Genomic DNA, 56,873 nt, shown 5'->3' on the forward strand with positions numbered 1-56,873 from the left:
CGATTTCGATTGCGATGACAAAGAGCTGCCGCACCTGCTCGAACATCTGCTGTTCAGCGGCATCGACGCGACCGGCGAAGGTGGTCTGGAAGAACGCATGCAAGCGTTGGGCGGCGACTGGAATGCCTTTACCAGTAACGCCGATACCACCTTCGTTATCGAAGCCCCGGCGAAAAACCAGCGCAAGGTCCTCGACCTGCTGCTCGATCTGCTTACGCAAACCCGCATCGACGACAACGCAATCAACGCCGCCAAACGTGTAGTCGAGCGTGAGGACGGCGGCCATTACACGCGTCTGCAGCGCTTTCTTGACCGCCAGGATCTCGGCCACACCGCGAGCAATCAGCTCGCCGTCGAACTTGGCCTGAAATGCCCGCAACGCGCCGAGGTCGGCCACCTGACCCAGGAGCAACTGGAGAAGGTGCGCAAGGCCTGGTACGCGCCGAACAACATGACCCTGATCGTCGTCGGTGAGCTCGACAAACTGCTGCCGGCCTATCTGGAACGCACCTGGGGCGCCCTCGAAGCGGTCGACCCGAGCGAACATCGGCCACTGCCGGACATCCGCACCAGCGCCGCCCATGAACGCACCCTCACCCGTGGTTTCATCGGCGACAGCGCCAAGCTGCACTGGCTGGTGCCGGAACCGGTGATCGATGATCAATACGACCAGACCTTCGACATCCTCAAGGATTACCTCGACTGGGCGCTGTATCGACAGATTCGCCTCAATCACGGTTTGTCCTACGGGCCGTGGGCCGAGCGCGAAGTGTTTGGCGGCGTCGGCTTCATGAGTCTGAACGCCGATCTGGATCGCGATGACGTCGACGAGGCGATCCAGGTGCTGGAAGACCTCAAGGCCGATCTGCTGAAAAACGGCCTCGATCCGGACACCTTTGCGCGGATCAAACAGGCTTCCATCGCCCATCAGGCCTGGGCGGTCCAGGGCAACAGCGCGCTGGCGGATTATTACTGGAGCGCCCTCGGTGATTACCAGGACGGCCGTTTTGCCAACCCGGCGCGTGAGCTGCAAGGAGTGACCCTGGAAGCAGCGAACAAGGCCATGCGCGAGTTGCTGTTGCAGCCGGGGTATCTGCGGATCGAGAAGCCGTTGATCAGTGATGATCAGGTGTTGTGGTTGAGTGCGGGTGGCGTTGGTTTGTTGCTGCTGATCCTGATCGGCTGGCGTTTGCACCACCGCCGCCGGCGGGCCGAACACTAACCCTGTAGGAGTGAGCCTGCTCGCGATAGCGGTCCTTCAGTCACCATTTCTTCGGCTGATACACCGCTATCGCGAGCAGGCTCACTCCTACAAGGGAATGCGTTGGTTTTAAGTGACCGGCAGCCTCGCCACAGCGCCCGGCGGGCGCTACTCTGTCGAGGTTTTTTCCTATCCAGTTGTGAACCGCCCAAATGCCGAAAATACAGCTCCTGATCCAGCGCATTCTCGAACTGATGAAGCGCTATCCCGGGGTCATTGCGCTCGGCGGTTTCATCTCCGGGGTCGGCAGTTTCATCATGGTCGACCGTCAGCAAGGGCTGGCGAGCTGGATCACCGTGATCATGCTGCTCAGCTGGATCTGGCTGATGCTGGAAAACACCCTCACCGGTCTCTTCACCCGCGTGTTCAAACGCGAGATTCCCCAGCCGCTGCTGCGTTACGCGACGCAGATGATCCATCAGGAAAGCCTGTTTTTCGTTCTGCCGTTCTTCTTCATCACCACGACGTGGAACAGCGGTCAGTTGTTCTTCACCGGCCTGCTCAGCGTCGCGGCACTGATTTCCATCGTCGATCCGCTCTATTACAAATGGCTGGCGCCCCGGCGCTGGGCGTTTCTCGCGTTGCACACGCTGACCCTGTTCGCCGCCCTGCTCACCGCGTTGCCGGTGATCATGCACCTGACCACCGCGCAGAGCTTCAAGTGGGCGCTGGGCATTGCCGTGCTGTTGTCGTTCCCGAGTCTGGCGTCGATCTTCCCGATCCGCACGCTGCGCAACGCGCTGGCGATTCTGTGCATCACCGTCGGCATTGGTGGCGTCGGCTGGGCGCTGCGTTCGTGGGTGCCACCGGCGACGTTGTGGATGACCGACGTCGCAATCAGCACGCAAATGCAGGATCGCACGCCCGGCGCCAGTCTCGACACGGTCAGCGCCGAGCAGATTCGTGGCGATGGCCTGTATGCCTACACCGCGATCAATGCGCCGCGCGGGCTGGATGAGCGGATTTATCACGTCTGGCAATTCAACGGCAAAGAGGTCGACCGCATCGCCCTCGATATCCACGGCGGGCGCAAGGAAGGCTACCGGGCGTGGACGCACAAGCAGAACTTCCCCGGTAACCCGGCGGGCAAATGGCAGGTGCGCGTGCTGACCGAGGATGGCCAGGTGATCGGCGTGCTGCGCTTTGAAATCACGGACAGCACAGCGATCAAAGAAAAGTAATCCGGTTCGTGCTATTACCTATCCCAGCGTAATCAGCCGAAAAGCACGGAGCTTATGACCAGCAGCTCGATCAGCGGTAATGCCCAACTGGACACGACGATCAGCCCTGCCCGCTTGCGGGTCACGGGGGACTGGACGCTTGCCCATTACGCCGAGCTCAAGACCCTGAGCGAGAAGCTTCGCGGCCAGTACGACACCAATACTCAAATTGACCTCAACAGCCTCGGCGCCCTCGACACTGCTGGCGCGTCGTTGCTGGTCGAACTGCTCGGCTCCGAACGTCTCGGTAAATCTGCCGAGCATCCTGATTGCACGATTTCCACCGCCGACCGTGCGCTGCTGCAAACCGTGTACTGCTCGATGAGCGATTTCTGCGTGCCGATCAAGGAGCCGGAAATCAGCGTCAGCGTGCAGTTGCTCACGCGCATCGGTCGCGCCGTCGATACCATCTGGCAAGACACCCTGCAGTTGCTCGGCTTCGTCGGCCTGATTCTGGAAACCATCGCTCGCAACCTGTTCCGGCCCAAGCGCTGGCGCATCACGCCGATGATCGCGCACATCGAACAGACCGGCCTAGACGCCGCCCCCATCGTGGCGTTACTGACCTTTCTGGTGGGCGCGGTGGTGGCGTTTCTCGGCGCGACGGTGCTGGCCAGTTTCGGCGCGACGATTTTTACCGTGGACCTGGTGGGCTTCTCGTTCCTGCGCGAATTCGGCGTGCTGCTCACGGCGATCCTGATGGCCGGGCGCACCGCCAGTGCCTTCACCGCGCAGATTGGCTCGATGAAAGCCAACGAAGAAATCGACGCGATCCGCACCCTCGGCCTCGACCCGATGGAGTTGCTGGTGGTGCCGCGCGTACTGGCGATGCTGGTGGCGCTGCCGATGCTGACGTTTCTGGCGATGCTCTGCGGGATCATTGGTGGCGGCGTGGTTTGCGCGGTGTCGCTGGATATCTCGCCGGCGATGTTCCTGACGCTGTTGCAGTCGGACATCGGCGTGCAGCACTTTCTGGTCGGCTTGGTGAAGGCGCCGATCTTCGCCTTCATCATTGCCGCGATTGGTTGCCTGGAAGGCTTCAAGGTCAGCGGCAGTGCGGAGTCGGTCGGCGCCCACACCACGTCGGCCGTGGTGCAGTCGATTTTCGTGGTGATCGTGCTCGATGCGGTGGCCGCGCTGTTCTTCATGGAGATGGGCTGGTGAGTCGTCTACCCCGCGCGCCCTCGGAGGCGGTGATCGAGGTTCGTGGCCTGTGCAATCGCTTCGGCAGCCAGAGCGTGCACGAGAACCTCGATCTGGATTTGTACAAAGGCGAGATTCTTGCCGTGGTCGGTGGCTCCGGCAGCGGCAAATCGGTGCTGCTGCGCAGCATTGTCGGTTTGCGCCGGCCCAGCGAAGGTATGGTCAAAGTGTTCGGCAAAAACCTGCCGAGCCTGTCCGAGCATGAGCGCTCGCTGGTCGAACGCCGCTTTGGCGTGCTGTTCCAGAAAGGCGCACTGTTCTCGTCGCTGACGGTGACCGAGAACGTCGCCCTGCCCCTCATCGAACACGCCGGCCTCAGCCGCAACGACGCCGAGCACTTGGCGGCGGTGAAGCTGGCGCTGGCCGGGCTGCCGTTGTCAGCGGCGGACAAATACCCGGCGTCGCTGTCCGGCGGCATGATCAAGCGCGCCGCGCTGGCCCGGGCCCTGGCGCTGGATCCGGACATTCTGTTTCTCGACGAACCCACCGCCGGTCTCGATCCGATTGGCGCGGCGCAGTTCGATCAATTGATCCTGACCCTGCGCGATGCCCTCGGCCTCAGTGTGTTTCTGGTGACCCACGACCTCGACACGCTCTACACCATCACCGACCGTGTGGCGGTGCTGGCGCAGAAGAAGGTGCTGGTCGCAGGACCCATCGACGTCGTTTCGGAAACCGATGACGCGTGGATTCACGAATACTTCCACGGCCCGCGCGGCCGCTCGGCGCTGGACGCCGCCAAATTGCTCAACGAGGTCTGACATGGAAACCCGAGCGCATCATGTATTGATCGGCCTGTTCACCGTGATTGTGGTGGCAGGTGCCCTGCTCTTCGGTCTGTTCCTCGCCAAGTCCAGCGTCGACACCGAGTTCAAGGATTACGAAGTCGTCTTCAACGAGGCCGTCAGCGGTCTGTCCAAGGGCAGTTCGGTGCAGTACAGCGGGATCAAGGTCGGCGATGTGATCAGCCTGCGCCTTGATCCGAAAGACCCACGGCGGGTGCTGGCGCGGATTCGTCTGGCCGGTGACACCCCGGTCAAGGAAGACACCCAGGCGAAACTGGCGCTGGCCGGGATCACTGGCACGTCGATCATCCAGCTCAGCGGTGGCACGCCGCAGAGCCCGAAACTGAGTGGTCATGACGGCAAGCTGCCGCTGATCGTCGCCTCGCCCTCGCCTATCTCGCGCCTGCTCAATGACAGCAACGATTTGATGACCGGCATCAGCGCGCTGCTGCATAACGCCAATCAGATGTTCTCCCCGGAAAACGTCGAACGTGTGAGCAAAACCCTCGCGCATCTGGAGCAAACCACCGGCACCATCAACGATCAACGCGGCGACATCAAACAGGCCATGCAGCAATTGGCGACGGTCGGCAAGCAGGCCGGCAGCATGCTCGAACAAACTTCGCTGCTGATGCGCAACGCCAACGGCTTGCTCAACGATCAGGGCAAGCAAGCGCTGGGCAGCGCCGAGCAGGCGATGAAGTCGCTGGAGCAAAGCACCGCGACGATCAGCACCCTGCTCAACAAAAACGAAAACTCCCTCGACAATGGCATGCAGGGCCTCAACGGCCTGGCACCGGCGATCCGCGAATTGCGCGAGACGCTAACCTCGCTGCGCGCCATCTCGCAACGCCTTGAGGCCAACCCCAGCGGCTACCTGCTGGGCCGCGACAAGAACAAGGAGTTCACGCCATGAAGCTGACTCGCCTCGCCCTTTTCGCTGCTGGCATTTCGCTGATCAGCGCGTGTTCGATTCTGCCCCAGGCCGAGCCGTCGGACGTGTATCGCTTGCCGGCCGCACAGGCGCCCGCCTCGGCCAGTTCGGCAGCAACGCAGCATTGGTCGCTGCGACTGAACAAGTTGCAGGCCAGTGAAGCGTTGAACCGGCCGACGATTGCGGTGATTCCGCAGGGCGATGTGATCAGCAGCTACAAGGGCTCGCGCTGGAGCGATCCGGCGCCGGTGCTGGTGCGCAATCGCTTGCTCGACGGCTTTGCGCGTGATGGCCGGGTTACGTTGCTCAGTACCGATGACAGCAACTTTGCGGCGGATCTGGAATTGGGCGGGAATTTGCAGGCGTTTCAGACCGAGTATCAGGGCGCGCAGGCCAGCGTTGTGGTGCGGGTTGATGCGTTATTGGTGCGCGGCTATGACCAGCGCATTCTGGCCAGTCGCCGGTTTGAAGAGCGCCAGCCGCTGAGTGATGTGCAGGTGCCGGCGGTGGTGGCCGGGTTTGGCCAGGCCAGTGATCGACTGACCGCGAAAGTCGTCGCCTGGGCCGTCGACCAGGGCCAGAAACTGGCCCCGCCAAAACCCTAAGCCCAACACACAACCCCTGTAGGAGTGAGCCTGCTCGCGATAGCGGTGTATCAATAGCCATCAACGGTGACTGATACACCGCTATCGCGAGCAGGCTCACTCCTACAGTTTGGAATTGTGGTTAGCCGAAGAACCAGTAGCAGACGAAAATGGCGCCAACGACCCCGGCAAACTCCGCCAACAACGCACACCCCACCGCATGCCGCGCCCGCTGAATCCCCACCGCGCCGAAATACACCGCCAGCACATAGAACGTGGTCTCGGTACTGCCCTGAATCGTCGCCGCGACCAGCGCCGGGAAGCTGTCGACCCCCGAGGTCTTCATCGTCTCGATCAACATCGCCCGCGCTGCACTGCCAGAGAACGGTTTGACCATCGCCGTCGGCAACGCATCGACAAACCGCGTGTCCCAACCGGCCCACTCGACCAGATGACGAATGCCGTCGAGCCCGAAGTCCAGCGCACCGGAGGCGCGCAACACGCCCACCGCGCAGAGCATCGCCACCAGATACGGCAGCAGATTCTTTGCGACATCGAAGCCTTCTTTGGCGCCTTCAACGAACGCCTCGTAGACCTTCACTTTCTTTAACGCGCCGATCAGCAAGAACAGCATGATCAACCCGAACAGCGTGAGATTGCCGAGGATCGACGACAGTCCCGCCAAAGCCGTCGCCGAAAGGGTGCCCAGCAGCGCCATGAAGCCGCCGAGAATCAGCGCGCCGGGAATCAGATACGCCAACACCACCGGATCCCAGATCCGCAGACGCTGCATGAACGCCACTGAGAGGAAGCCGACAATCGTCGAGCAACTGGTCGCCAGCAGGATTGGCAGAAACACCAGTGTCGGGTCCGGCGCGCCTTGCTGGGCGCGGTACATGAAGATCGTCACCGGCAGCAGGGTCAGGGAGGAGGCGTTGAGCACCAGGAAGAGGATTTGCGCATTACTGGCGATGGTGGCACTGGGATTGAGCTCCTGCAGCGCCTTCATGGCTTTCAGGCCGATGGGCGTGGCCGCGTTGTCGAGGCCCAGACCGTTGGCAGCGAAGTTCAACGTGATCAGGCCGAGGGCAGGGTGACCGGCCGGGACTTCCGGCATCAGCCGCAGAAACAGCGGGCCGAGGACTTTCGCCAACCACTCTACGATCCCGGCTTTTTCGGCAATGCGCAGAAAGCCCAGCCACAGGGTGAGGGTGCCGAACAGCAGCACCATGACTTCGACCGAAAGCTTGGCCATGGCGAAAATGCTTTCCACCATCGCCGCGAAGATCCCGGCGTTGCCGCCGATCAGCCACTGCGCCAGCGCCGACACGGCTGCGACGATAAAGAAGCCAAGCCACAGGCCATTAAGCATCAGTCAAATCCCCCGAAGAATGCCGCGAATGATAGCGGGGTCGCCAGAAACGACAAACCCCGGATTTCTCCGGGGTTCGTATGGCTGACTCGGTCCTCTGTAGGAGTGAGCCTGCTCGCGATGAGGGCGGCACATTCAACATCTCTGTTGTTTGGTACACCGCCATCGCGAGCAGGCTCACTCCTACAGGGTTTTGTGTCAGTTCTTGGAGATTTCGCCCGCTGGCAGTTTTTCCTTGCTGCGCCAGTGCGGCAGGGAGTTCCAGTAGCGCTCGCCCTTGGCATCGTCGTACATGCCTTCCCAGCGCGAGATAACCAGTACAGCCAGGGCGTTACCGATCACGTTCAGTGCGGTACGGGCCATGTCCATGACGCGGTCGACACCGGCGATGAAGGCCAGACCTTCCAGCGGGATACCGACGCTGCCCAGGGTGGCCAGCAGCACCACGAAGGACACGCCCGGGACACCGGCGATGCCTTTGGAGGTCACCATCAAGGTCAGCACCAGCAGCAGTTGTTGGCTGATCGACAGGTCGATGCCGTACAGCTGGGCAATGAAGATTGCCGCGATCGACTGATACAGGGTCGAACCGTCGAGGTTGAACGAGTAACCGGTCGGCACCACGAAGCTGCAGATCGCTTTCGGTGCGCCGTAGGCTTCCATCTTCTCGATCACGCGCGGCAGCACGGTTTCCGAAGATGCGGTGGAGTAGGCCAGCACCAGCTCATCCTTGAAGATGCGCATCAGCTTGAACACCGAGAAACCGAACATCTTGGCGATCAGGCCCAGCACTACGAAGGCGAAGAAGGCGATGGCGAAGTAAACCAGGATCACCAGTTTGGCCAGCGGCAGCAGGGAAGCGAAACCGAAGTTGGCCACGGTCACCGCGATCAGTGCGAATACGCCGATCGGGGCGTAGTTCATGATCATGTGGGTGACTTTGAACATGCTTTCCGAGACGCCCTGGAACATCTTCACCAGCGGCTCGCGCAGGTCCGACTGCAGGCTCGACAGACCGAGACCGAACAGCACGGAGAAGAAGATGATCGGCAGCATTTCGCCGCGGGCCATGGCCGCGAAGATGTTCGACGGGATCAGGTTGAGGATGGTCTCGATGAACGCGTGTTCATGCTGTACTTCGGCGGCAGTGGCCTGGTACTTGGAGATGTCCACTGTGCCGAGGGTGCTCATGTCGATGCCGGCACCCGGATGGAACAGGTTGGCCAGCAACAGGCCGACAACGATGGCGATGGTGGTGACGATTTCGAAATAGATGATCGTCTTCAGGCCGATGCGCCCAAGCTTCTTCGCGTCGCCGACGCCGGCGATGCCGACGATCAGGGACGAGATGACGATCGGGATCACGATCATCTTGATCAGACGGATAAAGATATCGCCTGCTGGTTGCAGGACGTTGCTGATCCACCAGGCCTTCTCGGCACTGAAGTGGTTGAGCAACGCACCGATTGCAATACCCAGAACCAGACCGATGAGGATCTGCCAGGCGAGGCTAATTTTTGCCTTCTTCATTATCTTTACCCTTACTTGCGTTTGACTCAGGCACATGCAGGAACTGGAACGCTTTTTAGCGGAAAAGTCTGTGCATCTGCCTCCGTATAAGGTGCCCCGAAGCGCGTGTTTACGGCTCTTCGGCAGGCGAAAAAAGGCGCAACTATTCCGATGCAAGGTTGCGACGTCTAATGCCGTAAACGCCTACCCTATGCCGAATCGGCATGAGCTTTTTTAATTGAAACTGGCGTCCCAACCGGTTCGATTGTGACATTTCGGCCGGCATAAGTGCCGTGAACCGGCCATCACAGCGGAGGTTGGTTGTTTTTTGAGCAAGGAAAATTCATCAAAAACGTTAGGAAAAAGCCTACGTAGGAAGACTAGAAGTCCCACTGTTTAAGTGGACTCTTTGTCGATATACGGTCGCCATGAAACACCGCGTAATGTTTTTGCGCGCAGTGTCAGCGATAAAAAGGATGAGCTGGACGCTCTGGATCAATGTTTTGCTCGATTGAAAGCTCAGCGCAAGTCCGTCGATCGATGCTGGATCGGCGAACCTGCGGCGCAGCTTTTTAATTGCCCTGACCCGGCCCTTGCGCAGGCACTCCCTGTACCCGTAGGTCACTCCGACCCTGCAACAGTCAGAACGTCCCGACCCCTTGGTCATGCGCCGGCCTTCCTCAGGTGGGCGCAATGGAAGGCAGCAGGGCTGCTGCCTTCATGTTCAGATCAGTACCAGTTCGGATCTTTCTTGAGGGTTTCCATCAGAAGATCCTGCATGCCCTGGTCGGGTTTGCCGAGGAAGCGGTAGGTGGCATGTCGCGTGGGCGACTTGTCGGCCGGCAGTCCTTCGGGGACATCGACGAGCATGGCGTATGCGTCTTTCTTGTCGAAACTGAAGGCGACGATCAAGCGGTGGTTCAGGCACTTGTCTGCAGATTCGCAGAGCGGGCCAACCAGATACTGGTCGCCATCTTCAGTCACGGCATTCATCTGTTGGTCAGGCGTGCCGGACAGGTTCATCACCCATTCCGGCAGGCGCTCTTCCTTCTTCACCACGCCTTCCCAGGTTTGCCGATACTGCGGGTCAGAACTCAGCAGTTCGTTGACCCGCGCCTGGCCATCGTTGGCCGCCATCGCCATGGCACTACCGCCCAGAAGCAGGGCGGCTGCCAGTGTCTTTAAAACAGTCATCGTTAACCTCGGCCGCGACGGCCAAAGAAGAAGGAAGCGATGAACATCACCAGGAACACGACAAAGAGAATCTTGGCGATACCCGTGGCGGTGCCCGCGATACCACCGAAGCCCAGTACTGCAGCGATGATGGCAATGATCAAGAATGTAATTGCCCAGCTCAACATGGTGATTCTCCTTACTTCTCTATTTAGGGGTGTTGCGTGTCCCGGCGCGTAGCGCCCGAATTCATTCAATTGGTCAGAAAACCCAACGCTCTTCGCGTGGCATTTGATCCAGTGGCTGCGCTTGATCGACATCCATCATGCGCATCGAGGCGCTCTCGGCCTGACTGCTGCTGACGGCACTGAAGTGCGTTTGCGTGTTGTGCTGGATCGAAATCAGCGGCTCAACCTTCTGGCTGTTTTCCCAGCTCAGGTATTGCTGACAGGCGATCAGGGTGATCAACAGCGCCAATACGCCAAACAGACCTTGCTGGATATGCAGTGGCGAGATACGCACTTGGGCGGCACGTGGGCGAGTCATCCTGGGTTCCTCACTCTTATTCGGTTGGGGCAGTTCATGTCTGCCCGGGCTGTAAGAGATATTGCAGCCTGCATGCCAGTTTTTTGTTTGAAAAAAAACCAATAAAATCAATATGTTACAAGTGTGAGGAAAAGCGTTCGCGACGCATCCTGCACGATGGCTCATCTGGCATCGTGCGCAATGCACGATTTTTTCGTAGGAGAATTCATTCTTATGGAATTGAGAGCAGGGCGCAGATGTCAGAAAAGGACGCAGGTAATGCCCTGCAAACCGGTGACTGTTTAAATAATCAACAAAATCAATGTATTGGCCGTAACGGCAGGAGAGAGCTACCCTCCTATGGCTGGCATCGTTCAGAATCAACCATGCAACTTGCCCGATTTTTCCGGGACTAACCCAAGACCAATCACTATGGAGCGTAGGAAAAATGGAATCTGCCACTGAGCATCAAGGCCGCATTCTGCTGGTGGACGACGAATCCGCCATCCTGCGTACGTTCCGTTATTGCCTCGAAGATGAGGGCTATACGGTCGCCACAGCGAACAGCGCGGCTCAGGCCGACGCCCTGCTGCAGCGTCAGGTCTTTGACCTGTGCTTCCTGGATTTGCGCTTGGGCGAGGACAACGGTCTCGACGTACTGGCGCAAATGCGCATTCAGGCGCCATGGATGCGCGTAGTGATCGTCACCGCGCATTCGGCTGTCGATACGGCCGTTGATGCGATTCAGGCCGGCGCCGCCGATTATCTGGTCAAGCCGTGCAGCCCGGATCAGTTGCGTCTGGCCACCGCCAAACAACTTGAAGTGCGCCAACTGTCGGCGCGCCTCGAAGCCCTTGAAGGCGAGATCCGCAAGCCGAAAGACGGTCTCGACTCTCACAGCCCGGCGATGAAAGTCGTACTGGAGACGGCCCGCCAGGTCGCGAGCACCGATGCCAACATTCTTATCCTTGGCGAGTCCGGCACCGGTAAAGGTGAGCTGGCCCGAGCGATTCACGGCTGGAGCAAGCGCGAGAAAAAATCCTGCGTAACCATCAATTGCCCGTCGTTGACGGCGGAATTGATGGAAAGCGAGCTGTTCGGTCACAGCCGTGGCGCGTTCACCGGCGCTAGCGAAAGTACGCTGGGTCGAGTCAATCAGGCCGACGGCGGTACGCTGTTTCTCGACGAGATCGGCGATTTTCCCCTGACATTACAACCCAAGTTGCTGCGTTTCATTCAGGACAAGGAATACGAGCGGGTAGGGGATCCGGTCACCCGCCGCGCCGATGTGCGCATCCTTGCTGCAACCAACCTCAATCTGGAAGACATGGTGCGTGACGGCCGCTTCCGTGAAGACCTGCTCTATCGCCTCAACGTGATCACCCTTCACCTGCCGCCCCTGCGCGAGCGCGCCGAGGACATTCTCACGCTGGCCGACCGCTTCCTCGCCCGTTTCGTCAAAGAGTACGCACGTCCGGCGCGGGGTTTCAGCGACGAGGCTCGCGAGGCGCTGCTCGGTTACCGCTGGCCAGGCAACATTCGTGAGTTGCGCAACGTGGTTGAGCGGGCGAGCATCATCTGCCCGCAAGAACGCGTCGAGATCACCCACTTGGGCATGGCCGAGCAACCGGCCAACAATGCGCCAAGAGTCGGTGCGGCATTGAGTCTCGACGAATTGGAGAAAGCCCATATCGGCGCGGTTCTCGCCACTGCCGGCACGCTGGATCAAGCGGCAAAAACCCTGGGCATCGACGCCTCGACCCTGTATCGCAAGCGCAAGCAGTACAACCTGTGAGTACCGGGCGATGAAACTGGCGATGAAGTTGCGGACCCGCTTGTTCTTGAGCATTTCCGCGCTGATCACCGTGGCCCTTCTCGGGCTGCTGCTCGGGCTGGTCAGTGTGATGCAGATGGCCGGCACTCAAGAGGCATTGGTGCGCAGCAACTTCGTCACCCTCGATCTGGGCCTCAAGTTGCGACAGACGCTGGGTGATCAATTGATCATCATGCTGGCGGAAAAACCTGACCCGGTCGCTTTCGAAGCGTCGAAACAGCATTACTTCCAATTGCTCGACGAAGGCATCGCTCAAGAACAGGAGGGCGATGGTCGACAGTACGGTTTCAGTCAGGCCAAAGCGGATTACCTCCGCTTTCTGCAAGCCTTCGATTTGTCGCATGACCCGGCCAGTTCAATGGGCAGCAGCGCCGACTTCCGGGAGCGCTTCAACACCTTGCGCAACGGCCTGATCGCTGAACACAAACATGCCCTCGATAACATCAACGCGGTACAACACGCCGCCCGCGACCGGGCGCTCCTCGTCGCGGGCCTGCTCGGGCTGGTGGGACTGGCTGTGTTGATCATCGGATTTGTCACCGCTCACGGTATCGCCCGGCGATTTGGCGCGCCGATCGAAGCGCTGGCGCAAGCGGCGGACAATATTGGCCAAGGCAATTTTGAAGTGACCCTGCCGATCTCTTCGGCAATGGAAATGAATCAGTTGACCAAGCGTTTCGGGCTGATGGCCGAAGCGCTGCGTGAGCATCAGGCAACCAACGTCGACGAATTGCTTGCCGGTCAGCAACGCTTGCAGGCGGTACTCGACAGTATCGATGACGGCTTGTTGATGATTGACCGCCAAGGACATCTGGAACACCTCAACCCAGTCGCTCAGCGCCAATTGGGCTGGGAAGATGACCGTCTCGGCCAAGGACTGGGGACGGCGCTGGGGCGCCCGGAACTGGACGCGCAGTTGCAACTGGTGCTGCGCGGCGGCTCTCTGGAGCGTGCGCCGGAGGATTTGAGTATCGAGGTCGACGGCGAATCGCGCCTGCTGACCTACAGCCTGACGCCGGTCAGTCACACCCAAGGCCACATTCTCGGCGCGGTGATGGTCTTGCACGACGTCACCGAGCAGCGCGCTTTCGAGCGGGTGCGCAGCGAGTTCGTCCTGCGCGCCTCTCACGAGCTGCGCACGCCGGTCACCGGCATGCATATGGCGTTCGGCCTGTTCCGTGAGCGGGCGAAGTTTCCAGCGGAGTCGCGCGAGGCGGACCTGCTCGACACCGTGAACGAAGAAATGCAGCGCCTGATGCAGTTGATCAATGACCTGCTCAACTTCTCGCGTTATCAGAACGGTCTGCAGAAACTGACGTTGGCGCCGTGTTCCATCGAAGATCTGCTGGAACAGGCGCGACTTCGCTTTGCAGATTTTGCGCTGGGCAAAGGCATCGCACTGAATGTCGAAGTGCAGGGGCCATTGCCCCGGTTGCAAGCCGATCAGGCCCAACTCGACCGCGTCCTCGACAACCTGATCGACAACGCCCTGCGCCACACCGCCCGCGACGGCCAGATACGTTTGCAGGCGCGACGCCATGGCGAGCGGGTGATCATCAGTGTTGAAGACAATGGCGAAGGTATTGCCTACGGCCAGCAGGGGCGCATCTTCGAGCCGTTCGTGCAGGTCGGACGCAAGAAGGGCGGCGCCGGTCTTGGCCTGGCGCTGTGCAAGGAAATCGTCCAGCTACACGGCGGGCGGATGGGCGTTTACTCGCGGCCGGGGCAGGGCACGCAGTTCTATATGGCGCTGACAGTTTAGGCTTCGTCGTCCATGCGTCGCCCGGTGAGGCGCCGCCCTCGGGTGATCAGCTCAATGAACTGCACCGCGCTCAGGGCATGGGCGAACAGCCAGCCTTGCCCGAACTTGACGCCTTCACTGCTGAGCAATTCGGCTTGCGACTCCAGCTCGATGCCTTCGGCAATCACCTTCAAGTCCAACGCCTGCGCCATGTGAATGATGTGCGGGGCGACGCCGCTGCTCGCCGCATCGTGGCCGAGCGCATCAATAAAGGCCTTGTCGATTTTCAGGCAATCCACCGGCAGGGTTTGCAGGTAGGCGAGGCTGCAATAGCCGGTGCCGAAGTCATCGATCAGCACCTGATGGCCGACATCGCGCAGGGCTTGCAGGTTTTCCCGCGCCACCACCACATCAATCAGACCACGTTCGGTGACTTCGAAGGCGATTTGCCGCGCGGCCACCCGGTGCAACGTCAGTAGCCGCGCCATGACTTGCCCGATGCGCGGCACCATGACGTCGCAAGCCGCAAGATTCACCGAGATATACAGTTGCGGGTTGGCCCGAAGCAACTGGCCCAACTGCTCCAGCAGGCGCTGGAGGACGAAATCGGTCATCTGGCGGATCTGCCCGGTGTTCTCCGCCATCGGGATGAACAGGTCGGGGCTGGTCAGCGTGCCATCTGGGCGACGCCAGCGCAGCAAGGCTTCGGCGCCGACGCAGTTACGGCTGTCGAGGTCGAAGATCGGTTGGTAGAGCACCTGCAGCTCGCCACGGCGGATGGCGCCGTGCAATTCGGCATCCAGCGATTGGCGCTGACGCGCCAACAGAAACACCAGAAAACCGACAATGGCGCCGGCCACCAGGCAGACCGGGATCATCCACCACCAGACAGCGGGGATGTGCATGCCGGTACGCGGTGTGATCAATACCAACTGATATTCGGGGTTGTCGGTGGGCATGCGATAGATCAGCCGCGTGTGCGTCACCTGCAAGGCGTCGCGGCTTTTCGGCGGCCATTGCTCTGTGGGTGGCCAGACCTGTTCTTTGCCCAGTACCGGAATGGCTCGAGTGCCATGGTCCAGCACCACCAACAGACTGCTGCCGGGCGACAGATCGACCATATCGGTCAGGTGCCCCCGGGAGGTAGCGACGCGAAAATTACCGCGCCCCAACATCAGCGCTGCACGGTTTTCATCGGGTTCGGTGGTGGTGTTAAGCCAATAGCTGTAGGTCGGGCCTTTGATATCCGGCGCACGAACAACGGACAGACCTTCCTGGCGCGGACGGTTGGAGCAGATCCGCGAGGCGTCCATATAAGCGGCTTCATAAACGAAGCGATAGTTGAAGGTGACTTGCTGCAGGGTAGCGATCATTTCGTCGTCACAACTGCGCAGAGGTTGGGCTTCGAGGTCGTCGAGACTTTCGCGCAGTTGACCGAACAATTGTTCGAGGCGGGCCAGGAATCGTTCGCCTTGGGCATTCATTTCCTGGCTTTCACGTTGCTCGACCTGACGCATTGCGACAAACAAACCGCCGGCGATCAACAGGCTGGCACTGAGGACAGCCGCGATCATCGCCAAAAACCAAGGGCGAAAGAACCAGCTACGCAGCGTCTCTCGGGTAGCAGCCATCATGGAATATCCGAAGAATTACCAATGAGTTATAGCTGCTGATTGCGATTTCGCCCTGACCGTCGGGCGGGCGTCATTATTTTGTCTGATTAAGGACCAGCAGCAGTGCTGCGGTTTGCGCGTCCGGTGTGCCGTCGAAGCGCGAAGGGCGGAAGTGCATCTGGAAGGCTGCGAGGACGTGGCGTGTCGCAACGTCGAGTTCGCCGGTCTGCGGGGTGTCGTAGCCCAGATGCGCCAATTGCGCCTGGAACCAGCTGATGCTCGGCAGTTCGGCGCTGTTGAACAGCATTTGCTGGCGCGCGACCGCCATTTCATTCGGCCACACGCCCAAGCCTTCAGCGGCGAGGCGCTTCCATGGGAACAATGGGCCCGGATCGAGTTTGCGCAGCGGGGCGATGTCGCTGTGACCGATGATGTGACGCGGGCTGATGCCGTTGCGCTTGCTGATGTCCTTGAGCAGGACGATCAGCGATTGAATTTGCGCTTCGCTGTACGGATACCACAGGCGCCCGGTCGGCGTGTCCTTGAAGCCCGGATTGACGATTTCGATACCGATCGAACTGGAGTTGAGCCAGGTGCGGCCCTGCCATTGGCTTTCGCCGGCGTGCCAGGCGCGCTGGTTTTCGTCCATCAGCTTGTAAATGGTGCCGCCCTTGTCGTCGCCGATCAGGTAGTGGCTGCTGACTTCGCCGTGGGTCAGCAGTTGCAACGAGCGTTCCAGCGACGTCGAGGTGTAGTGGACGATCACGAACTGAATGCGACTGTCATGGTTGGCCGAAGGATGGCTGGTGTCGTAACGCGGGCCGCTGGCGCAACCGGCCAGGACAAGCAGCGAAGCGAGAAGGGCAAAGAATTTCATGGCAGAGGGCAATACACGCAAGACAATAATGCAACAGTGTAACGTACTGCCTTGCGTCTCAACGGTCAGCGGGCGCAATTAAACAAAATGGCACAATTTGCTCAGCCCAGCTCGACCCGGTTGCGTCCGGCGTTTTTCGCCCGGTATAGCGCCTGATCGGCTTTTTTCAGCACCAGATCGCTATGTTCTCCCGCTCGGAATGTCGCCAATCCCATGGAAAGGGTAATCGTCACTCGCTCGCCTTTAAAGTGGAACGGGCACGCTTCGATCGCGGCGCGCAGGGTCTCCAGCAGTTTGGCGCCAACTGCAGGTGGTGTGGCTGGCATCAGTAGAACGAATTCTTCCCCGCCGAAACGGGCGATGAAGTCCGAGCCGCGCAGGCGCTTGCGCAGCACGGTGGCGATGATTTTCAGCACCTTGTCGCCGGCCAGATGGCCGTAGTTGTCGTTGATCCGTTTGAAGTGATCGAGGTCGAGCATGGCCAGGCTCAGGGTGTTGCCGTGTTGTTGCCACTGCTGGATTTCGTGCTCGAGGCGTTCACTCCACGCGGCGCGATTGGGCAGGCCGGTGAGCGGATCGATCAAGGCTTTCTGTCTTTGAACTTCAAGATGTTCGCGGAACCCTTGGGCTTCCTGTTCCATATGCGCTACGCGCTCGGAAAGGCTTTTGAGCCGCGTGGCGACTTCCTGCTCGCGGGCGTCGCGCTGCTTCTGGTGCTGATCCATGGTGCCGAGCAGGCCTTCGAGATGGTTCTCCAGCACGTGCTTGAGGTCTTCCAGATCCGCAGCTTCCTGCACGCTGGTCTGCAAACCGTCGACCTGCTCGCGGATCTGCGTGTCCATGGCCCGCGCTGCCGAGCTGTTATCGGCGTGACCTTCACTGGCGGCTTGCAGATTGCTCTGGAACGCTTCGAGGCGTTCGTTGAGCTGTTGCAAATAGGCTTCGAATTCATGCTGACCGCTGTCGGTGATCGCCAGCATCAACGTCGCGAGATCGTCGAGGATCGGGATCAGTTCATACCAGTTCAAGCCGTGCTTGAGGCGCTCACGCATCGCTTCGGCTTGCGGGCGGTGGCGCTCGGGCAGGGTCAGGTCGTCGAGCAGACCGATCAGGGTGTCTTCGATGTGTTTGGCCACGGAGCTGTACGACGGCTCTGGGGAGTCCGGCAGGGCGAAGAGAATGTCTTGCTCGGAATGCTCCGGATCGATAGCTGCGAGGGCCTGCGCCATTGGTTCAGGCAGGGGCAGGCTGTCGAGGATCAGCGGTGTCGGGTCGCCGGGGTGGATCAATTCGTCCGGGTTGAAGCTGACGGCCATTGCCGGCGTCGGGGCGGCACTTGGCGCGATGACGGTTTCGGCTTTGGCCTCGACGGACGGCGCTACAGCCGTATCAGCCACTTCTTCGCTGACGAGGGGAGGTGGTTCAAATGCAACCACGTCAGCTGCTGGCAGCGGCTCCGAGAGCGGCGAGCGGGCCTCGCTCGCGGGTGCGGGTGGTTTGATCACGGGAGCGGTGATGACCGGCTCCGAAACTGCGGCAGCTTGCTCGGGCACGGGCACTGGTTCTGGCTCGGTTGCTGACGCGGCAGGCGCTGGCACTTCACGCGTTACTTGCGCCGGCGCGGGCGTTTCTGCGCTCGGAGCTGGCGCTTCTTCACTGTCACGAGCCCCAAACAAGCGCTGCAACAATCCCGGACGTCCCGGTTCGGCTGGCGTATCCAACTGACTCAATGCCCTGCTTTGCAAGCCGCTGAGCTCACTCAGCAGCAATGGCATTTCCCGCGCGGAACCGACGCGACCATCCAGTTGTTTGGCGAATTTCTTCAGCGGCTGGGCGACTTCACGCGGCAGTGGCAACGCCTGCAACTGGGTGACCAGCGAGGTCAGCGCGGTGCTGACTTGATCAATGCGGGTTTCACGGCGCTGCTCGGAATCGAGCACGGCTTTTTCCAGGCGCGGCAGCAGGGCGGCGAGGCCTGCGTCCATGTCGTCGGTGCGCACCACATCGCGCATCTCTTTCATGCACTGATCAACGACCTTGTCGGTGCCCTCGGCAGCCAGCGTGCTGCGCACCAGACCACGTCGAAGCAAGTCGAGCCTGGCGGCCCAGCGGCGTTCGAGTTTGTCCTGCTGTTCGATGCTTTTGAGGTACTTCTCTTTCCAGCGCTGGGCTTCGTCGCTCATTCAAGGGTTCCGCGAGGGGCAGGACTCATCGCGGGCAATGCATCGGCCGTGAGCGAACCCGGCAGACGAATCTCTACCGCGACCGGCAGGTGATCGGAAATGGGTTGTGCCAGCACTTGAACTCTTTCCAGGGTCAGGGTCGGGCTGAGCAGAATATGATCAAGGCAACGCTGCGGGCGCCAGCTGGGGAAAGTCGCTTCCACCTGCGGAGCCAGCAAGCCGAGATCGCGTAACGGAGAGTGTTGTAGCAGATCGCTGGCGTGGGTGTTCATGTCACCCATCAACACTTGGTGTTTATAGCCACCGATCAGCTCACGAATATAGGCCAGTTGCAGGCTGCGCGTGCGCGCGCCGAGGGCCAGGTGCATCATCACTACCACCAGCGCTTCCGGACCTTCGCCGAAACGCAGCAGAATCGCGCCGCGACCTTTCGGGCCGGGCAGCGGATGATCTTCAATCGCCGACGGTTTCAGGCGACTGAGCACGCCATTGCTGTGCTGGGCCAGTCGACCGAGGTTGCGATTGAGTTGTTGATACCAGTAGGGGAAGGCGCCGAGTTGGGCCAGATGTTCGACCTGGTTGACGTAGCCTGAACGCAGGCTGCCGCCATCGGCTTCCTGCAGGGCGACCAGATCGAAGTCGCCGAGCAGGTCGCCGATCTTTTGCAGATTGCCTGAGCGGCCGTTGTGCGGCAGCAGGTGCTGCCAGCTACGGGTCAGGTAATGCCGATAGCGCTCGGTGCTGATGCCGACCTGGATATTGAAACTGAGCAGACGCAGTCGCTGGTCTGCGGGCAGGCCCGTGGACTCCAGGTGATGCTCGTTGACCTGCGGATCATGCAGGCCAACGATGCGTTCGGACTTCCAGCGGCGCATGGCGGTGGCGGCGCTTAGTTGGCTGCAGCCTTGGTTGCCGCTCGCTCTTTGGCGACCAGTTGGTCGGCCAGTTGCAGCGCTTGCTCGGCACCACCGGCAGAGCCGATGTCGAAGCGGTATTTACCGTTGACGATCATGGTTGGCACGCCAGTGATTTCATACTTCTTGGCCAGTTCGCGAGCCTTTACGATCTGACCTTTGATGGCGAACGAGTCGAAGGTGGCAAGGAACTTGTCCTTGTCCACGCCCTGGGTGGCGAGGAAGTCAGCCATGTCGTTCTTGTCGGTCAGCTTCTTGTGTTGTTTCTGGATTGCTTCGAAAACCGCGGCGTGAACCTTGTGCTCGACTCCCATGGCTTCGAGGGTCAGGAACATTTGACCGTGAGCATCCCACGGGCCGCCGAACATCGCCGGGATACGCACGAAGTTGACGTCGGATGGCAGCTTCTCAACCCATGGGTTGATCACCGGTTCAAAGGCGTAGCAGTGCGGGCAGCCGTACCAGAACAGCTCGACCACTTCGATCTTGCCAGGCTCTGCAACCGGTACCGGGTTGGCCAGCTCGACGTAAGGGGCGGCTGGGGCTTCGGCGGCTTGAGCGGTCACGCCGAACAGGCTGGCAGCGACGAGGGCGGCGCTGATGATCAGATTACGCATGCTTTACTCCTGGACAATTTGGGTCGCCTCGCGCGACCTGTTTTCAGACAGATCCTGGCGGGCATGAGTTCTGTAGTGTAACGGCAGCGGCCACAAAAAAGGGCGGCCAAAGCCACCCTTTTTATACTTGCTGTGACGGATTAATCGAGCGTTAACATCGCAGGAGATGTCCGCCCCCTGCAGACCTCGATCCGCTGGCCTTAGTGCAGGCCCTGAATGTAGCTGGAGACCGCGGCGATGTCTTCGTCGCTCAGCTTGCGGGCGATGGTGCGCATGGTCATCGCGTCGCCGTCGTTGCTGCGTCCGGCCGCCGGATCTTCCTTGCGGAAGTCGGTCAGTTGCTTGGCGATGTATTGAGCGTGTTGGCCACCGAGGTGCGGGAAGCCGGCGGCGGCGTTGCCAGCGCCATTCGGCGAATGGCAGCCGGTGCAGGCTGGCAGGCCTTTTTCCAGGTTGCCGCCACGGAACAGGGCTTCACCGCGAGCGACGATCTTCGGATCGGCGGCGCCGACGCTGCCTTGCTGGCTGGCGAAATAGGCAGCGATGTCGGCCAGGTCCTGATCGCTCAGGTTGGTCAGCAGGCCGGTCATTTCCAGAACAGTGCGCTTGCCCGACTTGATGTCGTGCAATTGCTTGGTCAGGTAGCGTTCACCTTGACCGGCCAGTTTCGGAAAATTTGGCGCCATGCTGTTGCCGTCCGGGCCATGGCAGGCTCCGCAAACGGCGGCTTTTGCCTGGCCTGCTGCGGCATCACCGGCAGCATGGGCGAAGCCTGAGATTCCCACGGTCAACAGCAGACTCACGATCAATTTGTTCATCAGCTAATCCAACTACGGCTAAGGGTTAAGTTATGGACCGGGTTTACTCGCTCATCCAAAGGATGATGGCTTGGTAATCCTCGGCACTGCAGTCCATGCACAAACCACGCGGCGGCATCGCCTTGAAACCCTGGGTCACGTGTTGCACCAGCGTCTCCATACCTTTCGCCAACCTCGGCGTCCAAGCTTCCTGATCGCCTCTTTCGGGCGCCATGGGTAGTTGGCCGGAATGACAGGCACCACAAACACGGTTGTACACAGCTTCCGGATCCTGTGTAGCCTGTGCGCTGTAAAGCGGCATCAAGACTCCGGCAGCCAGCAGCCATTTCGTCATAAAACGACCTTTTCAGGGTTGAGAGCGTTCTGCGTTCTAATGCGCAATCAAGGTCTGTCGCTCTCGTGAACTTCATCCTACGCTGGGACAAAGCACACACAAAATCTGCGGCATTATATACTGGCGTCACTGAAACGGAAGCGACACCGCGTTCCGCGCCCAATCCCGGCGCCGCCCACATCGGAAATCCCATGCAACTCAAGAATCCCATCCTCGGCCTGTGCCAACAGTCCACGTTCATGCTCAGTGCCGCCAAAGTCGATCAATGCCCTGACGACGAAGGCTTCGAAGTGGCATTTGCCGGTCGTTCCAACGCCGGCAAATCCAGCGCACTGAACACCCTGACTCACGCCAGCCTGGCGCGCACCTCGAAAACCCCGGGTCGCACACAGCTGTTGAACTTCTTCAAGCTAGACGAAGATCGCCGTCTGGTCGACCTGCCGGGCTACGGTTACGCAAAAGTACCGATCCCGCTGAAGATGCACTGGCAGCGTCACCTTGAGGCGTACCTCGGTGGCCGCGAGAGTTTGAAGGGTTTGATTCTGATGATGGACATCCGTCATCCAATGACCGACTTCGACCTGTTGATGCTCGACTGGGCCGTTGCGGCCGGCATGCCAATGCACATCCTGCTGACCAAGGCCGACAAACTGACCTACGGCGCAGCCAAGAACACCCTGCTCAAAGTGCAGTCGGAAATCCGCAAAGGCTGGGGCGATCAAGTCACCATCCAACTGTTCTCCGCACCAAAACGCATGGGCCTGGAAGAGGCCTACACTGTACTGGCCGGCTGGATGGAACTGGCAGACAAAGGCGCCGAGGCGGCTGAGTAAACAGGGATTAGAAAATTGGCTGTGGTGCGCTCAGGCAAGGCGAAAGCACACTGAAAAGCGGCCGGGGTCGCGCTCGACTTTAGGGTACCTAAATGAGCATTTTTAGCTGTGCTTTCAACGCAATCTGAGCGTGCCACAGCCAATTTTCAGGCAAAAAAAGCCCCGGATTTCATTGGGGAGGGAGAAATTCCGGGGTTTAAGTTCCGAACCGCTAGGGCGGGGTTCAGATATCTGCCAACACTTAACACAACATAGGAGCATCGAAGGGCTTCACCAGCCATTCAGTATCTCTGAGTGGTGTACTTCCAGATTAGTTCAGAATTTTTTCAAAAAGCTTTGGAATAATCCCAAGCGCTTTTCGAAATAAGCAGGTTTTACCGGCGTTGCCGCGACATCAGGTCGCGGCAAACCGTGTTCAAAAGGCTCAGTGAGCCTCATCCCAATTGTTGCCCACCCCCACTTCGACCAGCAGCGGCACATCCAGTTTTGCCGCCTCGCTCATGTGCACGCGAATTTCGGCGCTGACCTGTTCGACCAGATCCTCACGAACCTCCAGCACCAGTTCATCGTGCACCTGCAGAATGACTCTGGCGTCCAGCCCGGACGTCGCCAGCCAGTTATCCACCGCGACCATGGCTTTCTTGATGATGTCGGCCGCTGTGCCCTGCATCGGCGCGTTGATCGCTGTGCGTTCGGCGGCAGCGCGTTCCTGCGGCTTGTTCGAATTGATCTCCGGCAGGTACAGACGACGACCGAAGAACGTCTCGACATAACCCTGATCCGCCGCCTGCGCGCGGGTGCGATCCATGTACTCGCGAACGCCTGGATAGCGGGCGAAGTAGGTATCGATGTAAGCCTTGGCCGTCTTGGTGTCGACGCCGATGTCCTTGCCGAGCTTCTGCGCGCCCATGCCGTAAATCAGACCGAAGTTGATCGCCTTGGCGCCACGGCGCTGGTCCGAGCTCACTTCGTTGAGCTCAACCTTGAACACTTCAGCAGCGGTCGCGGTGTGCACGTCGAGATTGTTGCGGAAGGCATTCATCAGGCCTTCGTCCTTGGACAGGTGCGCCATGATCCGCAGTTCGATCTGCGAATAGTCCGCCGCGAGCAGTTTGTAGCCCTTTGGCGCGACGAACGCCTGACGGATGCGTCGACCTTCAGCGGTGCGTACCGGGATGTTCTGCAGGTTTGGATCACTGGAGGACAAGCGACCGGTCGACGCCACAGCCTGGTGATACGAAGTGTGGATCCGCCCGGTGCGCGGATTGATCTGCTCCGGCAGGCGATCGGTGTAAGTGCTCTTCAGTTTGCTCATCGAACGGTGCTCCATCAGCACCTTCGGCAAGCGGTGATCGTCTTCAGCGAGTTTCGCCAGCACTTCTTCAGCGGTGGACGGTTGACCCTTGGCGGTCTTCTTCAGTACCGGCAGGCCGAGTTTTTCGTAGAGAATCACGCCCAGTTGCTTCGGCGAGCCAAGGTTGAATTCTTCCCCGGCGATCTCGAAGGCTTCGCGCTCCAGCGCGACCATTTTGTTGCCCAACTCGATGCTCTGGATGCCGAGCAGCTCTGCGTCGACGAACGCGCCTTGGCGCTCGATGCGCGCGAGCACCGGCACCAGCGGAATCTCGATGTCGGTCAGCACGCTGGCCAGGCTCGGGATCGCGCTGAGTTTTTCGAACAAGGTTTGGTGCAGACGCAGGGTTATGTCGGCGTCTTCGGCGGCGTACGGGCCGGCCTGTTCCAAGGCGATCTGGTCGAAGGTCAGCTGCTTGGCACCTTTGCCAGCGATGTCCTGGAAGCTCACGGTGGTGTGATCCAGGTACTTCTGCGCGAGGCTGTCCATGTCGTGACGGGTGGCGGTGGAGTTGAGCACGTAGGACTCAAGCATCGTGTCGAAGGCGATACCGCGCACGGTGATGCCGTTGTTCTGATCGCCGCCGATGGCGCAGTTGGCGAGGATGTTCATGTCGAACTTGGCGTGCTGGCCGACCTTGAACTTGCTCGGGTCTTCCAGAATCGGCTTGAGTGCGCGCAGTACGGTGTCGCGATCCAGCTGTTCCGGCACGCCGATGTAAGAGTGGGTCAGCGGAATGTACGCGGCTTCGTTGGCTTGCACGGCGAACGACAGGCCAACCAGTTGCGCCTGCTGCGCGTCGATGCCGGTGGTTTCAGTATCGAAGGCGAGCAGTTTGGCGTTCTTCAGTTTTTCCAGCCAGACGTCGAAACGCGCCTGATCTAGGATGGTTTCGTACGCGGCTTCAGCAGGCGCGGCGGGCGCTTCCTCTGCTGGCGCGCTGAACAGATCGGCGGCCGGCGCAGGCTCGCTGGCTGCGCTCAATTCGAGACGTTTGGCGTCGCGATCCAGATCATTGATCCAGCTTTTGAATTCCAGCAGCGTGTACAGCTCGTAGAGCTTGGCCGGGTCTTCCGCGCCCATCTGCAGATCGTCGAGTTCGACGTCCAGCGGCACGTCGACCTTGATGGTCGCCAGTTGATAGGAGAGGAACGCCATCTCCTTGTGTTCTTCAAGCTTGGCCGGCAGGGTTTTCGCGCCGCGAATCGGCAGGGTCGGGACGATGTCGAGATTGGCGTACAGCTCGGTGAGGCCGCCGTTGACCCCGACCAACAGGCCGGACGCGGTTTTCGGGCCAATGCCCGGAACGCCGGGAATGTTGTCGGACGAATCGCCCATCAGCGCCAGATAATCGATGATCTGCTCCGGTGCGACGCCGAATTTCTCCTTCACGCCTTCCACGTCCATCGAACTACCGGACATGGTGTTGACCAAGGTAATGTGGCCATCGACCAGTTGCGCCATGTCCTTGTCGCCGGTGGAGATCACCACCGGGCGATCCGCCGCCGCGCTGCTGCGGGCGAGGGTGCCGATGACGTCGTCGGCCTCGACGCCTTCCACGCACAGCAGCGGGAAACCGAGGGCGATCACGCTCTGGTGCAGCGGCTCGATCTGCACGCGCATGTCGTCGGGCATGCTTGGGCGGTTGGCTTTGTATTCGGCGTACATTTCATCGCGAAATGTCCCGCCCTTGGCGTCGAACACCACGGCGAACGGACTGTCCGGGTACTGCTTGCGCAGACTCTTGAGCATGTTCAGCACGCCTTTGACCGCACCGGTCGGCAGGCCTTTGGAGGTGGTCAGTGGTGGCAGCGCGTGAAACGCGCGGTACAGGTAAGACGAACCGTCCACCAGGACGAGGGGGGCTTGGCTCATGAGCAGGATCAACCTTTTCGGCGGGTCCGGCGCTAGAATAGCGGGACCGTTGACGACAAAGGGACAAGGTTATCATGCGTACGTTAAATCGCTTGCTGCTGGTCGGTCTGATTGCTGCCTCGCCGTTGGCCGCGATGGCGGCGGATGATGCGCCGTCGGGAGATCCTGAAGTCACCATTCGCACGGAAGGCGACAAGACGATTCAGGAGTACCGTCAAAACGGGTTCCTGTACGCGATCAAAGTCACTCCGAAGGGCGCACCACCCTACTTTCTGGTGCGTGCAGACGGGACGGATGCAAACTTCATCCGCTCGGATCAGCCGGATATGCTGATTCCGTCGTGGAAGATTTTCGAATGGAAGTAGATTTTTAATTCACTCGGCGCCGCAATTGGCGGCGCCCGTACTGGCAGTTAAAACATGTCTGTGTTCACTCCCCTGGCTCGGCCCGAGCTGGAAACCTTTCTCGCCCCTTACGGGCTTGGCCGTCTGCTTGATTTCCAGGGGATCGCCGCCGGCAGCGAAAACACCAACTTCTTTATCAGCCTGGAGCAAGGCGAGTTCGTCCTGACCCTGGTCGAGCGCGGTCCGGTGCAGGAGATGCCGTTCTTCATCGACCTGCTCGACGTGCTCCACGAAGCCGATCTGCCGGTGCCGTACGCACTGCGCACCACCGACGGTGTGGCGTTGCGTGAGCTGAAAGGCAAACCGGCGCTGCTGCAACCGCGCCTGTCCGGCAAGCACATCAAAGTCGCCAATGCTCAGCATTGCGCGCAGGTCGGCGAGTTGCAGGCGCACTTGCACCTGGCGACCCAGGGCGAGCGCATGATCAAGCGCAAGACCGATCGTGGTCTGGACTGGATGCTGGAGGAGGGCACGGAGTTTCTCTCGCACCTGAGTGATGAACCGCGTGTGCTGCTACAAAAGGCGCTGGATGAAATCACCGAGCGCAAAGAGAAGATCCTCGCGCTGCCGCGGGCGAATATTCATGCCGACCTGTTTCGCGATAACGCGATGTTCGAAGGCACGCACCTGACCGGGCTGATCGACTTCTACAACGCCTGCTCGGGGCCGATGCTGTACGACGTGGCGATTGCCTTGAATGACTGGTGTTCGGACGAAGAAGGTTTGATCGATGGGCCGCGTGCCCGCGCATTCCTTGGCGCTTATGCGGCGTTGCGCCCGTTCACGGCGGCGGAGGCCGAGTTGTGGCCGACCATGCTGCGCGTGGCGTGTGTGCGGTTCTGGCTGTCGCGACTGATTGCGGCGGAGCAGTTTGCCGGGCAGGACGTTTTGATTCACGATCCGCAGGAGTTTGAACAGCGCTTGGCGCAGCGGCAGCAGGTCAATACACCTTTGCCTTTCGCGCTTTAAGATCAAAAGATCGCAGCCTTCGGCAGCTCCTACATGGAATCACCTGTAGGAGCTGCCGAAGGCTGCGATCTTTTTCTAAGGGTTACAAAGATTCCAGGCAGCCCGCCAGATCGTTGCCCAACTTCTCCAGCACCTGCTCATAGCCCTGAGCCGTCGCCGGGGTGTATCCGCCCAACGCATCCAGCTCCGCCAGCTTCACCGGCAGGCCAGCCACGAGCGTCTCCGCCAGACGCGGACGCAACGGCGGCTCACTGAACACACACGTCTTGCCGACTTCCTGCAAACGCTTGCGCATCGCCGCGACATGTTGCGCGCCCGGCTGCACTTCGGCAGCCACGCTGAACACACCGGCGTGCTTCAGGCCATAAGCCTCTTCAAAGTAATCAAACGCCTCGTGGAAGACGAAGTACGGCTTGCCTTCAACGCTGGCCAGACGCTGCTTCAAACGCTGATCCAACGCATCCAGACGCGCGTCAAACGCCTTGGCATTGCTCTGATAACGCTCGGCGTTGGCCGGGTCGGCAGCGCTCAAGTCTGCCGCCATCTTGTCGGCAATCACCCGCGCATTCACCGGCGACAACCACAAATGCGCATCCAGCGTACCCGGACGATGATCGTGATCATGCTCGTCAGCCTCTTCGGCGTGGGAATGGCTGTCTTCAGCAAAACGGCGCAGTTTCATCCCCGGCAGATCCTGCACCGCGACGCTCGGCAGCGTACGACCGTTCAGCACGCGCGGCAGGAAACCTTCCATGTCCGGGCCGATCCAGTAGAGCAGATCGACCGATTGCACCTTCCGTACGTCGGATGGGCGCAGGGCGTAATTGTGCGGCGAAGCACCCGGTGGCAGCAGCACTTCGGGAATCGCCACACCGTCCTGCACCGCCGCTGCAATCAGCTGCAACGGTTTGATGCTGGTGAGCACTTTGACCTCGGCCTGAGCCGAACCGATCAGCAGAAAACTGGCGACAAAAGCCACAAAAACAGAAAAAAGTCGGGACACGATGACCACTCAAGGAGGCGAGAACGGGTAACATAATAACGTCTCTATCAAAACTCGTCGCCGCCCATGCCTATTACACCGATTGCCAGCCGTCCCCACGACCACTCACATTGCGTGCACAGCGCTTTGTCCGAGGCCGATACCTTGTGCGCCCAGAAAGGCTTGCGCCTGACCGCGTTGCGCCGCCGGGTACTGGAACTGGTGTGGCAGAGCCACAAGCCGCTGGGCGCCTACGACATTCTCGCGGTACTCAGCGAGCAGGACGGCCGCCGCGCCGCGCCGCCAACCGTGTATCGCGCGCTGGATTTCCTTCTGGAAAACGGCCTGGTGCACCGCATCTCTTCGCTCAACGCCTTCGTCGGCTGTGTGCACCCGGAGCACGCACATCAGGGCCAGTTCCTGATCTGCCGCGATTGCCACGCCGCCATCGAACTTGAGCAAAAAGTGATCAGCGACGCGATCATCAACAGCGCCAAAGACGTTGGCTTCATCGTCGAAGCGCAGACCGTCGAAGTCGTCGGCCTGTGCTCCGGTTGCCAGGGGGCTTGATGAGCAATGCGCTGATTCGTCTGGAACAGGTCGCCGTCACGTTTGCCGGGCAGGCTGTGCTGGACAACATCGAGCTGAGCGTCGAGCCGGGGCAGATCGTCACCCTGATCGGCCCCAACGGCGCCGGTAAAACCACGCTGGTGCGCGCTGTGCTCGGGCTGTTGAAGCCGGACAGCGGCAGCGTCTGGCGCAAGCCGAAACTGCGCGTCGGCTACATGCCGCAAAAACTCCACGTCGATCCGACCTTGCCACTGTCGGTGCTGCGCTTTCTGCGGCTGGTGCCGGGCGTTGATCGTCCGCGTGCCTTGGCCGCATTGAAAGAAGTGGGTGCCGAACACGTCATCGACAGCCCGGTGCAAAGCGTTTCCGGTGGTGAAATGCAGCGTGTGCTACTTGCTCGGGCATTGCTGCGCGAACCTGAATTGCTGGTGCTCGACGAGCCGGTGCAGGGTGTTGATGTTGCCGGCCAGGCCGAGCTTTACAGCCTGATCACCCGTCTGCGCGACCGCCACGGCTGCGGTGTGCTGATGGTGTCCCACGATTTGCATCTGGTGATGAGCACCACCGACCAGGTGGTCTGCCTCAACCGTCATGTCTGCTGCTCCGGGCATCCCGAGCAGGTCAGCGGCGATCCGGCGTTCGTCGAGCTGTTCGGCAAGAACGCGCAGAGCCTGGCGATCTATCACCACCATCACGACCACGCTCACGACCTGCACGGTTCGGTAGTCAAAGGGCCAGTTGTTGGCCAACCTCACGTTCATGGAGACAACTGCAAGCATGGCTGATTTTCTGTTGTATGCCCTGCTTGCAGGTCTGGCGCTGGCACTGGTGGCCGGTCCGCTCGGTTCGTTTGTGGTCTGGCGGCGCATGGCCTATTTCGGCGACACCCTGTCCCACGCCGCGTTGCTCGGTGTGGCTTTGGGCTTTTTGCTGGATGTCAGCCCGACGGTCGCGGTCACCGTAGGCTGCCTGCTGCTGGCGGTGCTGCTGGTAACCCTTCAACAGCGTCAACCGCTGGCGTCTGACACGCTGTTGGGAATTCTCGCACCGAGCACGCTCTCTCTTGGCCTGGTGGTACTAAGCTTCATGCATGAAGTGCGGATCGACCTGATGGCCTATCTGTTCGGCGACCTGCTGGCGATCAGCCCGACTGATCTGGCGTGGATCCTCGGTGGCAGTGCGGCGGTGCTGGTGTTGCTGGTGACACTGTGGCGGCCATTGCTGGCGATTACGGTGCACGAAGAACTGGCCAAGGTCGAAGGCCTGCCGGTCGCGGGCCTGCGCATGGCGTTGATGTTGTTGATCGCGGTGGTGATCGCGGTGGCGATGAAAATCGTCGGTGTGTTGCTGATTACTTCGCTGTTGATCATCCCGGCGGCTGCGGCACAGCGTCACGCCCGTTCGCCGGAGCAGATGGCGCTCGGCGCGAGCTTGCTGGGCATGCTCGCCGTATGTGGCGGGCTGGCGCTGTCGTGGTTCAAGGACACCCCGGCCGGGCCGTCCATCGTTGTGACGGCGGCCGCACTGTTTCTGTTGAGTTTTGTTCTGCCCCGTCGTGGGGTGTAGACTTGGCCGCTTTTTGCGCAATTAGAGAGTCGCAGGAATGAAGCCGTTCGCCTCCCGTTATCTGCTCCTTGTCGCATTTTCAGTGCTACTGGGCGCCTGCCAAAGCACGCCGCCGGTGGCTGAAGTCCCCGATGCGCGGGCTACGGCCATCGCACAGCTGGAGCAAAACCTGGCCAGCAGCGAACTGGCCACTGCCGAAGACCAATTGGCTGCTTTGCAGAAAGAAACCCCAAACGACGCATCCCTTGAGCAATACCAGCGGCAATTGGCCGAGGCGTATCTGCGTCGCAGCCAGATCGTGCTGCAGAAGGGGGATGTGAATGCCGCCGCCACAGCGTTGAGCCGTGCCCGTGCGTTGATGCCGAAAGCACCGGCGCTGACCGGTGGCGTGAATGGCGCCATCACTGAAGCGCGCAAGGCTGAGCTGGAGAAGGCTGAAGCTGCACTGCTGGCCGCCGAAGCCAAGCCGAAAGCCAAGGTGATCGATCCGACCGCCGAGAGCACCACGGTGGCGCTGAATATCACCGATAGCCGCAAACTTCGCCGGCAACTGGATGCGATCGCCGCTGACGTGGTGAATTACGAGTGTGGAGTGACCATTCAGGCACCACGGACGAATGACTATCCATGGTTGTCGACGTTGCTGACCAAGCGGGTCAAAAAGCTCAACCCGGATTTTGAGCTGAAGATCGAGAAGCAGATTGTGCGCACCGTACCGGCACAGATGGTTCTGAGCCCGCGTAAACCTTAAAAAGCATCGCGAGCAGGCTCACTCCTACATTTGATCTCGGTGTGACACCCATTCTGTGTTCACCGAAGATCTCCTGTAGGAGTGAGCCTGCTCGCGATAGCGTCCTGCCAGTCAGCAAAATCCTTAAGCCGGAATGGCTTTGGCCTTAGGCTCGCGATCCCAAACCCGATGCTGCCCGATCGCCGTAAAGAACGGCTTGGTCAACGCCGGCACATCCTTGCCCTGCAGTAATCCAGCATCCGCTTCCAGTTTCAGCAAATCCTGCAACTGCTTGGCATCGCCGTGCAACGCAATCGCCTTTAAGTGCTTGTACGCCTCCAGCACGTAGTGCAACGCCACGCCGTCGCCGCTCAACGCCTTGACCGACGCCGCGCCACCCGGCACGAACACCGCGTCAAAGATCACCGACGGCATGCCTTCCATCGAAGCATCCACTGGCAACATTTTGCCGTCAGCGGTCTTCACCGGCGCTGAAGTTGGGCCGAGCAACTTGGCATGCGCACCTTCAGCGGCCAATGCCTTCTTCATCGCATCAATCGCCGCACCATCGACGCCGTTGGCAGCAAGAATCGCCACTTTTCGGGTTTTGATATTTTCTGGCAGCAAGTTAGCCTGACTCAATGACGGCGAGTGATCGAAAGACACCTTGCGCGCATCCACCGTGCCTTTGGTAGGCGCAGGCAGACCCAGATTAGCCGCCACACGCTTGGCCAGTTCCAGATCGATGTTGGCCAGAATCTCGTTCACTTCCCGCGCACGGATGAACTCGCGCTCAACCTTGCCCAGCTCGAAGCTGTAGGCGGCAATGATGTGCTCTTTCTCGTGGTCGCTCATGCTGTTGAAGAACAGCGTCGCCTGGGAAAAGTGATCGCTGAACGACTCGCTGCGCTGGCGGATCTTGTTCGCATCGATGCGTTCCGGATAACTCTCGAACCCACCGTCCTGCGCGGCCGGCGGCGTTTCTTTTGGCCAGCCGCCATCAATCGAGTTCGGCTCGTAAGAGGCGCGGCCCTTGTCGATCACCGTGCGGTGCTGCGCATCGCGCTGACCGTTATGGAACGGCGCCACCGGGCGGTTGATCGGCAGCTCATGAAAGTTCGGCCCACCGAGTCGGCTGATTTGCGTGTCGGTGTAGGAAAACAGCCGACCTTGCAGCAACGGGTCGTTGGAGAAGTCGATGCCCGGCACGATGTGGCCAGGGCAGAACGCAACCTGCTCGGTCTCGGCAAAGAAATTGTCCGGGTTACGGTTCAAGGTCATTTTGCCCAGCGGCGTGATCGGCACGATTTCTTCTGGGATCAGTTTGGTCGGATCGAGGATGTCGAAATCGAAGTCATGCTCGTTTTCTTCCTCGATGACCTGCACGCCCAACTCCCATTCCGGGTAGTCGCCCATCTCGATCGCTTCCCAGAGGTCGCGACGGTGGTAGTCGGTGTCTTTACCGGCAAGCTTCTGCGCCTCGTCCCAGACCAGCGAGCAAGTGCCGGCGGTAGGGCGCCAGTGGAATTTGACGAAGCGTGATTTGCCTTCAGCGTTGATCAACCGGAAGGTGTGCACGCCGAAGCCCTGCATGCTGCGCAGGCTTTTCGGGATCGCCCGGTCGGACATCGCCCAGATGACCATGTGCGCCGATTCCGGCACCAGTGAGACGAAGTCCCAGAAGGTATCGTGGGCCGAGCCGCCGGTAGGGATTTCATTGTGCGGCTCGGGTTTCACCGCGTGGACGAAGTCGGGAAACTTGATCGCGTCCTGAATGAAAAACACCGGCATGTTGTTGCCGACCAGATCGAAGTTGCCTTCATCGGTAAAGAACTTCACGGCGAAACCGCGCACGTCTCGTACGGTGTCACCGGAACCGCGCGGCCCCTGCACCGTGGAAAAGCGCACGAACACCGGGGTCTTTTTCCCTGGGTCCTGTAGGAAGCCGGCCTTGGTCAGCGTCGAATGGTTCTCGTAGGCCTGAAAGAAACCATGGGCGCCAGTGCCGCGCGCGTGGACGATGCGCTCCGGGATGCGTTCATGGTCAAAATGCGTGATCTTTTCCCGCATGATGAAGTCTTCAAGCAGCGACGGCCCGCGCGGGCCCGCCTTGAGGGTGTTTTGGTTGTCGGCGATCTTCACGCCTTGGTTGGTGCGCAGTGCCTGGCCGGTGGCGTCGGAGCGAAACTTTTCCAGGCTGTCGAGTTTGGCGTTGGTGTTGGCGCGATCCGGGGTATCGGTTCCGGCCATCTGGCTTTTATCTGTCGTAGGCTTCTTGCTCATCAGTCGTAAACTCCTCGGTTGACCCCGATGCTTGCCGGGGACTCTTGAGTGGTTCCCGGGCACGGCACCCAGGGTTTTCAAGTCGCTTACTTAGTGACTGATGGGCTGCTTTGGACGTTCCTTTTTTATGACCTTTGATCTTGTTATTGCCAAATCGAAGGTTAATTGCGAAATAAATGCTAAGAACCTCTATACGGACAGGCTAAAATGCGCGCCCGGCTAACCGCTGATCCTTTTCTAACGCGCCCCACAAGGTTCGCTACGTGATCGAGTTTCAAAACGTCCACAAGACTTACCGCGTCGCCGGTAAGGATATTCCCGCGCTGCACCCGACCAGTCTCTCTATCGAGAACGGGCAGGTGTTCGGCCTGATCGGCCATTCCGGCGCGGGCAAAAGTACCCTGCTGCGTCTGATCAATCGCCTGGAAGACTCCAGCGGCGGCAAGATCATCGTCGACGGCGAAGAAGTCACCGCGCTGGACGCCAACGGCCTGCGCCGTTTCCGTCAGCAAGTCGGGATGATCTTCCAGCACTTCAACCTGCTCGCCTCCAAAACCGTGGCCGACAACGTAGCGTTGCCGCTGACCCTGGCCGGCGAACTGTCGGGCAGCGACATCGACAAGCGTGTTGCCGAGTTGCTGGCGCGGGTCGGTCTGTCTGACCACGCCAAGAAGTACCCGGCGCAATTGTCCGGTGGCCAGAAGCAGCGCGTCGGCATTGCCCGCGCCCTGGCAACCAAGCCGAAGATTCTGCTGTGCGACGAGGCCACCAGTGCCCTCGACCCGCAGACCACCGCGTCGGTTCTGCAATTGCTGGCCGAGATCAACCGCGAACTGAAGCTGACCATCGTCCTGATCACCCACGAGATGGATGTGATCCGTCGCGTCTGCGATCAAGTGGCGGTGATGGATGCCGGCGTGATCGTCGAGCAAGGTTCGGTGGCTGATGTGTTCCTGCATCCCAAGCACCCGACCACCAAGCGCTTTGTTCAGGAAAGCGAGCAGATCGACGAAAGCGAGCAGCGCGATGACTTCGCTCACGTGCCGGGGCGCATTGTGCGTCTGACCTTCCAGGGCGAAGCGACCTACGCGCCGTTGCTCGGTACCGTCGCCCGGGAAACCGGCGTCGACTACAGCATCCTTGCCGGTCGTATCGACCGCATCAAAGACATTCCGTACGGGCAATTGACCCTCGCCGTCACCGGTGGCGACATGGAAGCGGCTTTCGCCCGCTTCACCGCCGCTGACGTTCACATGGAGGTATTGCGCTAATGGAAGACCTGATCAGTTTCTTCACCAACATCGATTGGTACGAAATCTGGCTGGCCACCGGCGACACCATGCTGATGCTTGGCGGTTCGCTACTGTTCACCGTGTTGCTCGGCCTGCCGCTGGGCGTGTTGCTGTTCCTCTGCAGCCCGCGTCAGTTGCTGGAAAATCGCGGCCTCTATGCGTTCATGTCGCTGGCGGTGAACATCCTGCGTTCGCTGCCGTTCATCATTCTGTTGATCGTGATGATCCCGTTCACCGTGCTGATCACTGGCACGTCGCTGGGCGTGGCCGGTGCGATTCCGCCGTTGGTCGTCGGTGCAACACCGTTCTTCGCGCGTCTGGTGGAAACCGCGCTGCGTGAAGTCGATCGCGGCATCATCGAAGCGACCCAGTCGATGGGCGCGACCACGCGGCAGATCATCATGAACGCTTTGTTGCCGGAAGCCCGTCCGGGCATTTTCGCGGCGATTACGGTGACGGCGATTACACTGGTGTCCTACACGGCAATGGCCGGTGTGGTCGGCGCCGGTGGTCTGGGTGACCTGGCGATCCGTTTCGGTTACCAGCGTTTCCAGACTGACGTGATGATCGTCACCGTGGTGTTGCTGTTGATTCTGGTGCAAGTGCTGCAGATGGTCGGTGATCGACTGGTCGTGCATTTCTCGCGCAAATAAGCGGTTTTGTAATCAAGAGATGAGCCGGCCATTCGCTGGCAGGCGCCAGACGGGCGCCTCATAAGGAGTTAGCTGAATGAAAAAACTGATCGCTGCTTTCGCTGCCGTTGCGGCATTCTCGGCCCACGCCGAAACCCTGACCGTGGCTGCCACTCCGGTGCCGCACGCGGAAATCCTCGAGTTCGTGAAGCCGGCGCTGGCCAAAGAAGGCGTGGATCTGAAGGTCAAGGTCTTCACCGACTACATTCAGCCGAACGTACAGGTCGCCGAAAAGCGTCTGGACGCCAACTTCTTCCAGCACCAGCCGTACCTCGATGAGTTCAACAAGGCCAAGGGCACCAACCTGGTCGCCGTGACTGGTGTGCACCTGGAGCCGCTGGGCGCTTACTCGAGCAAGCTCAAGGATCTGAAGGATCTGCCAAGCGGTGCCAACGTGGTGATCCCGAACGACGCCACCAACGGCGGCCGTGCGCTGTTGCTGCTGGCCAAGGCTGGCGTGATCACGCTGAAGGATCCGACCAACATCCTGTCGACCGTCAAAGACATCGCGACCAACCCGAAAGACCTGAAGATCCGTGAACTGGAAGCCGCGACCATCCCGCGCGTGCTGACCCAGGTTGATCTGGCGCTGATCAACACCAACTACGCGCTGGAAGCCAAGCTCGATCCGTCCAAGGATGCGCTGGTGATCGAAGGCAACGACTCGCCGTACGTGAACATCCTCGTGTCCCGCGCGGACAACAAGGACAGCGACGCGATGAAGAAACTCGCTGCTGCGCTGCACAGCCCGGAAGTGAAGCAATTCATCACCGAGAAGTACAAAGGCGCGGTGCTGCCGGCGTTCTGATTCGGGTTGCTGCAATGAAAAAGGGGCGCATTTATATGCGCCCCTTTTTTTGTCTGATGCTTGGCTTTGGAGCTGTTGTGAAGCGACCCCTCACCCCAGCCCTCTCCCGGAGGGAGAGGGGGCCGACCGAGGTGTCTTGCGTTCTACATCGACCTGAAAGATCCAGTCGATTATGGATTCGGCACAGCACATCGACCTGAAAGGTCTTGGCGATTATAGATTCAATGCAGGACGTTCAATTCGGTGTGGCTCCCCAATATCCCCCATTCAGTCCCCTCTCCCTCTGGGAGAGGGCTAGGGTGAGGGACTGTTGCGTTTAAAAGATTACTTGCGGTTAAGCATGACCGGGAGTTGCGCCACCAATTTGGCGTTGTTCAACGGTGCCCGAATAAACCCACGCTGGGTGCCATCCGGGCCAATCACCGCCAGATTGCCGCTATGGTCGACGGTGTAATTCGGCTTACTGGTATCCGCCGGAATAAACGGAATACTCACCGCATTCGCCACCTTCTGCAGCTCTTCAATCGAGGTCGGTGTCAGGCCAACAAACTGTGGATCAAAGTAGCCCAGATACTGCTTCAACTGCTTCGGGTTATCGCGGTTCGGGTCAACGCTGACCAGCACGATCTGCAACTTGTCCACAGCGTCTTTTGGCAATTCACTCTTGATCTGCCGCAACTGCGCCAATGTGGTCGGGCAGATGTCCGGGCAGAAGGTGTAGCCGAAGAACAACAGACTCCACTTACCTTTCAGATCGTTGATTGCCACCGGTTTGCCGTCCTGATCGGTCATCGTCACGTCCGGCAAATTACGGCTCTGCGGCAGCAGAATGATGCCGGCATCGATCAGCGCAGTCGGGTCGCCCTGGCCCTTGCCGCTCAGCACTTTGTTGACGGTAAGCCCCAGGATCAGCGCGATCACGGCGACGAGGATGAAGACGGTTTTCTGGGTTCGAGTCATAGGTTCAACAGTAAGTAGTGGTCTACGAGCAGGGCGATGAACAGCAGAAACAAGTACCAAATAGAGTACTTGAAGGTGTTGATCGCCGCGTGCGGCCGAGTGCCACGGTACAGCACCACGGCCCATTGCAGAAACCTTGCGCCGAGAGCGAGCGCGCAAATCAGGTAGAGCACGCCGCTCATGTGGATCACGTACGGCAGCAGGCTCACCGCCAGCAGCGCGAAGGTATAAAGCAGAATATGCACTTTGGTGTAGTGCTCGCCGTGGGTAACCGGCAGCATCGGGATGTCGGCCTTGGCGTATTCCTCTTTGCGATGGATCGCCAGCGCCCAGAAGTGCGGCGGCGTCCAGGCGAAGATGATCAGCACCAGCAGCAACGGTTCGGCGCTGACGTGGCCAGTTGCAGCCGTCCAGCCCAGCAGCGGTGGCGCAGCACCGGCGAGGCCACCGATAACGATGTTTTGCGGCGTCGCGCGTTTGAGAAACCCGGTGTAGATCACTGCGTATCCGAGCAGCGAAGCCAGCGTCAGCCACGCCGTCAGCGGATTGGTGAATGTCAGCAACAAGGCCTGACCGAGCAGCGCCAGCACCAGCGCAAAAGTCAGCGCCGCCGCCGGCGAAACCCGTCCTTCAGCCAGCGGCCGTTTATGCGTACGCGCCATCACCGCATCGATGCGCCGATCGACCACATGATTGACCGCCGCCGCACCGCCGGCACACAGGGCAATCCCCAGATTGCCGAACACCAGCACCGTCCACGGCACCCCGGCGCGGGTCGCGAGGAACATGCCGACCAGCGAGGTGATCAGCATCAGCACCACGACTTTCGGTTTGGTCAGTTCCAGATAATCACGCCAGATCGCCTGATGCGGACGTTCGCCAATCAGAATCGCCACGGCGTTTCTCCTTTTATTGTGATGGGCGCGGCAGAGTGTTTGCGCGGGCTCAGGCGCCAGCGTGCGAGCACCGGTTGTTTGACTCGGACCAGACTGGTGCGCGCGTGATAGTTGACCAGCACCATGGTCAGCAATAGCGCGGCACCGCCAGCGTTATGCGCGACCGCCACTGGCAGCGGCAGATGGAACAAGACATTGCTGATGCCGAGGGTGATTTGTGCGGTGAGGGCGATCAATACCAGCCCGGCCAGCCGCGTCATGCCGACCACTTTTAGTTGCCAGGCCAAGCCGAGCAAAACCAACGTCACCAGCAAAGCGCCAATACGATGAGTCAGGTGAATCGCCGTGCGTGCATCACTGTCGAGTTGCCCGCCGAGATAGTTCGGGCCGATGTGTTGGGTCAGGTGAAAGCCATTGGCGAAATCCGCTGGCGGCAACCATTGCCCGTGGCAGGTCGGAAAATCGATGCACGCCACTGCCGCATAGTTGGAACTGACCCAGCCACCCAGCGCGATCTGGCCGATCACCAACAATAATCCCGCCGTTGCCCAATACTGCAAACGCTTGGGCACGGTCAGCGCCGGCAGCACACCGGACAATCGCAACGTCAGCAAAAACAGCAGACTCAACGTCGCAAAGCCGCCGAGCAAATGTCCGGTGACCACTTGTGGCCAGAGCTTGAGCGTCACCGTCCACATGCCGAACGCCGCTTGCGCGAACACCACCGCCAGCAGAAATAGCGGCAGCTTCAACGGCTGCCCCGGATGACGACGGTTGACCCACGCGCGTCCGGCGAGAATCGAAATCAGCAGGCCGAGGGTGCCGGCGAAGTAGCGGTGGATCATTTCGTTCCAGCCCTTGTGCGCCTCCACCGGCGAGTCGGGGTAATGCAGTTCGGCATGGGCCAGTTGCGCTTCGCTTTTCGGCACGCTGATAAAACCGTAGCAGCCCGGCCAGTCGGGGCAACCGAGACCGGCGTGGGTCAGGCGCGTATAGGCGCCGAGCAGCACCACAATCAGTGCCAGCAGGGTGGCAAACAGCGCGAGGCGAAATCCAGGTTTGGCCATGACGATGCCCTTATCCGATGTTCGACAGTTTCAGCAGGTGACGCAGGTCGTTGAGCAGATCCTTGCCTTTCACATTCGGCTCGTAGCGCAGCACGAGGTTGCCGTGCGGGTCGATGATCCACAGCTGCGGAGTGGCCTTGTCGCCAGTGGTCTTGCTGAACACGCCAGCATCCAGCGGATAGCGTTGCAGCTGTGGATATTCGCGAGTGAGTTTGGCCTCGTAATCGGCGCTCACCGGTTGCGCCACGGCGAGGGCATGGCTGGCGCGCCCGGCCTCGCGACCAAGACCGATCTGGATCTGCCGCGCCAGATACACCAGTTGCTGGCAATCCACCGCGCAATCCTTCGGCGCGGTGACCAGCATCTGCCAGCGTTGTTCATCGGCTTGCACGCCGAGGTCGGCGCGGGTCTGGCCGTTGCCGATCAGTTCGCCGTGATAGCTGCGACCTTCGGGCACCCAGAACTGCAATTTGTACATGCCGGTGGCGAGCAGCATCGGGCCGACCACGCCGAGCACAATCAGCAACAACTGAATGCGCCCGCGACGGCGGCTGGCAGCAGGTTTCGCCTCAGACATGCTGGGTGGATTCATGGCCGTTCCCATGGTGTTTCTCCTTTGCGTTGTGCAAGCCCAAATAGATGTAGAGACCGAGCAGGGCGGTGGCCATGGCGAACCACTGCACGGCATAACCGAGGTGTTTTTCCGGGCCCATGGCAACCACCGGCCAATCGGCCTCGTAGCTGGCCGGGCCCGGCTCGGCGCGTAGTTCGTAGGCGAAGCCGTCGCGTTCCAGGGTTTTCCACAGCTTGGCCGGGTCGACGGCGGTGATGGTTTGCGGCCAAGTACTGCTGACCGGGTCGGCGTGCAACTGGAAAGTCGCGCCGGGAGCGACGTAGACCCAGGCATCGACATTCAGGGCCTCTGCCGGTGTGGAAAATTGCGGCGGTACGCGGCGATCCGGCCACGGCAACCAGCCGCGATTGACCAGCAGCCACAAACCGCTGCGTTGATCCTGAAACGGTTGCAGCAACTCGACACCGACCTTGCCGTTACGTTGGCGGTTATCCAGCAGCAAACTGTGCGCGGCATCGAACTGGCCGTGCAGATGCACACGGCGATAGGCCGGATCGGCGCTGCTCAGCAACTCGCCGCTGGCCATCGGTTCGGCCGCGCGGCGTTCGGCGTAACTGGCGAGCAGGGCGGTTTTCTCGGCGCCCCGGCTCAGTTGCCAGAAGCCCAGCGACACCAGCAGCGGCAGCAACAACGCCACCACCACGGTCGGAATCACGCCCGGGCGAAAGCGCTTCATGGCTGCGCCACAAAGTCAGTCGTTGCGCTCGCTATACTCAACTGCATCGCCTGTCCCCCGGAGTTCTTCCCATGCTCAAAACAGCGATCATCCTGATGCTGATTGCCACGGTGATCAGCCTGTTCAGCGGCCTGTTTTTCCTGGTCAAGGACGACAGCAGCTCGAATCGCCTGGTCATCGCCTTGAGTGTTCGGGTGGCATTGGCCGCTGCCACCGTCGGCTTGATCGCCTGGGGTTTTTACAGCGGCCAACTGGTGTCGCACGCGCCTTGGTAATGCTGATCCTCAGAGTACGTAAACGAAGATAAAGAGGCCGATCCACACCACGTCGACGAAGTGCCAATACCAGCTCGCCGCTTCGAAGCCGAACTGGTGCTCGTTATCGAAGTGACCCTTCATGATCCGCATCAGCATCACAAACAGAATGATTGTGCCGATGGTCACGTGGGCGCCGTGGAAACCGGTGAGCATGAAGAACGTCGCGCCATAAATGCCCGAACCGAGGGTCAGGCCCAGTTCGTGATAGGCGTGGATGTACTCCTCAGCCTGGAAACCGAGAAACGCGCAGCCGAGCAGCACGGTGATCGCCAGCCAGATTTTCAGCGCACCGCGATGGCCTTTCTTCAGCGCATGGTGGGCGATGGTGATGGTTACGCTGGAGCTGACCAGCAGAATCGTGTTGATCAGCGGCAGGCCCCACGGGCTGATCACTTCTTTGGGCGGCGGGAACAGTTTCGGGTCCGGCGTGTGCAGCAGCGGCCAGGTGAACTGGAAGTTCGGCCAGAGCATGTGGGCGATGCCTTTCGGCCCTTCGCCGCCGAGCGCCGGGCCGGAAATGTGTCGTACGTAAAACAGCGCACCGAAGAAGGCGACGAAGAACATCACCTCGGAGAAGATGAACCAGCTCATGCCCCAGCGAAACGAGCGATCCAGTTGTGCGCTGTAAAGTCCCGCGCGGCTTTCCTTGATCACCGTGCCGAACCAGCCGAACAGCATGTATGCCACCAGCAGGCCACCGACGAAAAAGATCAGCGGGCCGTGGGATTCCGGGCGTGCAGCCTTCAGATCGTTGAACCAAGTCGCGAGGCCGTACACGGTGACGAACATCCCGACCGTGGCAATGATCGGCCATTTGCTCTGGGCCGGAACGAAATAATGCTCATGAGTTGCCATTTATTGTTCTCCTTATCGGGCACGCTCAACCGCCAGTGTTTACAGCCACCGGCGGATGTCGGGCGGTGATATCGAACAGCGTGTAGGACAGCGTCAGGTGCTTCACATCCTTGGGCATGTCGCGGTCAACAATGAAGCGCACCGGCATCTCGATCTGCTGACCGGGCTGCAGCACCTGCTGGGTAAAACAAAAGCATTCGGTCTTGTGGAAATACGCCGCGGCGTTGCTCGGCGCGATGCTCGGCACGGCTTGCGCACTCATCGGTTTGTCGGTGGGATTTCGTGCGATGAAGATCATCTCGTTGACGGCGCCAGGGTTGGCGGTGAGTTCGTCATGCTTGGGGTAGAAGTCCCACGGCATATCGGCGGTGTTGGTCGACAGAAACTGCACGCGTACCTGGCGCGAAGTATCGACCACTTGCTCACCCTCGTACTGCCCACCGGTCTTGCCGTTGATGCCGAAGGCTTTGCACATCACGTCGTAGATCGGCACCAGGGCAAAGCCGAACACAAACATCGCCACCACGACCCCGAGCAGGCGGGTGACGAGTTTTTTCATCGAGATCGAGTCAGCCATGGTTCATGCCTCCCCACTAAACCCTGTAGGAGTGAGCCTGCTCGCGATGGGTCCACCGCGGTGTGCCTGACACACCGCCATCGCGAGCAGGCTCACTCCTACAAAAGTCAGGCGTTTCATTTCACTTCCGGCGGTGTGGTGAAGGTGTGATACGGCGCCGGCGACGGCACGCTCCACTCCAGACCTTCCGCACCATCCCAAGGCTTGGCCGGTGCAGGCTCGCCACCCCGAATGGTCTTGATCACGATGAACAGGAAGAAGATCTGCGTGGCACCGAACATGAACGCGCCAATCGACGAAACCATGTTGAAGTCGGCGAACTGCAGGTTGTAGTCCGGAATCCGTCGCGGCATCCCCGCCAGTCCCACGAAGTGCATCGGGAAAAAGGTCAGGTTCATGCCGACGAACGACAGCCAGAAATGCAGCTTGCCGAGGGTTTCGTCGTACATGTGCCCGGTCCATTTCGGCAGCCAGTAATAGGCCGAGGCGAAGATGCCGAAGATCGCCCCCGGCACCAGCACATAGTGGAAGTGCGCGACCACAAAGTAGGTGTCCTGATACTGGAAGTCCGCCGGGGCGATGGCCAACATCAATCCGGAAAAACCACCGATGGAAAACAGGATCACGAACGCCACGGCAAACAGCATCGGCGTCTCGAAGGTCATCGAGCCTTGCCACATGGTGCTGGCCCAGTTGAACACCTTGACCCCGGTCGGCACCGCGATGAGCATCGTCGCGTACATGAAGAACAGCTCGCCGACCAGCGGAATGCCGACCACGAACATGTGGTGCGCCCAGACGATGAACGACAGGAACGCGATGCTCGCCGTGGCGTAGACCATCGAGGTGTAGCCGAACAGCGGTTTGCGCGCGAAGGTCGGGATGATCTGGCTGACCGCGCCGAACGCCGGCAGGATCATGATGTACACCTCGGGGTGGCCGAAGAACCAGAACACATGCTGGAACAGCACCGGGTCACCGCCACCGGCAGCACTGAAGAAACTGGTGCCGAAGTGGATGTCCATCAGCATCATCGTCACGCACCCGGCCAGCACCGGCATCACCGCAATCAGTAGGAACGCGGTGATTAGCCAGGTCCAGACGAACAGCGGCATTTTCATCAGGGTCATGCCGGGGGCGCGCAGGTTGAGGATGGTCGCGATCACGTTGATCGCGCCCATGATCGAACTGATCCCCATCAGGTGGATGGCGAAGATGAAGAAGGTCACGCTTTCCGGCGCATAGGTCGTCGACAGCGGCGCGTAGAAGGTCCAGCCGAAATTCGGCCCGCCACCGGGGGTGAACAGGGTCGACACCAGCAGCAGAAACGCCGCCGGCAGCAGCCAGAAGCTGAAGTTGTTCATCCGGGGCAGGGCCATGTCCGGCGCGCCGACCATCAACGGGATCATCCAGTTGGCGAGGCCGACGAATGCCGGCATCACTGCACCGAAGACCATCACCAGACCGTGCATGGTGGTCATCTGGTTGAAGAACGCCGGTTCGACGATCTGCAAACCGGGCTGGAACAACTCGGCGCGGATCACCATGGCGAACGAGCCGCCAAGCAGGAACATCAAAAACGCAAACCACAGGTACAGCGTGCCGATGTCCTTGTGGTTGGTGGTCAGCACCCAGCGCATCAGGCCTTTGGCGGGGCCGTGGGCGTGGTCGGCGTGACCGTGGTCATCGATGACAGCGCTCATGGCCGGTCTCCTTTACGTGAGTGGGCGGGGCGGGCCGGGGCGCGCTGCCCCGGCCGGTTCACGAGGTACGCGATAGACCGGCTCATTTGCTTTCCGCCTGTTTCAGCTCCAGCACTTCTTTTGGCGTGACCATGTCGCCCTTGTTGTTGCCCCAGGCGTTACGTTCGTAGGTCACGACCGCTGCGATATCGACTTCCGACAGCTGTTTGCCGAACGCCGCCATGGCGGTGCCGGGTTTGCCGTGGAAGACAATGCTCAAGTGATCCTTGATCGGGCCGGTGGCAATTTTCGAGCCCTTGAGCGCCGGGAACATCGGCGGCAGGCCTTGGCCTTCGGCCTGGTGACAGGCAACGCAGGTGGTGTGATAAACCTTGTCGCCGCGCTCCTTGAGTTCGTCGAGGGTCCAATCCTTGCTGGTCAGCTCTTTAAGCTGCGCGGCCTCGGCTTTGCGCTCGGCCAGCCACTTGTCGTAGTCGGCCTTCTCTTTGACCTCGACCACGATCGGCATGAAACCGTGATCCTTGCCACACAGTTCGGCGCACTGGCCACGGTAAAGCCCGGGCTTGTCGACACGCGTCCAGGCCTCATTGACGAACCCCGGGATCGCATCGCGTTTGACCGCAAACGCCGGCACCCACCAGGAGTGGATAACGTCGGCGGAGGTCACGAGGAAGCGCACCTTGGCCCCGGTCGGCAGCACCAATGGCTTGTCGACCTCAAGCAAGTAGTGCTCGCCCTTGGCTTCCTTGTTGTGGATCTGCTCGGCGGGAGTGGCCAGGTTGCTGAAGAACTCGACGTCCTGGCCCAGGTATTTGTAGTGCCACTTCCACTGATAACCGGTGACCTGGATATCGATGTCCGGCTCACTGGTGTCGTACATCTTGATCAGCGTCGCGGTGGCGGGAACGGCCATGGCCACCAGAATCAGCAGCGGCACGACGGTCCACATGATTTCGACGCCGGTGCTTTCGTGGAATTTTGCGGCGACCTGCCCGGTAGAACGGCGGTGCACCATCATCGACCAGAACATGGCGCCGAAGACGATGATCCCGATCACCACACAGATCCAGAAAATGGTCATGTGCAGGTCGAATACTGCGTGACTGATTTCAGTCGCTCCAGGCGCCATATTCACAGTCCAGGCGGCGTTGGCCTGGCTGAAAATCGACCACAACAGGAGGCCCATCCAGACGTGTGGATGTCGCATCATTGCGGGTTCCCCTTATCGTTCTTGTTATCCCGCCGGCTTTCGCCTGCGGCAAGGGAGCGGCTGCATCAGACTACGAACTTGAATCGCCGGGCCTTGCTGCGGGTGCAGTCGGGCGTCATCAGCTAACTCCATTCACTGGCGAGTATAGACAGCGACGGGAAATTGCAATGTGCGCACGTAAATGATCTGAAACAGCGGGTGCTTGCATTCGAGGGCACGAATGGAGAAGGATGCAGACGAGTGGTGGCAAATCGATATAACGCAGTTGCATCAAGGATGAAATAATTATGACAAATGCGTCTTAGCATTTTTCGTAAGCCAGCTAACTTATGTCTTCCCTATTTCATTGCCTTGTTTCCTGGAGTTTTCATGAACACCGCCGCATTGCGCGAGCAGATCCAAACAGCCCAACAACACGAGAAAGACACTGGCCTGCTGACCCGTCAGCTGGAAAGCAAGCTGCCGCATCTACACCCGTCGATCCAGTTACCGGAAGCCGACGCCAATGGTGTGCTGACGCGTTTTGTCGCCGCCTACATCGATGAAGTGCCAGACCTGCTGGATGCAGCCAATGAAGTCGCCAGGGAAGCGGGAATCGAATCGCAGATCAAACCGGTGTTGAAAATCGCCGAGCAGTATTTCCTCCAGCCGCCAGCCATCATGGCCGGGCACGTTGGCCTGGACAGCCTGCTCGACGAAGCCTATCTGGCGCACCGTTTTGTCGAAGAGGTCAACGACCTGTACATCAAGCATTTCGGCCAGCCACTGATCCCTTTGGACATGACGGTCGCCAACTTGATTGCTCACCAATTGATCGGTGAGGAATTTGCCAACCAACTGGACGAAGCGGTGCATCACGCCATCGACGAGATGCTCAACGACGAGAGTTTTGCCTTGGAATCGGTAGAAATCTACCGTGACAAACTCAGCAGCCCGGACACCGGCGCCGCGTGGAAACGCTGGCCGTGCATGAGCCGCCGCCTGGGCGTGGGGCTGGAGCTGGATCAGCCTGCTGCCTGAGTTACACACAATCCAATGTAGGAGCTGCCGCAGGCTGCGATCTTTTGATCTTGATTTTTAAAACAACATCAAAAGATCGCAGCCTGCGGCAGTTCCTACAGGGTTTGAGTTCAACCCGGAGATTTAGCCGGCAGCACCGATTCCGGTATTGGTCCGCACCCTGCCTTCAAGCCTGCGCTTCAACCCCCGCGACTCGATCAACAGCTTCGAGCCCTTCGCCGCATTCGCCCGGCCCCATTCTTCCAGCAACTCCAGACACGAATGGTCGATGTAGCTCAGGTTATTGAGCGGCACATGCACCGTGGTGCCCACTGGAATACTGCCCAGCACCTGCGTCAGCGCCGGAACCTTGAGGAAAGTCGCCGCACCGACCAGGCGCAATTCCATCTCACCGTCCTGCGGCAGATCGATCAGGCTGATCTTCAACCGCGAAGCCTTGAACGCCAGTTTCAACAGGGTCAGACCGAAACCGAGCAGCACACCGGTCAGCAGGTCAGTGAAGATAATTGCCAACGCCGTCGCCGCGTAGGTGAACATCGGCATCCGTCCATATCGGCCCAGACCGCGAAAGGCTTTCAGGTCGACCAGTTTGAAACCGGTGTACACCAGCACCCCCGCCAGACTCGCCACCGGAATGCTTTGCAGCACGCTCGACAGCAACAGCACGAACGCCAGCAGCCACAGGCCATGGAAGATCGTCGAGTAACGCGTGGTCGCACCGGCCTGAACGTTGGCCGAACTGCGCACGATGACCCCGGTCATCGGCAGCGCGCCGACCAGACCGCAGAGCATATTGCCGACACCTTGCGCCGACAGTTCCCGGTCGAAATCCGAACGCACGCCGCTGTGCATGCGATCCACCGCTGCGGCGGACAACAACGTTTCCGCGCTGGCGATAAATGCCACGGCAAACGCAGCGATCAACAGCGTCGGATCGGCCAGACCGAGCAGATCTGCCGGCTTCAACCAATCAATGGCTTCCGCCAGATTCGCTGGCACTTCAACGCGCTTCACCTGCAGGGCCAGCAACAGACTTGCCCCGGTCGCCAGACCCACACCGAGCAATGCCCCGGGAACGAAGCGCAGCGAATGCGGGCGAAATTTCTCCCAGAGCCACATCACCGCGATGGTCGACAGCCCGAGCAACCCGGCCTGCCAGCCAAACGACGGCAAGGCCTGCGCCACCGCCGCGGGGAACGCCGTAAGGTTATCCAGCCCGGAAGGTTTCGGCGATGCATCGAGCATCACATGCACCTGTGAGAGCACGATCAACACGCCGATCCCGGCGAGCATGCCGTACACCACCGCTGGCGCCGTGACCCGAAACCAGCACCCGAGCTTCAAGCGCCCGGCGACCAGTTGCAGAAAACCGGCGAGCAGCAGAATCGGCCCGAGCATCTCGATGCCGTGCTGGCGCACCAGTTCAAACACCAACACCGCCAGACCCGCCGCCGGCCCACTGACCTGTAACGGTGAACCTGCCAGCCAACCGACCACCAGACCACCGATGATCCCGGTGATCAGCCCTTTGGCCGGCGGCAACCCTGACGCGATCGCAATACCCATGCACAGCGGCAGGGCGACCAGAAACACAACCACTGAAGCGAGCAGCTCCCGTGGCAACACCGCTTTCAATTGAGCCGCACGCATGGCGATTCTCCCGAAGTTTTCTTCAGGCATGGCAAGGCCGGGTCGCTGAATCAGCGACCGGCGTCAAACCACACAGATGTTTAGGAGGATTTAGAAGCGCGCTTTGGGCGTCGCCACCGGAATCGGATGGCTGCCGTCGAGCGGCAGGAAACGTCCCTGATCCGCGTCATAAGCTTTGATTTCGCTGGTTTCGATGTTGTAGACCCAGCCATGGATGAACAGATGACCGTTCGCCATGCGCGAGGCTACCGAAGGATGGGTACGCAAGTGCTGCAGTTGGGCGATGACGTTTTCCTCGGTGAGGATCGGCATGCTTTCTTTTTCGTCGGCGCAGTGACAGTTGTCGTGCACCATGGTTTTCGCGACTTCGGCGTGGCGCAGCCAGGCTTTGACCGTCGGCATTTTTTCCAGGCTGTCCGGATTGAGCACCGCACGCATGGCGCCGCAATCGGAGTGGCCGCAGATAATGATGTGCTGCACGCCGAGGGCCAGCACCGCGTATTCGATCGCGGTGGAAACGCCGCCGTTCATCTGGCCGTAGGGCGGCACGACGTTGCCGACGTTACGGGTCACGAACAGATCGCCCGGGGAGCTCTGGGTGATCAGCTCGGGGACGATGCGCGAGTCGGCGCAAGTGATGAACATCGCTTTTGGCGCCTGGGCCGTGGCGAGTTTCTTGAAGAGTTCTTCCTGCTGCGGAAAAACCTCATGATGAAAATGCAAAAAGCCGTCTACGATCTGTCGCAGCGCTGCATCGGCGGATTCCGCTTCAGGGGTTTGCGCCGACACAGCCAACGGCTGTTTATCCTTGTCACTCATGATTCATCCTCTTAGGCGGATTCAGGGAGTCTTCCCCGGTATTCCGGTATGAAGCCAGTGGCTGTTTAAAACTATCCGGGTCATCCCGACCCGTCAGTCACTCGATGAACAAGGTAGCCGCCGAAACTTAACTCAAACTGAATCAAACGCTCTAGAACGTGTGTTCCAGGTCACAAAAACGTGACTGGGTGTTTTCGGCGGAAGGATTCCAACCCCTCAACCATAGGCCAATTGTCGCTAAATCAACGACATCTGGCGACCCGGCGGACAGAAGGCAGTGCAATCGAGGTTGTAGCCTTCGCGGTGATTTAAACCAAGACGTTTAATTACCTTCGAAAACCTCTGAGCCAACAGATCGGCGAACGGTCCTTCACCGCGCATGCGTGCGCCAAAACGGCTGTCGTAGAGCTCGCCGCCACGGCTCTGGCGGATCAGGCTCAGCACATGCGCCGCCCGTTGCGGGTAGTGCGCGGCCAGCCACTCTTCGAACAGCGGCGCCACCTCCAGCGGCAGACGCAGCATCATGTAGGCCGCACTTTGCGCCCCTGCGGCGTGGGCCTCGGTGAGCAGGTTTTCGATTTCGCTGTCGTTGATCATCGGAATCATCGGCGAACACAGCACACCGACCGGAATCCCCGCTTCGCGCATGACCCTGATAGCGCGCAACCGCGCCTTGGGGGCTGCCGCTCGCGGTTCGAGGATACGTTTAAGTTCGTCGTCCAGCGTGGTCAGGCTGATCATCACTGCCACCAGTCGTTGTTCGGCCAACTCGGTCAGCAGGTCGAGATCGCGCAGAATCAGCGAGCCCTTGGTGACGATGGTCACCGGATGCCTGTAGCGCAGCAGCACTTCGAGGGTCTGGCGGGTGATCTTGTGTTCGCGCTCGATCGGCTGATACGGATCGGTGTTGGAGCCGAGATTGATCGGCGCACATTGATAACCGCGTTTGCTCAGTTGTTCTTCCAATACCTGAGCGGCATTGGTCTTGGCGATCAGCCGGGTTTCGAAATCCAGCCCCGGCGACATGTCCCAATAGGCGTGACTGGGCCGCGCATAGCAGTAGATGCAGCCATGCTCGCAGCCGCGATAGGGATTGATCGAACGATCGAAGGGTAAATCCGGCGAAGTGTTGCGGGTGATGATGGTTTTCGCGGTTTCGATCATCACCTCGGTGTTCTGCGTCTCGGGCACTTCCTGATACCAGCCATCGTCCTCGGCTACCGAGCGGTTCGGCGCGAAGCGGTTGTGCGGATTGGTCGCGGTGCCGCGACCGCGAGGTGGTAATGCAGTAGACATGAAAAAACGCCCCGATACTGTATATGCACACAGTATCGGGGCGTTGCGCATCTGGCTAGTGCCGTTGGGCGACTGGTCAGTTGTGTTCTGTTACCTGACCGAGATCATCATTGGAGGTATGTTTCATGTCCTCCTTGCGCAGTTCGGCGACATCGGCGGCAGTCACCGGCGCGCCCTTGTTGCCCCAACTGCCACGGATAAAGCTCACCACATCCGCCACTTCCTGATCCGACAGGCGCCAGGCGAAACCGGGCATGGTGAAGGTCGACGGTGCCGTGTGCGTCGCCGGCAACGTACCGCCCTTGAGCACGATGTGGATCAGCGATGTCGGGTCTTCCGATTGCAGCACCGGATTACCGGCCAGCGCAGGGAATACCCGGGTGTAACCGTGGCCATCGGTGCGGTGGCACGCGGCGCAGTTGTCGATGTATACCGAAGCACCGCGCTGACTGTCATCGCCGTTCCACAGGGCTTTCGCCGCTGTCTCGTCGTACTGATGCGGCTGATCGTTCGGATCAGTGGCCGGCAGTGACTTGAGGTAGCGGGCGATCGCCGTCAGGTCGGCGTCGGTCATGTATTGCATGCTGTGGGTGACTACATCGCTCATGCCGCCGAACACTGCACTACGATCGCTGCGCCCGGTTTTGAGGAACTGCACCAGTTGCTCCTCGCTCCAGCTGCCGAGGCCGTCCTTGTGATCGCCGCGCAAACTCTTGGCGATCCAGCCTTCCAGCGGCGCACTGCCGGCGAGGAAGTTGCTGCCATCGGCCGCGCTCAAGGATTTTTCCTGCATGGTCAGCGCCCGTGGCGTGTGGCAGGCACCGCAGTGGCCGAGGCCTTCGACCAGATAGGCGCCACGGTCGATCACCGGGTCGACACTCGTCGCTTTATAATCCTCGACCTTCGGCGCAAACATCCAGCGCCAGCCCATCAGCGGCCAGCGCATGCTCAACGGCCACGGAATGTCACTGGCCTTGTTCTCCTGCGCGACCGGTTCAACGCCGTGCATGAAATACGCGTACAGCGCCTGCATGTCGGTTTCGCTGACGCGGGCGTAGGACGGATACGGCATCGCCGGGTACAACGTACTGCCGTTCCTGGCGACACCATGGCGCACGGCCTGATCGAAATCCTCGAAGCTGTATCCACCAATACCGGTTTTATCCGGGGTGATGTTGGTCGAGTAGATCGTGCCGATCGGGGTTTCCATCGGCAGGCCACCGGCGAACGGCTTGCCGTCCTTGGCGGTGTGGCAGGCTACGCAGTCACCGGCGCGGGCGAGGTACTCGCCCTGTTTGATCAAGGCGTGATCAACTTCAGCCGCATGGAGTGCGGCGCTACCGAGCAGCGCCAAAGTCGCGATAACGAGATTCTTCATGGTCATCGCTCCTTAAGCCTGCACCAGCGGGCCGGGGTTTTTCAGGTATTGCTCGCGGATCGCTTTCGCCGACCAGTAGGTCAGTGCGGCAACCAGGCCCGTCGGGTTGTAACCCAGGCCTTGCGGGAAGGCCGAGGCGCCCGGCACGAAGACGTTGTGCACGTCCCAGCTCTGCAGATAACGGTTCAGCGCGCTCTTCTTCGGATCGGTGCCCATGATCGCGCCGCCGTTGAGGTGGGTGGTCTGGTAGGACGCGGTGTTGAAGTGGTCGCCGACTTTCTTGCCGATCACCGCAATTGCTTTCGGCCCCATCGCTTCGGCGACCTTGCCCATTTTCTCGACCATGAAGCGGTTCATCTTGATGTCGTTTTCCTGCCAGTCGAAGGTCATTCGCAGCAACGGCAAGCCGTAGGCGTCGCGGTACACCGGATCGAGGTCGAGGTAGTTGCCTCGGTAGGACTGATGCGCGCCGTGAGCGTCCATCGACACCTGGTGGGTGTAGTAATCGGCGGTGGCGCGTTTCCAGTCACTGCCCCACGCGGGAGTGCCCGGCGGGTTCGAGGTACCGGCAATCGGCCGGCTGCCAGCCTGGTTGACCCACATCGGCGAGCCGCCGACGAAGCCGTGGGGACCGTGGTCGAAGTTGTCGGCGTTGAAGTCGTCCAGCGCCACGCCGTTGCCGCCGGCGCCGATGAAGTTGTTGGTGTGGGTGTCCTTGTCGAAGAACGCCTTGATGGTCGCCATGTTCTGGTAGGCGAAGTTACGCCCGACCACGCCTTCGCCAGTGATCGGGTCGTACGGCTTGCCAATCCCGGAGAGCAGCATCAGACGCACGTTGTGCAACTGGAACGCGCCGAGGATCACCAGATCCGCCGGTTGTTCGATCTCGCGACCCTGACCGTCGATGTAGGTCACGCCGGTGGCTTTGGATTTCGTGCTGTCGAGGTTGACGCGCAGCACGTGCGAGTTAGGCCGCAGCTCGAAATTCGGCAGCGGCTTGAGCGCCGGCAGAATGTTCACGTTCGGCGAGGCTTTGGAATACATGTAGCAGACATAGCCGCTGCAGAAACCACAGAAGTTGCACGGGCCCATTTGCGCGCCGTAAGGATTGGTGTACGGCCCTGACGTATTCGCGGACGGCAGGTTGTAGGGTTTGTAACCGACTTCTGTAGCCGCTTTGCCGAACAGCTGTGCGGACACGGTGTTCTTCTGCGCTTCCAGCGGGAACGGGTTGGAGCGATCCGGCGCGTACGGGTTGCCGCCCTTGCCCTGACCGACCAGTTGGCCCTTCACGGTCCAGGCCTGGCCGGAGGTGCCGAAGACTTTCTCGGCGAAATCGAAGAACGGCTCCAGTTCTTCATAACTGACGCCGAAGTCCTGGATGGTCATGTCTTTGGGGATAAAGCTTTTGCCGTAGCGCTCTTCGTAGTGGCTGCGCATGCGCAACTCGATCGGATCTACGCGAAAGTGCACGCCCGACCAGTGCAGACCGGCGCCGCCCACACCATTACCCGGCAGGAACGCACCCAACTGGCGGTTCGGCAGAGCAATGTCGTTGACGCTATGACGGATGGTGACGGTTTCTTTCGAGATGTCTTGAAAGAGTTTTTTGCGCACGCTGTAGGTGAGTTCGTCGATCACCTGCGGATAGTTGCCGTCGGGGTAGGTGTCCTGCATCGGCCCACGCTCCAGCGCCAGCACGTTGAGACCCGCTTCGGTCAGCTCCTTGGCCATGATCGCGCCGGTCCAGCCGAAACCGACGATGACCGCGTCTACTTTCTTCATTACCGTTGCCATGCTTACGCCCTCTCGCCGCGAATCGAAACTGCCGGGAAGGGGTATTGCTCGTTGCGTTCCACCCAATCCATGAAATCGGCGCGGGCGCCGGGGAAGCCGATCATGGTCCAGCCGACCATGCCTTTGTTGCCACCGTGGATCGGGTCGCAGAAGAACCCTTCCTTGGTGTTTTGCAGCAGCAGATTGAAGAAAATCTTCGCTGGAACGGCGTCGAATTGCGGTTTGCCGGCTTCGAGTTGCTTGAGCAAATCGTCTCGGGTAGCGCTGTCTTGCTCAGCAAATACTTTACCGTTGAGGGATTTTGCCCACTGATCCGTGGCGGCGATGCCGAGGCGGTAGATCTCTTTGGGTACCAGTTTGCTCTGCCAGCCCATTTCCGGAGCGGCGTCGGCATTGAACGGGCCTTGCATGTACCACAGGGCACCGGCGGCGTACGGCGTATTCATCTGACGGTCGATGTATTCCGGCACACCGGCCTCTAGCGCTCCCGGGCCCTGGGCATCGTTGGGGATCAATTGCGCGACGGCGGCATTGATGAATGCCCATTCCTCAGCCGTGAAATAGTTCGGCTGGTAAACACCGGCGTCGGTGCGAGCCGGTTGCGCGGCCGGTGCAGCAGGCGCGGCTTCGGGCGCCGCTTGCAGCACACTGCTGCCCAGGCTGGTGCCGGCCAGGGTGACCACCGGAATCAGGGTCAGGGATTTGCGTAAAAACTCACGCCGCGGGTTGTCTCGATCTTCATCAGACATGGGGGTGCACCTCATCAGGCATTAGGGGACAGCCGTTTCTGCGAACGGCTTGAGGATTTTTCGTCGAGACGGATCCGGTCTGGCCCGGAAAAAGGGGACGCGTCTGCAACATGATGTGACAAATGGTAGCAGGCTAAGCTTCCGGATAAACCGATTCAGCGGAAAAAAGACCGGTTTTCTTAACTGCAATGGTCGAAAGCGTGCGGATTCACGTTTCTTTGACAGCCGCCTCACAGGGCTTTGACCGCGCAACGCCGAAGCTGCGTTTCCCCTCATCGATGAATCCCGACACGGTCACCCCAGCATGTCCCGAGTGCGTTTTTTCCCTGCCTTGTGTTTATCGTTTCTAACGCTGTTGTACTGGCTGCCGGCCCAGGCTGCGACGCCAGCGACAGCCCGGCCCGCTGATTGGGCGCAACCGGTCGAAGTGCAATACAACCTGTTCCAAATCTCACCGACGCTCTATCGCAGCGCCTTGCCCGATGGCGGCGCGGTGCCGTTGCTGAAAAATCTCAAGGTCGCCACGGTGATAAATTTCCTGCCGGAAGCGGATAGCGACTGGCTGTCGGAGCCTGGCATCAATCAACTGCAACTGCCGTATCGCACCAACCACGTCGATGACGCCGATGTGCTGAAGACGCTACGTGCCATTCAGGCTGCCGAAGCCAGCGGCCCAGTACTGATGCATTGCAAGCACGGCTCCGATCGCACTGGCCTGATGGCAGCGATGTATCGCGTGGTGGTGCAGGGCTGGAGCAAAGAAGACGCCTTGAGCGAGATGACCCAAGGTGGATTTGGTGAGAGTGGGCACTTTCGCGACAGCGTGCGCTACGTGATGCAGGCCGATGTCGACAAGCTGCGCACGGCGCTGGCCAATGGTGATTGCAGCACCAGCGCGTTCGCCACTTGCTCGATGAAGAGCTGGTTTCAGTCAGTCAATCTGAAGTGAATCCAACCTCCCACGGCTTTGCGCTGTGGGAGGTCATGTCGCGACTCAGTCTTCAGTCTTCTTCTTGAGCTTCGGATTCGGAAAGAACTGCACCGCTTGTACGGTCTTGTCCGTCGCAGGTTTGCTGATAGCGCTGGTGTTGACCCGCGTGCCCAACTCTTTGGGCACCGAAAGCCCTTGCTCATTGAGCGTGTCGGAGTAACCGCAAGCGACACATTCACGGTGCGGCACGCTGTCTTCGTTCCACATCATCAACTTGTCCGGCTCGCTGCACGCCGGGCATACAGCCCCGGCGATAAAGCGTTTCTTGGTAATCACAGGCCCGTCACTCATGCTGCCGCGTCCTCACTCAGGCCGCTGTGGCGCAACAGTGCGTCAATCGACGGCTCACGGCCACGGAAGTCGACGAACAGCACCATCGGTGCCTGCGAACCACCGCGCGCCAGAATCGCCTCGCGGAAAGCACGACCGGTTTCAGCGTTGAGCACGCCGTCTTCTTCGAACTTCGAAAAAGCATCTGCCGAAAGCACTTCAGCCCACTTGTAGCTGTAGTAACCCGCCGCGTAACCGCCGGCGAAGATGTGCGCGAAGCTGTTGGGGAAGCGGTTGTAGGCCGGCGGACGCATCACCGACACCTCGTCACGCACGCCTTCGAGCACTTGCAGCACGCTGCGGCCGTCACCGTGGGTGGCGTGCAGTTCGAAGTCGAACAGCGAGAATTCCAGCTGACGAACCATCATCAGGCCGGACTGGAAGTTTTTCGCCGCGAGCATTTTTTCCAGCAGGTCCTGCGGCAGCGGTTCGCCGCTTTCGTAATGACCGGAAATCAGCGCGAGGCCTTCCGGCTCCCAGCACCAGTTTTCCATAAACTGGCTTGGCAGCTCGACCGCATCCCACGCCACGCCGTTGATGCCGGAAACACCGGCGTGATCAACACGGGTCAGCAAGTGATGCAGGCCATGGCCGAATTCGTGGAACAGCGTGGTCACTTCGTCGTGGGTCAGCAGCGCAGGCTTGCCGCTGTCGGCCGGGGTGAAGTTGCACACCAGATTGGCCACCGGGCTTTGCAGCACGCCGTCGACGGTGCGACGACGGTCGCGGGCGCCGTCCATCCAGGCACCGCCACGCTTGTTGGCGCGGGCGTAGAGGTCGAAGAAGAAGCGGCCGACGTGCTGGCCGTTTTCCTTGATTTCGAACAGGCGAACATCCGGGTGCCAGGTGTCGAAGCCTTTCTGTTCGGCGATTTCGATGCCGTACAGGCGCTGAACGATGGCGAACAGACCGCCCAGTACTTTGTCGATCGGGAAGTAGGCGCGCAGGGTTTCCTGGGCAACGCTGTAGCGTTGCTCACGGAGTTTTTCGCCGTAGAAACCGCTGTCCCAGCTTTGCAGATCGGCGCAGCCCTGTTCGGCGGCATAGGCGCGTAGCTGTTGCAGATCCTGTGCGGCAAACGGTTTGCTGCGCTTGGCCAGATCACGCAGGAAGCTCAGCACCTGATCGCTGGATTCGGCCATTTTGGTGGCCAGGCTCAGCTCGGAGAAACTGGCGAAACCCAGCAACTTGGCCAGTTCCTGACGCAGATCGAGGATCTCTTCCATCACCGGGCCGTTATCGTTCTGACCGGCGTTCGGGCCTTGATCCGAGGCGCGGGTGCAGTAGGCGGCATAGACTTCTTCACGCAGCGCACGGTCTTGCGCGTAGGTCATCACCGCGTAGTAGCTCGGGAATTCCAGAGTGATCAGCCAGCCATCGAGGCCTTTGGCCTGAGCGGCGGCGGCCATTTGCGCCTTGGCCGAGTCGGTCAGGCCGGCGAGCGCGGCTTCGTCGCTGACGTGCTTGGTCCATGCCTGCGTGGCATCGAGCAGTTGATTGGAGAAGCGGCTGCCCAGCTCGGACAGTTTGCTTTGCACTTCGGCGTAGCGTTTCTGTTCGGCTTCCGGCAGGTCGATACCCGACAGACGGAAGTCACGCAGGGCGTGTTCCAGAATAGTCTTCTGCGCCACGTCGAAACCGGTGGCTTGCGGGCTGTTGGCCAGTGCTTCATAAGCCTGGAACAGCTCGCGGTTCTGGCCCATTTCGGTGGAGTAGGCGCTCAGGGCTGGCAGGCACGACTCGTAGGCTTCACGCAATTCAGCGCTGTTGCACACGGCGTTGAGGTGGCTGACCGGGCTCCAGGCAGCACCGAGGCGGTCATTGAGTTCGTCCATCGCCAGAACCAGACCGGCCCAGGTAGGGTTCTGAACCTGAGTCTTGAGGATTTCGGCAATGGCGGCGCGGTTGTCGGCCAGGATCGTTTCGATGGCGGGCAGGACGTGTTCGGCACGGATCGTGGAGAACGGTGGCAGGTCGTAGGACTGCAGCAGAGGGTTGTTCACGCTCACGGTTGGCACCTTGGCTGGGGAAACATGCAACCATCTTAATTACAATCGGCATTCACCGCAGCTATCGGCGACAGAGAGAGAAAT

53 protein-coding genes (1 of these 53 cut by a window edge) are annotated in these 56,873 nt (G+C 60.1%); 21 read left to right on the forward strand and 32 right to left on the reverse strand.

Annotated features, from left to right (window positions below):
• From CQ009_RS02415 to CQ009_RS02445, 6 genes are all read left to right on the forward strand, one after another.
• Positions 1–1,222 carry the 3' portion of a pitrilysin family protein gene (locus CQ009_RS02415; protein ID WP_105704768.1) on the forward strand. It extends 170 nt beyond the left edge of the window, so 1,222 of the gene's 1,392 nt are visible here — the last part of the coding sequence; its start codon lies off the left edge, out of view; the stop codon is at positions 1,220–1,222.
• Positions 1,223–1,413: 191 nt separating this feature from the next.
• Positions 1,414–2,442 (forward strand): DUF5924 family protein, encoded by a 1,029-nt coding sequence (locus tag CQ009_RS02425; RefSeq protein WP_105704769.1) that lies wholly within the window; start codon positions 1,414–1,416, stop codon positions 2,440–2,442.
• 54 nt (positions 2,443–2,496) lie between these two features.
• On the forward strand, positions 2,497–3,645 hold the full coding sequence (locus tag CQ009_RS02430) for an ABC transporter permease (RefSeq protein ID WP_064389716.1): 1,149 nt from the start codon (positions 2,497–2,499) through the stop codon (positions 3,643–3,645).
• Positions 3,642–4,445 carry an ABC transporter ATP-binding protein gene (locus tag CQ009_RS02435; RefSeq protein ID WP_007911797.1) on the forward strand — a complete coding sequence of 268 codons (804 nt, stop codon included), beginning with the start codon at positions 3,642–3,644 and terminating at the stop codon, positions 4,443–4,445. Before CQ009_RS02430 ends, CQ009_RS02435 begins: the two co-directional genes overlap by 4 nt.
• A gap of 1 nt (position 4,446) precedes the next feature.
• On the forward strand, positions 4,447–5,385 hold the full coding sequence (locus CQ009_RS02440) for an MlaD family protein (protein ID WP_105704770.1): 939 nt from the start codon (positions 4,447–4,449) through the stop codon (positions 5,383–5,385).
• Positions 5,382–6,008 (forward strand): ABC-type transport auxiliary lipoprotein family protein, encoded by a 627-nt coding sequence (locus tag CQ009_RS02445; RefSeq protein WP_105704771.1) that lies wholly within the window; start codon positions 5,382–5,384, stop codon positions 6,006–6,008. Before CQ009_RS02440 ends, CQ009_RS02445 begins: the two co-directional genes overlap by 4 nt.
• A 121-nt stretch (positions 6,009–6,129) precedes the next feature.
• On the opposite strand, the gene CQ009_RS02450 is transcribed toward CQ009_RS02445, so the two are convergent.
• The 5 genes from CQ009_RS02450 to CQ009_RS02470 form a co-directional block, all read right to left on the reverse strand.
• On the reverse strand, positions 6,130–7,359 hold the full coding sequence (locus tag CQ009_RS02450) for a nucleoside recognition domain-containing protein (protein ID WP_007911793.1): 1,230 nt from the start codon (positions 7,357–7,359) through the stop codon (positions 6,130–6,132).
• A 198-nt stretch (positions 7,360–7,557) separates the two neighbouring features.
• Positions 7,558–8,889: a glutamate/aspartate:proton symporter GltP gene (gene gltP, locus CQ009_RS02455; protein WP_064389719.1), complete on the reverse strand. Its 1,332-nt coding sequence runs from the start codon at positions 8,887–8,889 to the stop codon at positions 7,558–7,560.
• Between the two features lie 708 nt (positions 8,890–9,597).
• On the reverse strand, positions 9,598–10,062 hold the full coding sequence (locus CQ009_RS02460; protein ID WP_064389721.1) for an inhibitor of vertebrate lysozyme family protein: 465 nt from the start codon (positions 10,060–10,062) through the stop codon (positions 9,598–9,600).
• Positions 10,063–10,064: 2 nt separating this feature from the next.
• On the reverse strand, positions 10,065–10,229 hold the full coding sequence (locus CQ009_RS02465) for a DUF1328 domain-containing protein (protein ID WP_003177151.1): 165 nt from the start codon (positions 10,227–10,229) through the stop codon (positions 10,065–10,067).
• A gap of 73 nt (positions 10,230–10,302) precedes the next feature.
• A complete protein-coding gene (locus CQ009_RS02470; protein WP_064389722.1) occupies positions 10,303–10,587 on the reverse strand; it encodes a hypothetical protein in 285 nt (94 codons plus the stop codon).
• Positions 10,588–11,014: 427 nt separating this feature from the next.
• Between CQ009_RS02470 and algB the strand changes: the two genes are divergently transcribed.
• Together algB and CQ009_RS02480 are read left to right on the forward strand one after the other, a co-directional pair.
• Positions 11,015–12,361, forward strand: a complete 1,347-nt coding sequence (gene algB, locus CQ009_RS02475) for a sigma-54-dependent response regulator transcription factor AlgB (RefSeq protein WP_064389723.1) — start codon at positions 11,015–11,017, stop codon at positions 12,359–12,361.
• Between the two features lie 10 nt (positions 12,362–12,371).
• On the forward strand, positions 12,372–14,162 hold the full coding sequence (locus CQ009_RS02480; RefSeq protein WP_064389724.1) for a KinB sensor domain-containing domain: 1,791 nt from the start codon (positions 12,372–12,374) through the stop codon (positions 14,160–14,162).
• Here the strand turns inward: CQ009_RS02480 and CQ009_RS02485 are convergent.
• The 7 genes from CQ009_RS02485 to CQ009_RS02520 all read right to left on the reverse strand — a co-directional run bounded on the left by CQ009_RS02485 (position 14,159) and on the right by CQ009_RS02520 (position 21,497).
• Positions 14,159–15,772 carry an EAL domain-containing protein gene (locus CQ009_RS02485; protein ID WP_177330946.1) on the reverse strand — a complete coding sequence of 538 codons (1,614 nt, stop codon included), beginning with the start codon at positions 15,770–15,772 and terminating at the stop codon, positions 14,159–14,161. The genes CQ009_RS02480 and CQ009_RS02485 overlap by 4 nt on opposite strands.
• 76 nt (positions 15,773–15,848) lie before the next feature.
• Positions 15,849–16,631, reverse strand: coding sequence for an N-acetylmuramoyl-L-alanine amidase (locus CQ009_RS02490; RefSeq protein WP_064389726.1), 783 nt, complete (start codon positions 16,629–16,631; stop codon positions 15,849–15,851).
• Positions 16,632–16,732: 101 nt separating this feature from the next.
• On the reverse strand, positions 16,733–18,814 hold the full coding sequence (locus CQ009_RS02495) for a diguanylate cyclase (RefSeq protein WP_105704772.1): 2,082 nt from the start codon (positions 18,812–18,814) through the stop codon (positions 16,733–16,735).
• Positions 18,811–19,689 (reverse strand): endonuclease/exonuclease/phosphatase family protein, encoded by an 879-nt coding sequence (locus tag CQ009_RS02500; protein WP_064389728.1) that lies wholly within the window; start codon positions 19,687–19,689, stop codon positions 18,811–18,813. The genes CQ009_RS02495 and CQ009_RS02500 overlap by 4 nt, the downstream gene beginning before the upstream one ends.
• 14 nt (positions 19,690–19,703) lie before the next feature.
• On the reverse strand, positions 19,704–20,345 hold the full coding sequence (locus CQ009_RS02505; protein WP_053125396.1) for a thiol:disulfide interchange protein DsbA/DsbL: 642 nt from the start codon (positions 20,343–20,345) through the stop codon (positions 19,704–19,706).
• A gap of 200 nt (positions 20,346–20,545) precedes the next feature.
• Positions 20,546–21,163 carry a cytochrome c gene (locus CQ009_RS02515; RefSeq protein ID WP_064389729.1) on the reverse strand — a complete coding sequence of 206 codons (618 nt, stop codon included), beginning with the start codon at positions 21,161–21,163 and terminating at the stop codon, positions 20,546–20,548.
• Positions 21,164–21,206: 43 nt separating this feature from the next.
• A complete protein-coding gene (locus tag CQ009_RS02520) occupies positions 21,207–21,497 on the reverse strand; it encodes a cytochrome c5 family protein (protein ID WP_034152239.1) in 291 nt (96 codons plus the stop codon).
• Between the two features lie 191 nt (positions 21,498–21,688).
• Here CQ009_RS02520 and yihA point away from each other — a divergent pair, with 191 nt between their 5' ends.
• The gene (gene yihA, locus CQ009_RS02525; RefSeq protein ID WP_064389730.1) at positions 21,689–22,330 is read left to right on the forward strand and encodes a ribosome biogenesis GTP-binding protein YihA/YsxC; all 642 of its coding nucleotides are present in this window, start codon (positions 21,689–21,691) and stop codon (positions 22,328–22,330) included.
• Positions 22,331–22,754: 424 nt separating this feature from the next.
• On the opposite strand, the gene polA is transcribed toward yihA, so the two are convergent.
• Positions 22,755–25,559, reverse strand: coding sequence for a DNA polymerase I (polA, locus tag CQ009_RS02530; protein WP_105704774.1), 2,805 nt, complete (start codon positions 25,557–25,559; stop codon positions 22,755–22,757).
• A gap of 74 nt (positions 25,560–25,633) precedes the next feature.
• On the opposite strand from polA, the gene CQ009_RS02535 reads away from it, so the two are divergent.
• Positions 25,634–25,924 (forward strand): DUF2782 domain-containing protein, encoded by a 291-nt coding sequence (locus CQ009_RS02535; protein ID WP_064389732.1) that lies wholly within the window; start codon positions 25,634–25,636, stop codon positions 25,922–25,924.
• 54 nt (positions 25,925–25,978) lie between these two features.
• Entirely contained in the window at positions 25,979–26,932 is a 954-nt protein-coding gene (locus CQ009_RS02540) for a homoserine kinase (protein WP_105704775.1), read from the forward strand.
• Between the two features lie 82 nt (positions 26,933–27,014).
• Here the strand turns inward: CQ009_RS02540 and CQ009_RS02545 are convergent, their stop codons facing one another.
• Complete coding sequence (locus CQ009_RS02545; RefSeq protein WP_008081226.1) at positions 27,015–27,935, reverse strand: zinc ABC transporter substrate-binding protein ZnuA; 921 nt, start codon at positions 27,933–27,935, stop codon at positions 27,015–27,017.
• A 66-nt stretch (positions 27,936–28,001) separates the two neighbouring features.
• Here CQ009_RS02545 and CQ009_RS02550 point away from each other — a divergent pair, with 66 nt between their 5' ends.
• From CQ009_RS02550 to CQ009_RS02565, 4 genes are read left to right on the forward strand one after another with little or no spacing between them, the layout of a single operon-like run.
• Positions 28,002–28,484 carry a Fur family transcriptional regulator gene (locus CQ009_RS02550; protein ID WP_007911760.1) on the forward strand — a complete coding sequence of 161 codons (483 nt, stop codon included), beginning with the start codon at positions 28,002–28,004 and terminating at the stop codon, positions 28,482–28,484.
• Positions 28,484–29,269 (forward strand): zinc ABC transporter ATP-binding protein ZnuC, encoded by a 786-nt coding sequence (gene znuC / locus CQ009_RS02555; RefSeq protein ID WP_064389735.1) that lies wholly within the window; start codon positions 28,484–28,486, stop codon positions 29,267–29,269. The genes CQ009_RS02550 and znuC overlap by 1 nt, the downstream gene beginning before the upstream one ends.
• Entirely contained in the window at positions 29,262–30,050 is a 789-nt protein-coding gene (gene znuB, locus CQ009_RS02560; protein WP_016986450.1) for a zinc ABC transporter permease subunit ZnuB, read from the forward strand. Before znuC ends, znuB begins: the two co-directional genes overlap by 8 nt.
• A gap of 37 nt (positions 30,051–30,087) precedes the next feature.
• Positions 30,088–30,801, forward strand: a complete 714-nt coding sequence (locus tag CQ009_RS02565) for a PA5502 family lipoprotein (RefSeq protein WP_105704776.1) — start codon at positions 30,088–30,090, stop codon at positions 30,799–30,801.
• Between the two features lie 123 nt (positions 30,802–30,924).
• On the opposite strand, the gene katE is transcribed toward CQ009_RS02565, so the two are convergent.
• Positions 30,925–33,066: a catalase HPII gene (gene katE / locus CQ009_RS02570; RefSeq protein WP_105704809.1), complete on the reverse strand. Its 2,142-nt coding sequence runs from the start codon at positions 33,064–33,066 to the stop codon at positions 30,925–30,927.
• A gap of 260 nt (positions 33,067–33,326) precedes the next feature.
• Here katE and CQ009_RS02575 point away from each other — a divergent pair, with 260 nt between their 5' ends.
• The 3 genes from CQ009_RS02575 (at position 33,327) to CQ009_RS02585 (ending at position 35,855) form a co-directional block, all read left to right on the forward strand.
• Positions 33,327–34,334 carry a methionine ABC transporter ATP-binding protein gene (locus CQ009_RS02575; protein WP_064389737.1) on the forward strand — a complete coding sequence of 336 codons (1,008 nt, stop codon included), beginning with the start codon at positions 33,327–33,329 and terminating at the stop codon, positions 34,332–34,334.
• Complete coding sequence (locus CQ009_RS02580; protein WP_016986455.1) at positions 34,334–35,008, forward strand: methionine ABC transporter permease; 675 nt, start codon at positions 34,334–34,336, stop codon at positions 35,006–35,008. Before CQ009_RS02575 ends, CQ009_RS02580 begins: the two co-directional genes overlap by 1 nt.
• Positions 35,009–35,084: 76 nt before the next feature.
• Positions 35,085–35,855, forward strand: a complete 771-nt coding sequence (locus CQ009_RS02585; protein ID WP_034152245.1) for a MetQ/NlpA family ABC transporter substrate-binding protein — start codon at positions 35,085–35,087, stop codon at positions 35,853–35,855.
• 324 nt (positions 35,856–36,179) lie between these two features.
• Here CQ009_RS02585 and CQ009_RS02590 read toward each other — a convergent pair whose 3' ends face one another.
• Genes CQ009_RS02590 through CQ009_RS02610 form a run of 5 tightly spaced genes read right to left on the reverse strand, consistent with a single transcriptional unit; the run spans position 36,180 to position 40,088 of the window.
• A complete protein-coding gene (locus CQ009_RS02590; protein ID WP_105704777.1) occupies positions 36,180–36,815 on the reverse strand; it encodes an SCO family protein in 636 nt (211 codons plus the stop codon).
• Positions 36,812–37,711 (reverse strand): heme o synthase, encoded by a 900-nt coding sequence (gene cyoE / locus CQ009_RS02595; RefSeq protein WP_038365028.1) that lies wholly within the window; start codon positions 37,709–37,711, stop codon positions 36,812–36,814. The genes CQ009_RS02590 and cyoE overlap by 4 nt, the downstream gene beginning before the upstream one ends.
• Positions 37,699–38,778 (reverse strand): heme A synthase, encoded by a 1,080-nt coding sequence (locus CQ009_RS02600; protein ID WP_105704778.1) that lies wholly within the window; start codon positions 38,776–38,778, stop codon positions 37,699–37,701. Before CQ009_RS02600 ends, cyoE begins: the two co-directional genes overlap by 13 nt.
• A gap of 10 nt (positions 38,779–38,788) precedes the next feature.
• Positions 38,789–39,382, reverse strand: a complete 594-nt coding sequence (locus CQ009_RS02605) for a hypothetical protein (protein WP_095119897.1) — start codon at positions 39,380–39,382, stop codon at positions 38,789–38,791.
• Positions 39,348–40,088, reverse strand: coding sequence for an SURF1 family protein (locus tag CQ009_RS02610; protein WP_105704779.1), 741 nt, complete (start codon positions 40,086–40,088; stop codon positions 39,348–39,350). The genes CQ009_RS02605 and CQ009_RS02610 overlap by 35 nt, the downstream gene beginning before the upstream one ends.
• A 71-nt stretch (positions 40,089–40,159) precedes the next feature.
• Here CQ009_RS02610 and CQ009_RS02615 point away from each other — a divergent pair, with 71 nt between their 5' ends.
• On the forward strand, positions 40,160–40,363 hold the full coding sequence (locus CQ009_RS02615; protein ID WP_105704780.1) for a twin transmembrane helix small protein: 204 nt from the start codon (positions 40,160–40,162) through the stop codon (positions 40,361–40,363).
• Positions 40,364–40,372: 9 nt separating this feature from the next.
• On the opposite strand, the gene CQ009_RS02620 is transcribed toward CQ009_RS02615, so the two are convergent.
• From CQ009_RS02620 to coxB, 4 genes are all read right to left on the reverse strand, one after another.
• Positions 40,373–41,260 (reverse strand): cytochrome c oxidase subunit 3, encoded by an 888-nt coding sequence (locus CQ009_RS02620; protein WP_064389743.1) that lies wholly within the window; start codon positions 41,258–41,260, stop codon positions 40,373–40,375.
• Positions 41,261–41,285: 25 nt separating this feature from the next.
• Positions 41,286–41,837 (reverse strand): cytochrome c oxidase assembly protein, encoded by a 552-nt coding sequence (locus CQ009_RS02625; RefSeq protein WP_064389744.1) that lies wholly within the window; start codon positions 41,835–41,837, stop codon positions 41,286–41,288.
• A 116-nt stretch (positions 41,838–41,953) separates the two neighbouring features.
• On the reverse strand, positions 41,954–43,540 hold the full coding sequence (ctaD, locus tag CQ009_RS02630) for a cytochrome c oxidase subunit I (RefSeq protein WP_064389745.1): 1,587 nt from the start codon (positions 43,538–43,540) through the stop codon (positions 41,954–41,956).
• Between the two features lie 82 nt (positions 43,541–43,622).
• A complete protein-coding gene (gene coxB, locus CQ009_RS02635) occupies positions 43,623–44,750 on the reverse strand; it encodes a cytochrome c oxidase subunit II (RefSeq protein ID WP_105704781.1) in 1,128 nt (375 codons plus the stop codon).
• A 369-nt stretch (positions 44,751–45,119) separates the two neighbouring features.
• Here coxB and CQ009_RS02640 point away from each other — a divergent pair, with 369 nt between their 5' ends.
• Positions 45,120–45,770 (forward strand): hypothetical protein, encoded by a 651-nt coding sequence (locus CQ009_RS02640; protein WP_105704782.1) that lies wholly within the window; start codon positions 45,120–45,122, stop codon positions 45,768–45,770.
• A 123-nt stretch (positions 45,771–45,893) separates the two neighbouring features.
• Here the strand turns inward: CQ009_RS02640 and CQ009_RS02645 are convergent, their stop codons facing one another.
• From CQ009_RS02645 to CQ009_RS02670, 6 genes are all read right to left on the reverse strand, one after another.
• Entirely contained in the window at positions 45,894–47,420 is a 1,527-nt protein-coding gene (locus CQ009_RS02645; protein WP_105704783.1) for a SulP family inorganic anion transporter, read from the reverse strand.
• Between the two features lie 90 nt (positions 47,421–47,510).
• Positions 47,511–48,239, reverse strand: coding sequence for a carbonic anhydrase (locus CQ009_RS02650; protein WP_064389749.1), 729 nt, complete (start codon positions 48,237–48,239; stop codon positions 47,511–47,513).
• 237 nt (positions 48,240–48,476) lie between these two features.
• Entirely contained in the window at positions 48,477–49,535 is a 1,059-nt protein-coding gene (locus CQ009_RS02655; RefSeq protein WP_064389750.1) for a PA0069 family radical SAM protein, read from the reverse strand.
• A gap of 76 nt (positions 49,536–49,611) precedes the next feature.
• A complete protein-coding gene (locus tag CQ009_RS02660) occupies positions 49,612–50,913 on the reverse strand; it encodes a cytochrome c (RefSeq protein WP_105704784.1) in 1,302 nt (433 codons plus the stop codon).
• 12 nt (positions 50,914–50,925) lie between these two features.
• Positions 50,926–52,710, reverse strand: a complete 1,785-nt coding sequence (locus CQ009_RS02665; protein ID WP_105704785.1) for a GMC family oxidoreductase — start codon at positions 52,708–52,710, stop codon at positions 50,926–50,928.
• A gap of 2 nt (positions 52,711–52,712) precedes the next feature.
• Positions 52,713–53,459 carry a gluconate 2-dehydrogenase subunit 3 family protein gene (locus tag CQ009_RS02670; protein WP_105704786.1) on the reverse strand — a complete coding sequence of 249 codons (747 nt, stop codon included), beginning with the start codon at positions 53,457–53,459 and terminating at the stop codon, positions 52,713–52,715.
• Between the two features lie 304 nt (positions 53,460–53,763).
• On the opposite strand from CQ009_RS02670, the gene CQ009_RS02675 reads away from it, so the two are divergent.
• The gene (locus CQ009_RS02675) at positions 53,764–54,408 is read left to right on the forward strand and encodes a dual specificity protein phosphatase family protein (RefSeq protein WP_105704787.1); all 645 of its coding nucleotides are present in this window, start codon (positions 53,764–53,766) and stop codon (positions 54,406–54,408) included.
• A gap of 45 nt (positions 54,409–54,453) precedes the next feature.
• Here CQ009_RS02675 and CQ009_RS02680 read toward each other — a convergent pair whose 3' ends face one another.
• Together CQ009_RS02680 and prlC are read right to left on the reverse strand one after the other, a co-directional pair.
• A complete protein-coding gene (locus CQ009_RS02680; protein ID WP_064389755.1) occupies positions 54,454–54,741 on the reverse strand; it encodes a YheV family putative zinc ribbon protein in 288 nt (95 codons plus the stop codon).
• Positions 54,738–56,789, reverse strand: coding sequence for an oligopeptidase A (prlC, locus tag CQ009_RS02685; protein WP_064389756.1), 2,052 nt, complete (start codon positions 56,787–56,789; stop codon positions 54,738–54,740). Before prlC ends, CQ009_RS02680 begins: the two co-directional genes overlap by 4 nt.
• Positions 56,790–56,873 lie beyond the last annotated feature (84 nt).

Source organism: Pseudomonas sp. MYb2 (genome assembly GCF_002979955.1).
Taxonomy (GTDB): domain Bacteria; phylum Pseudomonadota; class Gammaproteobacteria; order Pseudomonadales; family Pseudomonadaceae; genus Aquipseudomonas.

Excerpts from the sequence above, each read along its gene's own strand:
- CQ009_RS02550 (WP_007911760.1), top strand. The coding sequence starts at position 28,002 with ATGCCTATTACACCGATTGCCAGCCGTCCCCACGACCACTCACATTGC.
- CQ009_RS02645 (WP_105704783.1), bottom strand. The coding sequence starts at position 47,420 with ATGCGTGCGGCTCAATTGAAAGCGGTGTTGCCACGGGAGCTGCTCGCT.
- CQ009_RS02660 (WP_105704784.1), bottom strand. The coding sequence starts at position 50,913 with ATGAAGAATCTCGTTATCGCGACTTTGGCGCTGCTCGGTAGCGCCGCA.
- CQ009_RS02540 (WP_105704775.1), top strand. The coding sequence starts at position 25,979 with ATGTCTGTGTTCACTCCCCTGGCTCGGCCCGAGCTGGAAACCTTTCTC.
- CQ009_RS02460 (WP_064389721.1), bottom strand. The coding sequence starts at position 10,062 with ATGACTGTTTTAAAGACACTGGCAGCCGCCCTGCTTCTGGGCGGTAGT.
- polA (WP_105704774.1), bottom strand. The coding sequence starts at position 25,559 with ATGAGCCAAGCCCCCCTCGTCCTGGTGGACGGTTCGTCTTACCTGTAC.
- CQ009_RS02480 (WP_064389724.1), top strand. The coding sequence starts at position 12,372 with ATGAAACTGGCGATGAAGTTGCGGACCCGCTTGTTCTTGAGCATTTCC.
- CQ009_RS02600 (WP_105704778.1), bottom strand. The coding sequence starts at position 38,778 with ATGGCCAAACCTGGATTTCGCCTCGCGCTGTTTGCCACCCTGCTGGCA.
- CQ009_RS02515 (WP_064389729.1), bottom strand. The coding sequence starts at position 21,163 with ATGAACAAATTGATCGTGAGTCTGCTGTTGACCGTGGGAATCTCAGGC.
- CQ009_RS02495 (WP_105704772.1), bottom strand. The coding sequence starts at position 18,814 with ATGAGCGACGAAGCCCAGCGCTGGAAAGAGAAGTACCTCAAAAGCATC.
- CQ009_RS02585 (WP_034152245.1), top strand. The coding sequence starts at position 35,085 with ATGAAAAAACTGATCGCTGCTTTCGCTGCCGTTGCGGCATTCTCGGCC.
- gltP (WP_064389719.1), bottom strand. The coding sequence starts at position 8,889 with ATGAAGAAGGCAAAAATTAGCCTCGCCTGGCAGATCCTCATCGGTCTG.
- ctaD (WP_064389745.1), bottom strand. The coding sequence starts at position 43,540 with ATGAGCGCTGTCATCGATGACCACGGTCACGCCGACCACGCCCACGGC.
- CQ009_RS02485 (WP_177330946.1), bottom strand. The coding sequence starts at position 15,772 with ATGGCTGCTACCCGAGAGACGCTGCGTAGCTGGTTCTTTCGCCCTTGG.
- CQ009_RS02615 (WP_105704780.1), top strand. The coding sequence starts at position 40,160 with ATGCTCAAAACAGCGATCATCCTGATGCTGATTGCCACGGTGATCAGC.
- CQ009_RS02675 (WP_105704787.1), top strand. The coding sequence starts at position 53,764 with ATGTCCCGAGTGCGTTTTTTCCCTGCCTTGTGTTTATCGTTTCTAACG.
- CQ009_RS02520 (WP_034152239.1), bottom strand. The coding sequence starts at position 21,497 with ATGACGAAATGGCTGCTGGCTGCCGGAGTCTTGATGCCGCTTTACAGC.
- CQ009_RS02650 (WP_064389749.1), bottom strand. The coding sequence starts at position 48,239 with ATGAGTGACAAGGATAAACAGCCGTTGGCTGTGTCGGCGCAAACCCCT.
- CQ009_RS02620 (WP_064389743.1), bottom strand. The coding sequence starts at position 41,260 with ATGGCAACTCATGAGCATTATTTCGTTCCGGCCCAGAGCAAATGGCCG.
- CQ009_RS02500 (WP_064389728.1), bottom strand. The coding sequence starts at position 19,689 with ATGCGCCGCTGGAAGTCCGAACGCATCGTTGGCCTGCATGATCCGCAG.
- CQ009_RS02625 (WP_064389744.1), bottom strand. The coding sequence starts at position 41,837 with ATGGCTGACTCGATCTCGATGAAAAAACTCGTCACCCGCCTGCTCGGG.
- CQ009_RS02430 (WP_064389716.1), top strand. The coding sequence starts at position 2,497 with ATGACCAGCAGCTCGATCAGCGGTAATGCCCAACTGGACACGACGATC.
- CQ009_RS02450 (WP_007911793.1), bottom strand. The coding sequence starts at position 7,359 with ATGCTTAATGGCCTGTGGCTTGGCTTCTTTATCGTCGCAGCCGTGTCG.
- CQ009_RS02590 (WP_105704777.1), bottom strand. The coding sequence starts at position 36,815 with ATGACTCGAACCCAGAAAACCGTCTTCATCCTCGTCGCCGTGATCGCG.
- CQ009_RS02640 (WP_105704782.1), top strand. The coding sequence starts at position 45,120 with ATGAACACCGCCGCATTGCGCGAGCAGATCCAAACAGCCCAACAACAC.
- CQ009_RS02470 (WP_064389722.1), bottom strand. The coding sequence starts at position 10,587 with ATGACTCGCCCACGTGCCGCCCAAGTGCGTATCTCGCCACTGCATATC.
- CQ009_RS02565 (WP_105704776.1), top strand. The coding sequence starts at position 30,088 with ATGAAGCCGTTCGCCTCCCGTTATCTGCTCCTTGTCGCATTTTCAGTG.
- CQ009_RS02425 (WP_105704769.1), top strand. The coding sequence starts at position 1,414 with ATGCCGAAAATACAGCTCCTGATCCAGCGCATTCTCGAACTGATGAAG.
- CQ009_RS02580 (WP_016986455.1), top strand. The coding sequence starts at position 34,334 with ATGGAAGACCTGATCAGTTTCTTCACCAACATCGATTGGTACGAAATC.
- znuC (WP_064389735.1), top strand. The coding sequence starts at position 28,484 with ATGAGCAATGCGCTGATTCGTCTGGAACAGGTCGCCGTCACGTTTGCC.
- CQ009_RS02465 (WP_003177151.1), bottom strand. The coding sequence starts at position 10,229 with ATGTTGAGCTGGGCAATTACATTCTTGATCATTGCCATCATCGCTGCA.
- CQ009_RS02535 (WP_064389732.1), top strand. The coding sequence starts at position 25,634 with ATGCGTACGTTAAATCGCTTGCTGCTGGTCGGTCTGATTGCTGCCTCG.
- CQ009_RS02445 (WP_105704771.1), top strand. The coding sequence starts at position 5,382 with ATGAAGCTGACTCGCCTCGCCCTTTTCGCTGCTGGCATTTCGCTGATC.
- CQ009_RS02665 (WP_105704785.1), bottom strand. The coding sequence starts at position 52,710 with ATGGCAACGGTAATGAAGAAAGTAGACGCGGTCATCGTCGGTTTCGGC.
- CQ009_RS02505 (WP_053125396.1), bottom strand. The coding sequence starts at position 20,345 with ATGCGTAATCTGATCATCAGCGCCGCCCTCGTCGCTGCCAGCCTGTTC.
- CQ009_RS02680 (WP_064389755.1), bottom strand. The coding sequence starts at position 54,741 with ATGAGTGACGGGCCTGTGATTACCAAGAAACGCTTTATCGCCGGGGCT.
- CQ009_RS02610 (WP_105704779.1), bottom strand. The coding sequence starts at position 40,088 with ATGAAGCGCTTTCGCCCGGGCGTGATTCCGACCGTGGTGGTGGCGTTG.
- yihA (WP_064389730.1), top strand. The coding sequence starts at position 21,689 with ATGCAACTCAAGAATCCCATCCTCGGCCTGTGCCAACAGTCCACGTTC.
- CQ009_RS02605 (WP_095119897.1), bottom strand. The coding sequence starts at position 39,382 with ATGGGAACGGCCATGAATCCACCCAGCATGTCTGAGGCGAAACCTGCT.
- CQ009_RS02655 (WP_064389750.1), bottom strand. The coding sequence starts at position 49,535 with ATGTCTACTGCATTACCACCTCGCGGTCGCGGCACCGCGACCAATCCG.
- coxB (WP_105704781.1), bottom strand. The coding sequence starts at position 44,750 with ATGATGCGACATCCACACGTCTGGATGGGCCTCCTGTTGTGGTCGATT.
- algB (WP_064389723.1), top strand. The coding sequence starts at position 11,015 with ATGGAATCTGCCACTGAGCATCAAGGCCGCATTCTGCTGGTGGACGAC.
- CQ009_RS02440 (WP_105704770.1), top strand. The coding sequence starts at position 4,447 with ATGGAAACCCGAGCGCATCATGTATTGATCGGCCTGTTCACCGTGATT.
- znuB (WP_016986450.1), top strand. The coding sequence starts at position 29,262 with ATGGCTGATTTTCTGTTGTATGCCCTGCTTGCAGGTCTGGCGCTGGCA.
- CQ009_RS02490 (WP_064389726.1), bottom strand. The coding sequence starts at position 16,631 with ATGAAATTCTTTGCCCTTCTCGCTTCGCTGCTTGTCCTGGCCGGTTGC.
- CQ009_RS02670 (WP_105704786.1), bottom strand. The coding sequence starts at position 53,459 with ATGTCTGATGAAGATCGAGACAACCCGCGGCGTGAGTTTTTACGCAAA.